This window comes from Ochrobactrum sp. Marseille-Q0166 (assembly GCF_014397025.1).
Taxonomy (GTDB): Bacteria; Pseudomonadota; Alphaproteobacteria; order Rhizobiales; family Rhizobiaceae; genus Brucella.
On the sequence record NZ_JACJUO010000003.1, the window covers coordinates 518,036 to 570,981 of the forward strand.

The following is a 52,946-nucleotide window of genomic DNA, read 5'->3' on the forward strand; positions in this document are numbered from 1 at the left end:
TGAGCCTGATGGCGAGGTACGACTTCAACGAAACGGTTTCCGCTCAATTCAATGTCGAAAACCTGTTCGACAAGAGATACGTCCAGATACTGGAGGGCGACGAGCAAATTTCCTTTGGAGCGCCGCGAAGAGCATTCCTACGGCTCTCCGCGAAATTCTGAGCGAGAACATGAAACATCGCCGTCTAATTCGCAAACAGAAAGGGCAATCGTCTCCTACAAACATGGGGCGGCGGCGTGTGCTCTTCGGCATGACGGCGATGTCGCTTGTCACCGTTGCGGACAAGGTTCATGGAGATACACCTTTTCCCGCCACCATCAGACACGCATTTGGCGTAACAAATGTTAGTCGTGAACCAGTGCGAGTTGTAACACTTGGCTGGGGTGGTGAGGATGCTGTCATAGCACTCGGAAAAGTTCCGATTGCAATGACTCGCTATCCTTATTGGCAAAGTGGTATTGCGGATTGGAACATGGCGGGCATCGGTGCTTCCAAGCCGGTATTGTTGGGCAATAGTCTCGATTTCGAAATGATCGCGCTCTTGAAGCCGGATCTAATTCTGGCGGTCTTTTCCGGCATTGACGCTCTTGCTTACAAGCGATTGTCGCGAATTGCTCCGGTGGTGACATTTGAAAAGGCTCCTTGGTCGGCTGACTGGAAAGCGCAGATGCGTCTTGCCGGTCGGGCGTTGGGACGCGTATCAGCGGCACAGAACCTGATCAACAATACAGAAGAGAAACTGGATTTTCTTTGCCGAAAATATCCAAACCTTCAAAACAAAACCGCGGCATTGGTTGCGCATTTCCCGATGCAAGCCGGGATTGATGTTTACCTTGATGGAGATACGCGTTTCGATCTGTTGAAATCTCTTGGTCTTGTAACGCCGAACACCATCGCCGGTTTGGGCAGAGCCGATAGGGGACGATATTCTGTGTCGATCGGACTTGAACGTGTAGATATCATTGACGCAGATGTCATCGTCGGCTGGTTTGGACACGGGCTTCACGCTGCAATAAAGGCCCAGCCGATCCTTGCTACAGTGCCAGCAATCAAGAATGGACAGGTTGTTACGCTGGATTCGCCTGATGAAATCTGGTCCGTTCTGTCGCCGACGGCACCCTCCATTCTTCAAGGCTACCCACAACTCGTCAAGCGCATATCCGAAGTACTGGCAAGGACATTTCTGTGACAAACCTTAAGCATTCTCGACTTAACCGGCCTGCTCGCAACGACAATAGGAAAAGAGATTATTGTGAGCCTTACGTCGAGGATTACTTTTTTGGCGAAGCGATCATAGTCGAGAGATTGTCGCCATCGTTGATCCGGGTTGTTCTAAAGGTTGAAGACGGCGAACGGTTGGTACCAAGTGGTCACCCCGATGAATGGGTGCGGCTGGCATTGAAGCCGGACGCTCAGACGCCCGTAACGTTGCCTGTAAAAATGGAGAACGGCAAATGGGGCAGACCTGACGGTTCGCAGCATTGCCCAAACCGTCCTTATACAATCCGCCGCTGGAACCCCGCCACATGCGAGATCACTATAGATATAGTTGTCCATGAAGATGGTGTCGCTGCTTCATGGGCCATGAATGCAAAAATCGGCGATGTGGTTGGCATCTGCAATCCGGAAGGCCGCTTCTGGATTCCCAGGGGCAGTCAGTGGCTTCTGATGCTGACCGACATTACCGGTATTCCGGCTGTTGGTCGTGTTCTGGAAGAACTGCCGGAAGGGTTTCGAGCCATTGTACATGTGGAAGTTCCATCGGAGGATGATCGGCAGGTCATAGCCACCAAGGCTGATGCTTTGGTTACCTGGCACGCCTGTCATGGTTTGAAGCCAGAACGGCCTGGATATACGGAGTTGCCGCGTATTGCGCGCACGATCACGGAGCTGCCAGAGGGTTCCGGCTATATTTACATCGCCGGTGAAGCGCGGGCGGTTTCTGATTGCCGCAAGCATTTCCGCGATGTGCTTGGCTTCGACAAGAACCGTATTGACGCCATAGGCTACTGGATCGAAGGGCAGGCGCGAGTTTGAGTGTTGTTGTTTCGCCTCACGACGATAAGGAAGGAACGGGATTTGTTATCGGCAACACCAAGCGGCTGACCGGCCTGCTGCTTGGTCTTGCTATGCTCGTAGCTATTTCGCTCACAAGCCTCCTGTTCGGTGCGCGACCAATTTCAGTATGGACGGCGCTCGGTGCGTTGTTCTCGCCCGATATGCAGTTGATTGATCACATAGTGGTTCGTGACTATCGCCTGCCGCGCACCTTGCTCGGCCTGCTTTGCGGCGCGGCTTTCGGCGTGTCGGGCGCGCTGATACAGGCCGCGACGCGCAATCCTTTGGCCGATCCGGGCATTCTCGGCGTCAATGCAGGAGCCGCCTTTTTCGTGACGCTGGCGGTTGGGCTATTCGGCTTTCATTCCATTGACGCCTATCTCTGGTTCGCCTTTCTCGGCGCGATCCTTGTCACTCTTGCAGTTTACGTGCTCGGGGCAGCGGGCCGTGACGGTGCAACGCCGGTTCGGCTTGTGCTGGCCGGCGTCGCGCTGTCGGCCGTGCTTGGTGGGATTGGATCTGCGATCACTTTGCTTGATCCGCAAGCCTTCGATTCCATGCGCTTCTGGTCCATTGGCTCGGTTGCCGGAAGGAATATGGAGATTGTGGCAACGGTCGCTCCGTTCATAGGGATTGGGCTGGTGATTGCTTTGATTGCCGCCCGTTCTCTCAACGCCGTGGCGCTCGGTGACGATCTGGCTCGTTCGCTGGGTGCCAACATTCTACGCGCCCGGATACTGACCCTCATCGCCGTAACCCTTCTGGCTGGAGCCGGCACCGCCGCTTCCGGTCCGATCGGCTTCGTGGGCCTGATGGTCCCGCATGTGGTGCGGTGGTGTACCGGCCCGGATCAACGCTGGATCATCCCCATGACTATGATCTATGCGCCGGTGCTGCTGCTGGCTGCCGATATTGGCGGACGCCTGGTCCTGTTTCCGGGCGAACTGGAGGCCGGCATCGTCACCGCCTTCATTGGCGCTCCGGTGCTTATCCTGCTTGCACGTCGGAAGAAAGCGAGTGGGTTATGATAGCCGCCGTATCATCCCATCTCGATTTCGGCCGTTCCGTATACGTCCTGCGAAGTGTTGGTGGTCGTCTGTCGGCCCGGTTCGACAAGTTATCGATATTCACCGGTTTTGTGCTTGCTGTTATCGCACTCGGTATTGCCGGTCTTTCGCTGGCAAGCGGCAAGTATCCGGTCGCGTTGGCTGACGTGCTTGCCGCGCTCGCCGGTCGTGGCGACGACATGGTGCGAATGATCGTGGTGGAATGGCGTCTGCCGCGCGTGGCGCTGGCCTTCCTGCTCGGCGGCGCGCTCGCCATGAGCGGAGCGATCTTCCAGAGTCTCACCCGCAATCCGCTTGGTTCACCCGACATTATCGGCTTCTCGGCCGGCTCCTATACCGGCGCACTGGTGGTCATCCTGCTTCTGTCCGGCGGCTATTACGAGACGGCGGCTGGCGCGCTGATCGGCGGCATCGTCACGGCGATGGCCGTTTATCTTCTGGCCTATTGGCGCGGCGTGCAGGGTTTCCGCCTGATCGTCGTCGGCATCGGTGTGGCGGCGATGCTGTCGGCCTTCAACGCATGGATGATCCGCGAGGCAGATCTTCAGGTAGCCATGTCTGCTGCCATATGGGGCGCAGGCTCGCTCAACGGCCTCGGTTTCGAACAGCTGGCGCCGGTTGTGGGGGCCCTTGCCGTTATTACTCCGCTGACCCTCTTGCTTTCACGCCCGATGCGTCAGCTCGAAATGGGCGACGATGTGGCAAGAGCATCCGGTGTCAACGCCAACCGCACGCGGCTTGCCCTGATGGTTCTCGGCGTGGCGTTGACGGCAATCGTCACCGCCGCTGCCGGTCCGATCTCCTTCATCGCACTCGCCGCACCCCAGATCGCAAGGCGGCTGACCCGAGCCGCCGGTGTCGCTCTCATTCCATCCGCGCTGACGGGCGGTCTTCTGTTGCTTGCCGCCGACTGGGCCGCACAGCATGCTTTCGGCGTTCAGCTCCCCGTCGGCGTCATGACGGTCAGCATCGGCGGTCTCTACTTCATCTGGCTATTGATACGGGAGGGCCGTAAATGACCAATTCTCAATTCCGGTCTGGTCGCCTTCACGTCGACAACGTAACCCTGCGCTATGACGAGCGGACGATTTCCAGAGGCCTGTCCGTCTCGATCCCGGATGGTTCCTTCACCGTGATCGTCGGGCCGAACGCCTGCGGCAAGTCCACGCTGCTCAGGGCATTGTCCCGGCTGCTCGTGCCTTCCGCCGGACAGGTGATCCTCGACGGGAGCAGCATTTCCGATCTTGCCGCGAAAGAGGTTGCCCGCCGTCTCGGTCTGCTGCCACAGTCATCAATCGCACCGGACGGCATTACGGTCGCCGATCTGGTGGCGCGCGGCCGCTATCCGCATCAGTCCTTCTTCCGGCAATGGTCAAAGGGTGATGAGGAAGCCGTCATCGCCGCGATGGAGGCAACCCGCGTCACGGATCTTTCCGGCCGACAGATGGATGAACTGTCAGGAGGCCAGCGCCAGCGTGTCTGGATCGCAATGGTGCTGGCACAGGAAACGCCCATCCTGTTGCTCGACGAGCCGACTACCTTTCTCGATATCGCCCATCAGATCGAACTCATGGACCTGCTGGCCGATCTCAACCGTCAGGGTCGCACCATCGTCGCCGTGCTGCATGATCTCAACCATGCCTGCCGTTATGCCTCGCACCTGATCGCCATGAAGGACGGCATGATCGTCGCAGAAGGCAGGCCTTCAACCATCGTCACAGAACGGTTGGTTGAAGACGTGTTTGGCCTGCCATCCATCGTCATTCCCGATCCGATGTCAAATACCCCGCTGATCGTTCCGAAGGGGCGTGAAGTCCTGACTGGTTATCAGGCGATGGAGCGCTCCAAATCAGACTCCGGCGATTTTCGTTATGATCAGGGTGCAAGAAGTACCACACGAATTCGTCTTGATAGTAGAGCCTCTAACGGTCGGTGGAACCACCGTGATTGAACTGTCTGAGCAATCCGCACCGTTGGAATCGAGGAAGGGCTAAATGAAAGGAGCAGCAGCGTGACTGATCTGCTGAAGCGCTTCGCCGCCTATTATCGTCCGCATCGCGGCCTGTTCGCACTGGACTTCTCCTCGGCCGTTGCGGCTGGCCTCCTGGAACTGGCCTTTCCCGTCGCCGTGACGCTGTTCATCGACCGGCTCCTGCCAACGGGCCAGCTTGGTTTGATCGCGCTGGCTTCTGTTGGCCTGCTGCTCATCTATCTGGTCAATGCCGGCCTTCAGGTCATCGTCACCTATTGGGGCCATATGCTTGGTCTCAAGATCGAGACCGAGATGCGGCGGAAAGCCTTCGACCATCTGCAAAAGCTCTCCTTCGGCTTCTTCGACAACCAGAAGACCGGCCATCTGGTCGCGAGGCTGACCAAGGACCTCGAAGAGATTGGAGAAGTCGCCCATCACGGCCCGGAAGACCTGTTCATCGCCATCATGACGCTGATCGGCGCGTTCATCCTGATGATGTGGGTGCACGTACCGCTGGCGCTGATCACCGCGATCATCGTTCCGATCACGGCAATCGTCACCACGCTTTACGGCAAGCGGATGATGGCAAACTCCCATGCGCTGTTCGGCCGGATCGGCGAGTTCAATGCCCGCATCGAGGAGAATGTCGGCGGCATCCGCGTGGTGCAGGCTTTCACCAACGAGGATCATGAACGGGCACTGTTCGCGGAGAACAATCGCAATTATCTCACAACCAAGCTGGAGTTCTACAGGACGATGGCGGCATCCATGTCGCTGTCCTACCTGTCCATGCGTTTCGTGCAGGTGATTGTGATGCTGGCGGGCGCATGGTTCGTCGTGCGCGGCGAGCTGACCGCTGGCGGCTTCGTTGGGTTCCTGCTGCTGGTCGGCGTGTTCTTCCGTCCGATTGACAAGATCAACTCGATCATAGAGAGCTATCCGAAGGGCATCGCCGGCTTCCAGCGCTACACGCGGTTCCTCGATACAAGGCCGGACATTGCCGACCGACCGGACGCACGTTCCGTCGAGCGGCTGAACGGTGATATCGACTATCACGATGTTCGGTTCGGCTACAGCCTGGACAAGCCGGTATTCGAGGGCCTGCACCTTTCCATCAAGGCAGGAGAAACGATTGCCTTTGTCGGCCCGTCCGGTGCGGGCAAGACCACGATATGCTCGTTGCTGCCGCGTTTCTACGAGGTGACGGGCGGCGCGATCTTGATCGACGGCATCGACATCCGCGACATGACCTTGAAGTCGCTGCGCTCCAATATCGGCATCGTCCAGCAGGATGTCTTCCTGTTCGCTGGCACCATAAGAGAGAACATCGCTTATGGCCGGCTCGACGCTTCGGAAGCGGAGATTGCCGAAGCCGCCCGCCGCGCAAGGCTGGATGGTGTAATCGCATCGCTGCCTGCCGGTCTCGATACGATCATTGGCGAACGCGGCGTCAAGCTTTCAGGCGGGCAGAAGCAGCGTCTTGCCATAGCCCGGATATTCCTAAAGAACCCGCCGATCCTGATCCTTGATGAGGCGACTTCCGCACTCGATACCGAAACGGAGCGCGCCATCCAGCAGTCGCTTGCCGAACTGTCGCAGGGCCGCACCACATTGGTCATCGCGCACAGGCTTGCGACCATCGCCAATGCAGACCGGATCGTCGTGGTCGAGGACGGCCGGATTGCCGAAGAAGGAAGCCACGCGGAACTGATCGTCCGTAAGGACGGCCGCTACCGCCAGCTTCATGCCGCGCAGGGCAGCGACCGTTTCGCTGTCGCCAACGACCGGAATCCGTCCGTCGTGCCGCTTGCCGGCGAATGAAAAGGGAGGAAGATGAATGCGCCTGACCCGACAGTCGGAAATAGCCATCGATATTCTGGTCGCCTGTGCCCAGTCGCTGGACAGGGTAATTCTGACCGCCGATGCAGCACGCTCGGCACATACATCGAAGGATCATGCTGCTCATATTGTGAGGCTGCTTCTGCAATCCGGGTTTCTGTTCGCCGAGCGGGGCCGCTACGGCGGTATCGGTCTTGCAATTCCTGCAGAGGAAATTCTTCTTGGCGATGTGCTGCGTCACGTTCAGCCTGATCTCGTGCGTCATGCCCAGAATCGAGACAGCGATAACGGACGGCAGACGGGTGACGTTAATCCGGTGTTTGTCGCAATCGCGACTGTCGCCGAGACGACATTCCTCGACATAATGAACCGTTACAGCGTCGCTGATCTTGCTGCCAACAGAAAATCGAAGTCCTCAGCGAAGAAGAACAACAAAGCTGTTTCGCTCCCCTGCAACGTTTGTGAATTGATGCACAGGGCAGTGCATATGCCGCAGCATGGAACACAGACCGAGGCCTATGACAGTGGAAAGGCAATGGTTTCTACCCATGGGTGATCGCCAGCCGGAAATAGAAGCAACAGCCGAAATGGTTGAGCGTCCTGGTGTTCGGCCTGTTTCCGAAGAATTGATGCCGGTTATGTTCTCCCGTTCTGAAGTCGTGCTCTGGTTAATAGCCGGTCTTGCCGTCTTTCTCGCTCATGGAGGCATATGGCTGTGGCTGACGCGCGAACCGCCGATCGAGATGGCTGACAATGCCCCGCCGCCTGCAATCATGATCGAGCTTGCGCCAGAGCCTGAGGCCATAGAAACCGAGACGAATGAAATCACCGAGCAGGCCGAGAACGCACTCGAAGCCAAAAGCGAGGCAAAGGAACCGGTCGAGGAGCCACAGGAGGAAGCGCAACAGCCCGTGCCGGAAGATGCCCAGCCGGAAGAACCGAAGGAGGAAATAGCGGAAACCGAGCCTGAAATCACACCGGAGCCGGAAATCGATCCGGTCGAGCAGGAGATCGTCACGCAACTGGAAAACGTCGAGGTTCCGATTCCGGTCTTTCGACCAAAACCGACTGAAAAAGAAAAGCCGGTTGAGAAACCAAAGCCGAAAAAACAGGATATGGTGCAAAAGCCAAAACGAGAGAAGCCTGCGCCGAAATCAAAGGCATCCACACAGGCCTCCGCACAGGTCACACAATCGAACCGCAACGCGGCAAACCAGAGCACGGCGGCGATGGGCTTCGGTTCTGTGTCGCCGGCAAAATGGCAATCGCGGCTGATGGCACATCTGGAGCGGCGCAAGCGCTACCCTTCAGGGGCGCAGTCGAGAAGAGAGGAGGGAACGGCCTATGTCCGGTTCCGCATTGATGACGCTGGGAATGTGCTGTCGGCGTCACTGGCACGATCATCGGGCTTCCCGGAACTCGACAATGCTGTGGTTGATCTCGTGCGCCGTGCCTCGCCGGTGCCAGCGCCGCCTCCAGGTGTCAACAAGACCATTACAGCCCCGGTGCGCTTTACCGTCAGGTGAGCGGGCCGCCTATCTCATAAGATATGAAACGAAAGACACACAATGCCGTATAAGATTCCGACGTCCTCCATGTTCGCCTCTGTCATCGCAGCCCTCTTACTTTCCGCCGTGCCGACCTTCGCTCAGGAAGCGCAACCAACCGCCAAGGGCGACCGTACTCTTGCCGCCGCACCGGTGCAGGACGACAAAAAACCCGCCGTCTCTCTGCCGAATGGCGCGGCTTCCATTAACGAGGTCTATGGCGACTGGACTGTCAATTGCGCCATTGCCGATAACAGCAAGCGTTGCGGTTTCAGCCAGGAACAGGGCAATAGCCAGACCGGCCAGCGCCTCTTCGCCATAGACCTTCAGCCGCCGGCGGATGGACAGACCAGCGGCGTCCTGTTGCTGCCATTCGGCCTGCATCTGGACGACGGCGTGAAGCTCAAGCTAGACGAGCAGAACCTTGGCCAAGGTGCTCGGTTCTCGACCTGCGTTCCGTCCGGGTGCCTCGTGCCGATCAGCTTTCCGACCGTCGCAACCGATGCCATGAAGAAGGCCGGGAAGCTCATCATCACTGCCACGCGCAACGGCGGCGGCGAGGTTCCGACGTTCACCGTCTCCCTCAATGGTTTCTCCGCCGCCATCAACAGAGTGACGGAGCTGGCGAAGTAACCCGGTTCTTCAACCGGATTGGGATGCGCATTTCAGGAGTGAGCATAGAAGTATTCAGACAAACACATAGCCCGGACCGGAAGGGAGGACAGGATTGGAACTACGCCATCTTCAGTACATCGTCGCCAGCGCCCGCAATGGCAGTTTCAGCGCGGCCGCGAACGAACTCAATGTCAGGCAACCGATTGTCAGCAAACGGATCAAGGAAGTCGAGGACGAACTTGGCATTCCGCTGTTCGACCGTGCTTCGACCGGCGCGCGTCTGACCCCGAGCGGTGAGGAATTCATCATCAGTGCGAGGCGTATAGTGGAGGACGTTCAGCAACTCAAGGAGCGGGCCAAAGCGAGCAAGGCCGGTAAACTTGGCCGGGTTGTCGTGGGCTTTTACAAATCACTTTCCACCGGTCGTTTGCGCACGACCCTTCGTGAATTTCGCCAAGGCAATCCTTCCATCGACGTCGAGCTGGTGGAGATGCCCTATATCGAACTCAGAGCAGGAGTATTGGCGAGTGCTATAGATGTGGCGATCATCCTTGGAGAACCGGGCAGGGTTACTTTGCTGAATACTCTTGCACTCGGATCGGAGCAACTCGTTGCGGCGCTACCGGAGAACCATCGGCTTGCGGAAAAATCCATCATCTACTGGCCTGAACTGAAAGGTGAGCGCTTCCTCATTAGCTATCACGATCCGGGGCCAGATATTCGCAATATCCTACTTCGTCATCTGGCAGCGCCTTCCGATCATCCAGAGATCGTTACGAGGCGGTTGAGCCGTGAAAGTATTCTGAGCGAAGTTGGAATCGGGCAGGGGATCAGCCTGCAATGCGAGGCCATTTCAGGCATAACCGGGCTTGGCGTCGTTTACAGGCCGGTTCACGATGGAAGCGGCGCGACCCGGCTTGGCTACATCGCCTGCTGGAAGCCGGAGAACAGAAACCCGGTTCTCACAACATTTCTGGACGCTCTGAAGCCAAAAAGCTGATTCGGCTTGCGGCGTCGAAGTGACGTCGCGCCATGTGTTTTCCACACCGAGAGCGGCAAGTATTTTTTCGACCCTCTACGACCGCGTGCGAAGTCTGAAATAATCTTGTTGCGAAGGCGTAAATTGTGCCTTTCTTGATTGTCCCCGTCGCCATCCGACCGTGTTGCGGATGGCCGGAAGGGGACCATCATGACCGGGACGTTATCTTACGCGGGGCGCGGATGCTGCGCACGGCGCTCGGGCTGAACATCGCGCGCTATCTCGAAGATCCTGATATCGTCGAAGTGATGCTGAACCCAGACGGCCGCTTGTGGGTGGACCGCCTGAAGGAAGGCCTTGCCGATACCGGCGAGATTCTGTTGCCGGAAGACGGCGAGCGCATCGTGCGGCTGGTCGCCCACCATGTCGACGCAGAAGTCCATGCTGGCAATCCTCGCGTCTCGGCCGAACTGCCGGAAACCGGCGAGCGGTTCGAAGGGCTGTTGCCGCCTGTCGTCAAGGCCGCGACCTTCGCGATCCGCAAACCCGCCGTCGCCGTCTTCACCCTGTCGGATTACGTGGCGGGCGGGATCATGACACAGGCGCAGGCCGATGTTCTCAGGCTCGCCGTCGAAAAGCGCAAGAATATTCTGGTTGCGGGCGGGACCAGCACCGGCAAAACCACGCTCACCAATGCCCTTTTGTCGGAAGTCGCCAAAACGGCGGACCGTGTGGTGTTGATCGAGGATACGCGAGAACTGCAATGCGCTGCGCCCAATCTGGTCGCCATGCGGACTAAGGACGGCGTGGCCTCGCTCTCCGATCTCGTAAAATCGTCGCTGCGCCTGCGGCCCGACCGTATCCCTGTCGGCGAGGTGCGCGGCGCGGAAGCTCTTGATCTCCTGAAAGCATGGGGAACTGGCCATCCTGGCGGGATCGGCACGATCCACGCCAATACCGCGATTGGCGCGCTACGCCGGCTCGAACAGCTCGTGCAGGAAGTCGTGATTTCGGTCCCGCGTGCGCTGATCGCCGATACCATCGACGTGATCGCCGTTCTCTCCGGCCGCGGTTCCGCCCGCCGCCTTTCCGAAATCGCCCTCGTGGACGGCATCGATCCCGTCAGCGGCGATTACCGCACCCTCAACGCTCAACTTTCTTCCGACCGCCAACCCCACCCGAAAGGAGAATAGCAATGACCATGTTTGCTCTGTCCGCATCTTGCGGCCTTCGCCGTCTCCGCATCCGTTTTGCCCACGCGACAGCGCTTGTGACCGGCACGCTGCTGATGGCGGCTCCCGCCCGCGCTTCCGGCTCCTCCATGCCGTGGGAAGAACCGCTGCAACAGATTCTGGAATCGATCGAAGGCCCGGTCGCCAAGATCGTCGCCGTCATCATCATTATCGCCACCGGCCTTGCGCTTGCCTTCGGCGACACAGGCGGCGGTTTCCGCAAGCTGATCCAGATCGTCTTCGGTCTCAGCATCGCGTTCGCGGCTAGTTCCTTCTTCCTCAGCTTCTTCTCCTTCGGCGGCGGAGCGCTGGTCTGATGGAGGAAGATGTTCGCGGCTTCTTTGCGCCGGTTCACCGGGCGCTGACCGAACAGATATTGCTCGGCGGCGCACCGCGTGCCGTCGCCATCGTCAACGGCACGCTCGCCGGTGCGGTGGGCCTTGGCCTTCGCCTCTGGGTCGCCGGTCTGGTGATCTGGGCCATTGGCCATTTTGCCGCCGTCTGGGCGGCGCGGCGTGACGCGCAATTCGTGGACGTCGGCCGTCGCCATCTGCGCTATCCGGCGCATATGGGCGTGTGAGGAGAGCACCATGTTGAACCTCTCCGAATACAGAAAGAAGAATGCCGGTCTTGCCGACTTCCTGCCTTGGGCGGCGCTGATTGCTCCGGGCGTCGTCTTGAACAAGGACGGCTCATTCCAGCGCACCGCCCGTTTCCGTGGTCCCGATCTCGACAGCGCCACGCCATCCGAACTGGTTGGCACCACGGCAAGGCTCAACGGCGCGCTGCGCCGCCTCGGTTCCGGATGGGCGATCTTTGTCGAAGCGCAACGCAATCCGGCCACCGAATATCCCGCAAGCATTTTTGCCGACAGTGCATCGGCTCTACTGGACGTGGAGCGCCGAGAGCAATTCGAGGAAAGCGGCCTTCTTTACGAAAGCAGCTATTATCTCACCTTCGTCTGGTTGCCGCCGGCGCAAGAAGCTTCGCGCATGGAAGGCTGGCTTTACGAGGGCCGCGAATGCACCGGCGTCGATCCGCGCGAACTGCTGAAGAGTTTTATCGACCGCACCGACAGGCTGTTGTACCTGGTCGACGGTTTCGTGCCGGAAGTGGTGTGGCTCAATGATGCCGATACGCTGACCTATCTGCATTCCACCATATCGACCAAGCGCCACAAGGTCCGGGTTCCGGAAACGCCCATGCACCTCGACGCGCTGCTGGCCGACCAGCCGCTTGCCGGCGGGCTGGAGCCAAGATTGGGCGATTTCCATCTTCGCACCCTGACCGTGATCGGGTTCCCGACCGTAACGTTCCCCGGCATTCTCGACGATCTTAACCGGATCGCCTTTCCCTATCGCTGGTCGACGCGTGCGATCATGCTCGACAAGCTGGAGGCAACCCGGCTGGTGACGAAGATCAGGCGGCAATGGTTTGCCAAGAGAAAATCGGTTGCCGCAATCCTCAGGGAGGTGCTGACCAACGAGCAATCCGTTCTTCTGGATTCGGATGCGGCCAACAAAGCCCTTGATGCGGACGCAGCGCTTCAGGATCTCGGCTCCGATCAGGTTGGCGAAGCCTATGTGACCGCGACCGTCACGGTCTGGGACGCCGATCCGCGGATTGCCGACGAAAAGCTCCGTCTCGCGGAAAAGGTGATCCAGTCGCATGACTTCACGGCCATCGTGGAAACGGTCAACGCGATCGAGGCATGGATGGGCAGCATTCCCGGCCATGTCTATGCCAATGTCCGGCAACCGCCGATCAGCACGCTCAATCTGGCGCACATGATGCCGCTCTCGGCGGTCTGGGCCGGCCCGGAGAAAGACGAGCACCTCGACGCGCCGCCGCTGTTCTATGCCAAGACCGAAGGCGCGACGCCATTCCGGTTTTCATTGCACGTCGGGGAAGTGGGGCACACGATGGTTGTCGGCCCGACAGGTGCCGGCAAGAGCGTGTTGCTCGCCCTCATGGCCTTGCAGTTCCGGCGGTATCAGCGTTCACAGGTCTTCGCGTTCGATTTCGGCGGGTCGGTCCGCGCCGCCACGCTGGCCCTGCGCGGCGGCTGGCAGGATTTTGGCGGCTCGCTCTCCGACGACACGGCGCTTATGAATACCGTGTCGCTCCAGCCGTTCGCCGGTATCCACGACACGCCGGAACGGGCATGGGCGGCCGACTGGTTGGTGGATATTCTCAACCGCGAAGGCGTCGAGATCACCCCCGATGTCAAGGAACATCTCTGGACAGCGCTGACCTCTCTGGCGTCCGCGCCGGTCGTGGAACGGACCATCACCGGCCTGACCGTGCTGCTGCAATCGTCTGCGCTGAAACAGGCTTTGCGACCCTATTGCATCGGCGGTCCCTACGGCCGTCTTCTCGACGCGGAAATGGAATGGCTTGGCGAAGCGTCCGTGCAGGCGTTCGAGACCGAAGGGCTGATCGGAACGGGTGCTGCCCCGGCCGTTCTGTCCTACCTGTTCCACCGCATCGAGTCCCGTTTCGACGGCCGCCCGTCATTGCTCATCATTGACGAAGGCTGGCGGGCGCTGGACGACGGCGGGTTTGCCTCGAAAATCAAGGAATGGCTGAAGACGCTGCGCAAGAAGAATGTCGCCGTCGTTTTCTCCTCGCAATCGCTCGCCGACATCGAGGCGTCACCCATCGCGCCGGTCATTGTCGAAAGCTGCCCGACGCGCATCTTCCTCGCCAATGAGCGCGCCATCGAACCGCAGATCGCCACCGTCTATCGCCAGTTCGGCCTCAATGACCGGCAGATCGAAATCGTCGCCCGCGCCACGCCGAAGCGGGACTATTACTGCCAGTCCCGGCGCGGCAATCGCCTGTTCGAGCTTGGCCTTGGCCATATAGCTCTGGCGCTCTGCGCGTCGTCGGACAAGGCCGCCCATGCCCTGATCGACGCGCTCATGAAGGACGGCGCAAAGCCGTATTTCCTCGAAGCATGGCTGGAGGCCAACGCGCTTCGCTGGGCCGCCGATCTCATTCCCGACCTCACCAACGTCCTCGCCGGAACGTCCGGTGCGACCAGCTCCAACGAGGACGATCCTGCATGGGCAGACAATGCTCCCGTCACAAACGATCCATCATCCGAAGAGGAGTTTCCGTTATGAGGCATCTCGCCCGTTCTCCGCGTGCCCGTGCTCTCGTCTGCGCCGTCAGCGCGTTCGCCATCCTGTTTCCCGTCACCCTGCCGCTTGTCGTGATCCCGTTCACGCCGTCGCCGGCACTGGCGTGGAAGATCGTCTATGATCCGACGAATTATTCGCAGAACCTGCTTTCCGCCGCCCGCGCGCTGGAGCAGATCAACCATCAGGTGACGTCTCTCGCCAACGAGGCGCAGATGCTCATCAACCAGGCCAAAAACCTCACCAGCCTGCCGACCTCGCTCCTGTCGAAGATCGAAGGCAACTTTTCTCAGATGAAGTCGCTTCTGAACGAGGCGGACCAACTCGCCTACAACGTCCAGAACATTGAGACGCAGTTCAACGCCACCTATCGCGATTTTGCGACCAGTGACCGCACCGCCGCGCAACTGGTCTCTTCGGCGCAGCAGCGCTGGCAGCAATCGGTCTCGGCCTTCGAGCATTCGCTGAAGGCCGGAGCCGTCGCGGTCGGCAATATCGAGGGGACGCAACAACAGACCAGCGAGCTTGTCACCGCCAGCCAGTCTTCCGTCGGCGTGCTTCAGGCGACGCAGGCCGGCAACCAGCTTCTTGCGGTGCAGGCCAAGCAGATTTCCGACCTGACCGCCATGCTGGCGGCGCAGGGCCGTGCCAGCGCGCTCGAGCAATCCCGGCAGGCCGCAGCAGAGGAGCAGGCCCGCGAGCAGTTTTCCCGCTTCATGACGGGGACTGCCTACAGTTCGTCCAGCGTCCGCATGTTCCACGATTGAGGAGTAGGGACGTCATGGACACGAAGATCGCCGCCCGGATGATCGCCGTCTTCGCCGTTGGTGCAGGGCTGACCGCCGCCATCGCCGCCCTGCGAAACGATGAAGACCGGCCTGATGCGCAAGCCCCCCGCATCGCGCGCCCGGGCGGCGACCCTTCCTCTGTACCCGCCACAAGGCGAGAGCTTGTCCGTTGCCGCGACCTTGGCACGGCGGCGCTCGAAGACGTTGCCTGCCGCAAGGCATGGGCGGAAAACCGCCGCCGCTTCTTCCGGATCGACAAGCCGGCGCCACCGAAGCCGCAACAGCCCCCGCCGGAAACGGCTGGTAACGGGGACGACGCAATCAACAAGGAGACGGGCCGTGAATAATGTCGGCGTGATCGACCGTTTCCTCGAAACCTTCACCAGCTATATCGATTCAGGTTTCGGCCTGTTATCCGGTGAAGTGGCCTTCCTGACCTCGACGCTGATCGTCATCGACATCGTGCTTGCCGGTCTGTTCTGGGCGTGGGGCGCCGATGAGGACATTATCCAGCGGCTCGTGAAGAAGACCCTCTATATCGGCTTCTTCTCCTTCATCATCGGCAATTTCAACAATCTCGCCAAGATCGTTTTCGAGAGCTTTTCCGGGCTTGGCCTGAAGGCCGGCGGCTCCAGCCTGTCGGCATCCGAACTCCTTCAGCCTGGCCGGGTGGCACAGGTCGGGCTCGATGCCGGCGAGCCGATCCTGACCGCCGTGGGCGAACTGACCGGATACATCTCCTTCTTCGAAAACTTTATCCAGATCTTCGTGCTGCTTGTGGCATGGGTTGTGGTGCTGATCGCCTTCTTCATCCTGGCCATCCAGATTTTTGTCACCCTGATCGAGTTCAAGCTGACGACGCTTGCCGGTTTCGTACTGATCCCGTTCGCGCTTTTCAACAAGACGTCCTTCCTCGCCGAAAAGGTGCTCGGCAATATCGTCGCCTCCGGTGTGAAGATATTGGTTCTGGCCGTCATTGTTGGCATCGGCTCCGGCCTGTTCAGCGAGTTCACCGCCGGTTTCTCCGAACAGCCCACCATCAGCGAAGCCCTGTCGCTGGTTCTCGGTGCGCTCGCGCTGATGGGCCTGTCGATCTTCGGCACGGGCATTGCCACCGGCCTTGTCTCCGGTGCACCGCAGCTTGGCGCGGGTGCGGCGGTCGGGACCGGCCTTGCCGCCGCCGGTATCGGTGCTGCCGGCTTCATGGCTGCAAAGGCCGGTCTGGGTGTGGCAGGCGGTGCAATCTCCGGCGGCGCACGCGGTGGCGCTGCCCTGGCCGGTGGTGCAAGAACTGCCTACGGGTTGGGTGACGCTTCGGTCGGTACGACTGGAACGGGCGGTGGTGCTGCCGGTTTTGCCGGTGTCGCCAAGGCCGGTGCTGGCCTTGTCATGAACAAGGGAAGTGACGTGGCGAGCCGCGCCGGGGAATCCATGCGCTCCAGCTACCGTTCCGGTCAGGCTGCCGCATGGAAGGCGACGGGCGGAAAGAACGAGGTCAGTCCCGGCGGCGTTGGTGGTGGTGGTGCAGCCGCCAACGACGCGGACTATGCCGGATCGCAATCGTCCCAGGCCGTATCCGGCTCCGACATTTCTCCGCAATCCGCGCCCGATTGGGCGCAGCGGATGAAGCGCAACAGCACCATGCACCACGGCGTCAGTACCGCAGCCCACACGGTTCGTTCCGGCGATCACGGCGGCGGCTCCATGTCCGTCTCTCTCAATCAGGATGACAAATGATGACACTCTTCAAGCGTCCTTCCGTGCGCTATGCCCGCACGCCAGAACCCGAAACGCCTTATCAGCGTGCCGGGCAGGCATGGGATGATCGGATCGGCTCGGCCCGCGTGCAGGCGCGCAACTGGCGGCTCATGGCCTTTGGTTCTCTCTTCCTTGCCGGTGGTTTCGCATCCGCCCTTGTCTGGCAATCGACACGCGGCACGGTGGTTCCGTGGGTGGTGCAGATCGACAAATTCGGCGAGGCGCAAGCTACTGCGCCCGCCGTGGCCGACTACAAGCCGACTGACCCGCAGATCGCATGGCATCTGGCCCGCTTCATCGAGCAGGTTCGCTCCATTCCCGTTGATGCGGTGATCGTCCGGCAGAACTGGCTTCGCGCCTACGAGTTCACCACGGATCGCGGCGCGATCGCGCTCAATGATTACGCCCGCTCGAATGACCCGTTCACGAAAGTCGGCAAGACGCAGATCGCGGCGGAGATTTCCAGCGTCATCCGCGCCTCTCCGGACAGTTTTCGCATCGCATGGGTGGAACGCTCCTACGAGAACGGTCAGCTTTCCGGCACCGAACGCTGGACGGCCATCCTGACCGTCGTGATCCAGCAGGTGCGCACCGCCGAAAAACTCCGGGCCAATCCGCTCGGCGTCTATGTCAACGCAATCAACTGGTCGAAGGAAATGGGGCAATGAAGACGAATGGATCACGCATGAAGTCGAGCCGCGCGTCGGCAATGGTTCTGGCTTTGGTATCGGCAACCGCGCTTGCCGGTTGCGCGAAAAAGTACATTCCGCCGGAAATCAACTATGACGATGCGGCCCCGGCTATACGGACAACCGATCCGGTCGCGCCGGTGAAGGTGGTCGAGGTTCCCAAAACCCTGCCGTTGCCCGGCCAGTTGAAGCCGGTGGATGGCGGCAAGAAAACCGCTGAAGCGACCGACCCGAAGGCCCGGATCAGCGCCGCCAATGAGGCCGCCAGAATGCAGCCGGTTCGCGACGGCTTTATTAACGCCGTGCAGGTCTATCCGTTCTCGGCGGGTGCTCTCTATCAGGTCTATGCCGCTCCCGGTCAGGTGACGGATGTTGCGCTTCAGCCCGGAGAAACCCTTGTCGGTTCCGGCCCGGTCGCGGCCGGCGACACCGTGCGCTGGATCATCGGCGATACCGAAAGCGGTTCGGGTGCCACCAAGCAGGTCCATATCCTCGTGAAGCCGACGCGGCCGGATCTTCAGACCAACCTTGTCATCAACACCAACCTGCGCACCTATCACCTGGAACTGCGCTCGACGGAGAAGACCTATATGGCGTCCGTCTCGTGGCAATATCCCGCCGACCAGCTCATTGCCCTGCGCCGCCAGAATGCGAAGGCAGCGGAAACACAGGCCGTCGCGTCCGGCGTCGACATATCGAAGATCAACTTCCGCTATCGTATCGAGGGCGATGCAGCACCGTGGCGGCCGCTGCGCGCGTTCGATGATGGCGCAAAAGTCTATATCGAGTTTCCGTCCGGCATCGGACAGGGGGAAATGCCGCCGCTCTTCGTCATCGGCGGATCGGGCAGTTCCGAACTGGTCAACTACCGCGCCCGCCAGAACTATTATGTCGTGGATCGGCTCTTTGCCGCCGCGGAACTCCGGCTTGGCGACAAGGACACGCAGAAGCGCGTTCGTATCGTCCGCACCGATGGCCGGCCGGCGGCGAAACGCACGGCGCTGTTTTCCTCTGGGGGCGACCGATGAGCGGACAGGCACCATCACCGCAAACGGACATTGCCGCGCAATTGCGCCTGCGGCCCGAACCGCCGCGTGTCACGCGGCTTTCGCGGAAAATCCTGATCGGAGCCGGCGGCGTTGCGGGCATCGCCATTGCTGGCGCTCTGCTTTGGGCGCTCGACACGAGCCGTCGCAGCAGCCAGCCCGCGACGGAACTCTACAAAGTGGACAGCAAGACTCCGGCCGATGGGCTGGCCGGTCTGCCGAAGGACTATACCAACATCCCCAAACTTGGTCCGGCACTTCCCGGCGACCTCGGTCGTCCGATCCTGCGGGCGCAGGAACAGGGCAAGCCGGTTGCAGCACCAGCAATCCAGATGCCGCGTGTCGATCCGGACGAACAGCGCCGGCTTGCCGAGATCGAGGCGGCGCGACTGGCAAAACTCTTCACCGATAGCCGGGGAGAGAGGACGGCCGACAATCAGCAGGTCGCATCCGTGGCCGGAACGAACGCTGACGCGGCCAACGGCCTCAATCTTCCGGCCGAAACCCCGCCGCTCGATTCCGGTTCGGCGCAGAACATGCAGGATCGCAAACTTGCCTTCGTCAACGCCGAAGCCGATCGCCGCACCGTCAGCGCCGACCGGGTGCAGGAGAAGGCGTCGCCCTACATCGTGCAGGCAGGAACCGTGATTGCCGCCGCGCTGATGACCGGCATCAAGTCCGATCTTCCCGGCCAGATCACCGCGCAGGTCACGGAACACGTCTATGACAGTCCGACCGGGAGGCATCTGCTCATCCCGCAAGGCTCCCGCCTGATCGGCCAGTATGACAGCCAGGTCGCGTTTGGCCAGAGCCGCGTGCTTCTGGTGTGGAACCGGCTCATCATGCCGGACGGCACATCCATCGTGCTCGAACGCCTTCAGGGTGCCGATCCCCAAGGCTTCTCCGGTCTTGAGGATGGCGTCGATCATCATTGGGGGCAACTGTTCAAGGCGGCCGCGCTCTCGACGCTGCTTGGCATCGGAACCGAGATCGGTTCCAGCAATGACGAGAACGAGATTGCCAAGGCGATCCGCGAGAGTGCGCAGGACACCGCTGCGGATGTCGGGCAGCAGATTGTGCGCCGCCAGCTCAATATTCAGCCGACGCTTACCATCCGGCCGGGGTTCCCGGTGCGCGTAATTGTTCAGCGGGATTTACTCATGCAGGTATACGGCGCGGCGAAGGAGCCAACATGACAAAGCTGAAGCTCTCCATCATTCATGACGGCCAGTAAAAATCACCGTGGAGCTTCCGGCAGAGGTGTTCAAGGACTTGCAGACATACTGCCAGATTTTAGCCCGCAACGCCAGTGGCACCGCCATACCACCCGATCCGACCAAGCTCATTGTTCCGATGCTTTAGCGGTTTATGGCCGCCGACAATGGTTTTCGGAAGGCCAGGTTACAGAGCGGTAGCTTGGCTTGACCTCTCACTCATCCATTAGGATCGAAAAGAAGTTACTAGCTAAAATCACCTTGATCATTTCGTCGGTCATAGTAGCTTTCGACGTCCGGATTTCGGCTGCTCTGGCGCTGAGGATTTCTCGTTGGAATCTGAGTTTGTTACTTTATGTGCGCCTGAAGAGCTTAAATAAAAGTTCTATCGAGATTGATGGGTTAAGTGATAAAAGGAACGTGGCTTACAGCTACAGTGCGGAACAATATCGTAACTGTGGTTCTGTAATTCAGCGAGAGGGGGACGGAAATTTTCAATCTACTTATGTTTAACGCCGATTGGACTTCAGGGAGAGTTACTGTTCCTGTCGGTCGGATGTTCGAATATACGGAAGCGCATATTGTCGAACAGTTCAGGCTGAACAACGCCCCGCTCATCGACAGGCTTACGGCTCTGCCCTGCGTTTTCTGTGAGGAGGGTACTGAAGATGAAGCCGCATATGTTGGGCAGATCAATCGAGCCCGGATCGTTGGAGGTGAAGTCTCACTCGAAATCAGTTTCGACGCCGATGTTCCAAGTCTGACTAACTCATTGCTTTATAATAATCGAGCTGAACTCGATATGCCCAGGGATTTCGAATTCTCCCGTAACCACTGGGCGGTAAAAGAGGTCGATTTATATCGATTTTTGCTTAGGCAGGTACGGCCCCGGCGTCAGCGGCCAACCGTTTTTTCATTAGCTGAGCATGAAAATTTAGACCCACACCTTGCGTCAGCTATGATGCCCTTCGATGCTGGGTTCACCCCCGTTTTCGATGCAATCCGAGGCGCAGCTGAAGGAGTGGGCCTTCGCTGCCGACGAGCAGACGATATCTGGGAAAATGCGTCAATCATCCAAGATGTCGTTTCCCTAATTGACCGCTCTCGCATCGTAATCTGCGATTGCTCAGGACGTAATCCGAATGTCTTTTACGAAGCGGGGATTGCACATACCTTGGGTCGAGAGGTTATTCTGATCGCACAGAGCGACCACGATATCCCGTTCGATCTTCGTCATCTCCGATATGTTCGCTATCTCAACAATGAACAAGGTCGAGCCGAGTTGTCAGCTACTCTACGAGCGCGGATACAAACAATAATCGGCCATTAAACGGCATGTGTGGGGCGCAAGATGCATATAGCGGGTGGATTGTATCATGAACTATGCGAAACGCCGAAGTGGCATGCCCAGTTTGGTTCGGGCGGCCGCGCAGCGGCGGCGGTCAGTTCTCTTTCGCCTGGGAGCACTCTCCACACTTATGTCCGAGACGATAACTGCCCCGCATTGGACAAGCTTTCCTCACTTGGAGTGAGGGTATCTTGCAGCCATTCTAACATCGCTATCGCCTTCGCGTATTTTCATCCATTGTCTCAACCGCACATCGAGCCATCACCTGGGTCCATTCCCCGGCAGCCTCCTATCCACGTTTCCGGGAACGCAGTACTGAGGTTCGGTTTCCTTGAAGGATCCGCCATTGTGCAAGCCGAGCAGGCGATTTACGATCCCCAGACAGCTTATCGTCCGGAGCCGTTTGGGGAAAATGGCTCAACGGCAAAGCGACTAGCATTGGTAATGAACGAGCTAGAACTCTGCCGCTACATGGGGTGTGCTGACTTGACGACTGCTGTCGCGAATGCCGCGGCCGATAGCGATCAGGAAACTCTTATCGTGGTCAAGAGAGGCGTGAGGGGGGTGACCGTTTATGAGCGTAATGCCGCGCCAGTCGACATACCCGCATATTACTCCACGCGTGTCTTCAAAATCGGAACCGGAGATGTTTTCAGCGCGGTATTTGCGCACCATTGGGGAGAAGCCGGCATGTCAGCAGTTGCTGCAGCGGACCTAGCCTCCCGCTCAGTGTCAGCATACTGTGAGACAATGAGCCTTCCGGTAAAGCCTCACCTGCTCGATAGCCGAGAGCCATTAACAGGAAAGGCGCCGAGCCAAGTTGTCCTGTATGGCTCACCATCTACGATCGGGAGGCGGTACACGCTAGAAGAAGCTCGTTTTCGGCTGAAAGAACTGGGCATAAAAGTTTTCGCCCCCCAACTCGATGATAGCCCTGGGCATCGAATCGTCGAAAATGCCTCACTGGTCATTGTCGCGGACGGCCTAAAATCGTCAGATATTTGCCGATTATGTGCAACCCAAGCGTATTCCACTATAATTATATTAGACGAAGAACGACGGCTTGATATTAAGTCGCTCACTGATTTTGGCGCTACAATTACATCTGACTTTGCATCTGCTTTATACCACGCTTCCTGGCCGCCCCATCACCTTGTAAACGGAATAGTTGCAACAACGCACAATTTGTGAGACTTCTGGTTCACTACTCTGGGGGGAGTTATCGCTCATGTCGGACGTTTACATTGTCTATTCGCGTGAAGACGTCCAGCAAGCTGAGAAATTAGTGAATATTCTTTCCACCCGGTGGGATGTCTGGTGGGACGACAAGATCGTCGGCGACTTTTCGACTGTCATCGAGCGTGAGATTCAAAACACAAAATGCGTTGTTCCGCTTTGGTCTCCCGCGGCAAAGGACAACAGCAATGTCAAGGATGAACTTCGTCTTGCAGAACAATATTCGATTCCGATCATTCCAGCGAAGATAATCCCTACGAACGCGCCATATGGGTTCAATGGATACAGCGCGGTCGATCTTCTGAGCTGGAACGGAGAAGCAGATCATTCAGGCGTCCAGCACCTGCGGCGCAAAATCTCAAGCGTCGTCCCCCCAAGAGCGGCGCCGACTCGTCCGTCCGCCATCGCAGCGGGTAAGGTCACCCTCCCAACCCTGTTTCTTTCCGTGTCGTCACACGAGACACAACTCGTCCCCATCGAGGCTCTTCAAGCGCTTCGTGTCTTTGGAGCACCAACGATCCTAGTCTCGGCCTACGACTTGTTCCCGTCTCGGCGTCCCCGAGGTGTTCAGCAGGAGCTTAAACGTCTCCGGGCACAAGGCGGATTTGTCCTTGTTGATTCAGGCAATTATGAAGCGACCCGACGCGACGACGACAGCTGGAAGCCTGAGGATTTTGCGTTAGCGTTGGAGGGAATACCACACGACTGGGCCTATTGCTTCGACGAGATGAAGCCTTCAAGGGACAAGAAGCGAGCCGTTCGTCAAGTCATCGCTGCGGTCGAACGAGACAGAAAATTCACAAAAGCACCAGTCCTGCCAATTATTCATGCTCCCGCCATGCCGTCGAAGGGATATGACCTTAGCACCTTCCCTGACGTGGTGCGAGAAGTGGCCGACCAACTCCAACCCCCGATGATTGCGGTGGCAGAGCGTGAGTTAGGCCGAGGCTTGATCCAGCGCGCCCAGACCATGAGACGTATTCGGAACGAGCTGGATCGATTGTCATTCTATCAACCGATACATCTTTTAGGCACAGGAAACCCCTGGAGTATTGCTGTTCTAACAGCAGCCGGAGCGGACAGCTTCGATGGCTTAGAATGGTGCCGCTTTGCCGTCGATAGACAACAACATCGATTAAATCACTATCAGCATTTTGATTTTTTCGCATACCAGGCACAGATGGCGGCCTCGCCAATTACTGTTTCAGCGCTCTCTGATGACAACATCGATTATGCAGGAAAAGTTGCATTCCATAACTTGGATTACTATCGAGATCTTACTAGTGACTTGCAAACGGCTGCGTTGACAAACCGCTTGGAAGCGTTTGCAGTTGGCCTGCTGGGACAATCCAATTCTAAACAACTTAGGGATCAAATGCCGGAATTATTCAGATGAGAACCGATGCTGATCGGCTACAATACGCCGTTGCCGCGATATGCCCTGACATTGAGGCTAGAGCTAAGCGCACTGATATGGCTCTCAGTGAACGGAATTTGTGGTGGGAGCTCTCGTGCTGCCTACTTAGTAGTCAGGTGCCGTATGGGCTTGCCGTAGCTACCGCTGATGCCTTGGATGAACGGCAGCTTCTCCTGAACACGTCGGTGTCCCAAGCCGAACTAGCAGATGAGATATTCGGAATCCTTCGCCAGCCTGTCTTGGTAAACGGCTCCCTCCGTAGCTATCGCTTTCCTGGATCGAAATCGGTCCAGTTGGCCTCCGCGCGTGCGTCTGTTTCCCAGAAATGTGGTGACCTCTGCTCTCTGATGAACGCGTTCGGAAACGCTGCATCCGCTCGCGCTTGGCTTGTGTCGAACGTTTCAGGAATCGGGCCAAAGCAAGCGAGTATGTTCCTAAGAAACGCTGGGATCAGCTACGATCTTGCAGTCTTGGATCGCCATGTACTCAATTACATGACAGTGATTGGGCTTTATAATGGCGCTGAACGAGCCATTCCGAAGCTTTCACAGTATCACAGACACGAAAATTCACTGATCTCGCATGCTAACGGGCTCGGATTCGCAGTCGGGCTGCTGGATTGGGCAATCTGGATAGTCATGCGCGTTGCAGGTTCTCGAGACACGGAGCGCGCGTCAGCATGAGCATTGTCACTCTCGTTTCCGGTGGCCTCGATTCCACGCTCGTCGCCTACCTCGCAAAAGAGGAAGGAATCCAGCAATACCCTCTTTTCATCGACTACGGGCAACGATCTCGGGATAGGGAATTCGCGGCGTGCAAATTGGCAATGGGCAAGTTGCAGCTACCAGATTTGGAAGTAGCCGAGCTGTCGGGCTATGGGCGCCTTATCAAATCTGGTTTGACCGATGCGAAACAACGCGTGCTGGAGGATGCCTTTACGCCCGGCCGCAATCTGCTGTTTCTGCTTGTGGCATCGGCCTACGCGTTCCAGCGTGATGCTGATGCTATCTCGATCGGGCTGCTCCATGAAGAGACTAGCCTGTTTCCCGATCAGACCACGGCATTCTTGCAGCAGGCCGAGGCGATGATCGCACGCAGCATGGGGCGAGAGATAAAGGTCCTTGCGCCGCTCTCTTCTTTCCACAAGCAGGAAGTCATAGAGCTCGCCGCCCTAAAGGGGATTGAGGGCACGTATTCATGCCATCTTGGCGATGAGGTTCCTTGCGGAGCGTGCATCGCATGTAATGAATTCAAGGCTGAGGGGGTCTAACATGGGCGGTGGAAGCAGCGGCAGCTGGAGCAGATTAGGGGACATACGATCGCTGGAGGAGAAGGCCAAAGCTGCTCTCCAGGGCGGCAAACGCAACGTCTTTATTAGCTTTGCAACGGAGGACATGAACGAAGTTAATCTACTACGTGCGCATGCGAAGAACGAGAACAGCGATATAGAGTTTAACGATCACTCTGTTCGCGAGCCGTATGACAGCGAACGTGCCGAATACATCAAACAAAAGATCAGCGAGCGAATATCGAGATCTTCGGTTTGCGTTGTCTACATCTCCGACAATACCGCGCAAAGCCGATGGGTGACGTGGGAAGTCGAGACCAGCCTCGCTCTCGGAAAAAAAGTGGTTGCAGTTCATCCAAAAGGCGGGGCGCCCCGACAGAACCCGTCTTGGGTCGCGAAGTATGGCGTAAAAGTTGTTCAATGGAATAAACTAGCCGAAGAGTTGAAATAGCCGCGACGCGATCATGTACTGGAGATCCAACGATATGGAGCCTGAAAAATTTCCTGCATTGTACCGTTCCGCAGATGGATCGTCCGCAGACGCTCAGAGCACCTATCTCTGGCTTATCCGGTTACAATATTTTTTTCTCACCGTCGCTGCCACGATATCCATGTGGTTCGGAAATTCGCCTGACCTATACATCCTGTATGCATTAGTTTTGGCGGCATCGACAGGGCTGCTGCTCTATATGGCGGTCCAAAAGCCCGAAAAAGAATGGTATGGTTGCCGTGCGCTGGCGGAGTCGATCAAGACATCGACCTGGCGCTACATGATGCGTGCAGAACCCTTCGAGGATGCCCCTAAACTCTCAGCGGTGGCCGAAAAATTTTCGGATTTTCTGAAGGCGATCCTAGACGCCAACAGCCACGTGCGCGACTCGATTAGCCGCAGGCCCGTAACCGGCGATCAGATTACCACCGAAATGGACACCGTGCGTGCTCTCCCCCTGGCAGACCGTGTTCAAAAGTATCTTACAGATCGGATCACGGACCAACGTGAATGGTATGTTGCTAAAGTTAGGTGGAACAGGGGACGTTTTCGTCTTTGGATCGCCATCTCCGTGATTGTGCAGGGTATCGCAATAGCGTTAGCTCTCGTTCGGATTCGCCATGATCCAGCGTGGATGATATGGCCAACCGAACCATTACTTGTCATGGCCTCTTCCGCGATAGGTTGGATTCAACTGAAGAAGTTCAACGAGCTTGCTTCGGCCTATAGCCTTACAGCTCACGAAATTGGCATCCTGCAAACCCGACTTGTAACGATCGACTCTGAAGAGAAATTTTCAGCCTTCGTGAATGAGGCCGAACGCGCGTTTTCACGCGAACATACCCAGTGGGTAGCGCGGCAGATCGAGAACGTGCCTTGATTCAATCTTGTAATCAAAGCTTAAGTCACCTGATAAAGAAAAACGGCGCGAGCTGGCTACTTAATGCGATGATGCTACTAACTGTCACCATTTTCGGGTCGGAGGTAAGTAGCTAACTCGGATGGCGTCCGCTCTACTAATCGCAGGAATCGGGTGTTGCGAGCCCCCGCAACCAATTCCCCAGAACATAAAACAGATATTATCCCAGCCGCGAAGACTTCATCTTCAATGGCGATCGTAGCGCGTCGTCCTGCCCAACATAATCTGAAGGGTAAGGAGGATAAGTAAGCGAGTGAGTATCGATTACCCGACCAACGGGGCAATGCCTGACCCCGCAACCAACAATACTAACAAACCCGTAGCACTAGCCGCGGGTTTTGTTGTTTTTATAGCCCTTCCAATGGTTTGACGCTCCACCCAGTTGAGGATCGTGCCCAGTTCGCCGTGAAGCCTCGCGTAAATCTCGCCCCGTTTTGCGCCGGGCCACAACACGATCTTCTCGTGCAGGCCGCGCAATGTCTCCGCCGCTTCCTTGCAACGGAGTCAGATCAAAATCATTTTGTCGTCCTACCTACCGCCAGACCCCAGATGTCATTATCCCGTAAACCGATGGAATACTCTACGCCATGAGTTATGGATAGTTGACGAACAAAACATGAACAAGTATCCTTGCGTTCATGGTGAAAAAGAGCCTTCAGGATAAACTTGCCATCTTATCGGATGCGGCAAAATACGATGCATCTTGTGCGTCAAGCGGTGGTGAGAGACGCGATGCAAGGAGGGGTGGTGTCGGATCGTCGGGAGGGGTAGGGATTTGCCATGCGTACACGCCGGATGGGCGCTGTATCAGCCTGCTGAAAATTCTTATGACCAATTTCTGCATCTTCGACTGTGCCTATTGCATAAACCGGGTCAGCTCCAACGTGGAACGGGCGCGGTTCTCAGTCGAGGAAGTTGTCTCGCTCACGCTGGAGTTTTATCGGCGCAATTACATTGAGGGCCTGTTCTTGTCTTCGGGCATCATCAAGTCATCCGACCAGACCATGTCTGATATGGTGCGCATCGCGCGGACACTGAGGGAGGATCATGGCTTCCACGGCTATATCCATCTCAAGACGATTCCCGATGCCAGTCCGGAGTTGATCCGGGAAGCCGGGGTTTGGGCTGATCGGCTATCGATTAATGTCGAATTGCCGGAGGACGCAAGTGTGCGCAAATTCGCGCCGGAAAAACGTCCTGAAACCATCCGCGGTGCGATGGCACAGGTACGTCTCGAAGGTGAGGCAGCAAAAGATAAGACCCATACCGGGCGCAAGCCGCGTCGGTTTGCACCGGCCGGGCAAAGCACGCAGATGATCATCGGCGCGGATGGGGCAGACGATGTGACCATTCTTAAAATGTCAACACGGCTTTACAGTGGTTACAAGCTGCGTCGGGTTTATTATTCGGCGTTCTCCCCGATCCCGGATGCCTCGGCGGCTCTACCTCTGATCCAGCCTCCGCTTCTGCGTGAACACCGCCTATATCAGGCAGATTGGCTTTTGCGCTTTTATGGTTTTACCGCCGAGGAAATCGCCACCGGCACGACGGCAGGGCATCTCGATCTGGAACTTGACCCAAAACTTGCCTGGGCCATGCAGCATCGTGGCCTGTTTCCTTTGGATGTAAACCGTGCAAGTCGTGAATTGCTGTTGCGTGTTCCGGGTTTTGGCACACGGACTGTGGATCGCATAATCGTTGCCCGCCGGAATTGCGGTTTAAGATACGAGGATTTGTTGCGGATAGGGGCCAACATGAACAAGGCACGCCCCTTTATCCTAGCACCTGGATGGTCGCCGGGGCGGCTCATCGATAACGTTGATTTACGCGCACGATTTGCACCTCCCGCTGAGCAACTGCGGTTATTATGATCTATTCCGTTAAACTACCCGACCGCGGCACCTTCGATGCATGGCGGGAGATGGCGCGCATCGCGATATCACATGGTATTGAGCCAAATGATATCGATTGGAGCGGAGCGGGCGGATTGTTTGAGGAAATGCCGCTCCCCAACGCACCTGGTGAACATCGTATAAGTGTTACGCGGGGGTTTTTGAAACTTGCGCAGTCAGTCATATGGCATTCGAATCCGGAACGGTTCAGACTGCTCTATCAGGCGTTATGGCGGCTTGACTGCAACGCGGGAGACCCTTTGAGCCAGGCTGACCCGCTTGGGCGGCAATTGCATCTCATGGCAAAATCGGTTGGCCGCGATATCCACAAGATGCATGCTTTCGTACGGTTTCGCGAATTACCTGAGACTGGGTTGCGTCGTCGCTTTGCAGCCTGGTTTGAGCCGGAGCATAATATAGTCGAGCCGGGTAGTTTCTTTTTCGCAAAGCGTTTCGCGGATATGGACTGGGTGATCGCCACGCCAAGGCTTACAGCTCGATTTGAGGCTGGCAGACTTAGTTACCATCCAGGCAGTACACGTCCAGACTTATCGGAAGATGCCACCGAAACGCTTTGGGGCACCTATTTCGCCAACATCTTCAATCCAGCACGGGTAAAGCTGAATGCGATGCGCTCTGAAATGCCGAAGAAGTATTGGAAGAACCTGCCCGAAACGCGCCTGATTCCGGATATGTTACGAGATGCCGAGGCGCGGGTAGAGCGAATGCGCGTGGCTGCAGAAACGTCACCGGCGGCTGGCGCAGTGGCGATTTCGACCCGTTATCGCGCTGCAATGCCGCAAGCGCCAGAATTCCCTCAGACAATGATCGAAGCGCGAGCGGCTTCCGGACATTGTCGTCGATGTGGATTATGCGAGGCCTCAACCCAGACTGTTTGGGGTGAGGGCGCGGAAGACGCTAAGCTCATGGTTGTAGGAGAACAGCCGGGTGATCGTGAGGATCTTGAAGGTCGGCCTTTCGTAGGTCCGGCAGGTCACCTCTTGCGTGAAACCATGGTTGCTGCAGGAGTGGAAGTCGAGCAGACATGGCTGACCAATGCAGTTAAGCACTTCAAGTTCGCGCCGCGCGGCAAGCGTCGCCTGCATCAAAATCCCGACCGGAACGAAATTATGCATTGTCGCTGGTGGCTGGGGCTCGAATTGGCTTTCATTCGTCCACGAATGGTGATGGCGCTCGGAGCGTCTGCGGCTTTCGCGCTAACAAATAATGACGCTCCACTGACGTCCCGGCGAGGGAAAGTGGAAACTGGCTTACACGGTGGACCGGTAATGGTTTCCTGGCATCCTTCCTATATTTTGCGACTATCTGACCAAGTCATGAGCGAACGGACGAGACGTGAATTGATCACAGATATTACTCACGCAGCGCGGATTGCGGTGGCCGATTGATCCGTGAATGTTTTTGCATCACTCCATAAGATCGCCCTGAATCCCAATCATGTTTGGGGTCAGAAGAGATCAATAAAAGGAAGCCGCCGACGCGTTCGGTGTGTTAGCTCACTTATAGCAGTGGCCATTGCTGCTCCAATGTCGGCACTTGCCGTAATTCCCTGAACGAAAGGTTGGTCGTGCATCAGATATGGCAGCGCGCCGAACGCAATCTTGCCACATGCAATGTCCGGTGCCAGCAGAGTGTAGTCGTCTGCCACGTCCGGAATATCCTCTCCAACCGAAACAAGTTGCCGACGCAGTGACGGAAATGGCAGGTCCTTCGTCTTGAGTGGCTTCTGGCCACGAGCGTCGATGAACACGTCGAATGTCCGCATTTGTGAGCCAATGGCGATGACGGTATGATCCTCCCTTACGTCCATGTCGTAATCGTGCCCAAGTTCGAGGACATCTATTAGGCTGGCCTTGCGCAGCGCCAGTAGTCTGCGGATCGATTCCGAAGGGATTGCGGCATAGTTGTCGACGAAGACCTTGCAGAGTCCTGTATCAAAACGCTCGCGGTCCTCTTCATTGAGATGCGGGACGATCTCCTGCACGACCTCGTGCAGACGGAGGATTGTATAGCGCCAGGGTACGGTATGCTTCTCTTGCTTGTTGAGCTCGACTTCTTTGAGATTGTATTCTGCCCAGCGGAACGCATCATGGTTTTGCCGGTCAGCAAAGTAGGCGTCTGCGAAGCTGTCAGCGTCAAGCTTTGAAAGCGAAACACGCTCGCTCCAGGCTGGATCGGCGTCCTCGATTTCGCGCGCGACCAGGGCAAATATCCTGTCAAGCAAACCATTGACACCCCGCTCGATCTCTCTGTTGATCGCGTGATCTGTGGCGATCTGCAAGGGCTCATACGGGATCGGGCAATAAAAATCCGCTTCTGGCAGGATGCCAGAACGGGACATAAGCGTTATCACCAGACCTTTACTGTCCGGGTCAAGGTCGAAGCGCAGGTTGTCGTTATCCTCCTCAATGAAGCTTCCATGTTGGGCAACGACCGCCATTGCTGCGTCGATGGCGCTAAGTGATGTTCCCATAATACCCACTTTACACGCAGGTATCCTAGCTTCGATCAGTCCAGACCAAGGGCTGGGAAAATAACTGCGCGTTGCCTTTTCATCATCGGGCCAGACGTGGCCGGTGGCGATGACGACGAGATCGAAGAGTTTCGAAACCAGCTGGCCTGCAGACCAGAGCTTTACACCATTGGTGGTGGCTTCGATATCCGTGACCTCGCTGGATTCGTGCACTTCGACTGCAAATCCTGTTCGACGCGCTGCCTCGACAAGAGCCAGAAACTGATCCCGGAAATATTCGCCCAGCAGTATGCGAGGCAGGAATTGTCGATCATGAAGACCTTCCTTGTCGACCAGGTATCGAGCGAGACGCGTCTCATCCTGCTCGCGCAGCCAGTCCAGATAGGTCGATGTAATCGGCGGTATCTCGATGCTGGCGATGTTGGCAAGCATCATCCGGCTGTTGTCATCGTCATTATAAGGCATGCCTACGCCAGCTTCGTCTTCCTTCTCGTAGATCGAGATGGACATTGGCTCTGCGAATTTGAGCAGCGAAAAGAAAGTATAGATCCCGGTCGGACCGGTGCCGACGATAGCAATGTTCTTCATGGGCGATTACCAATTGCTCCACATTCCAATACGCGCAGTAAACGGCCCGGCTGGGCCGGGCCACTTGTGTTTGCACTTCGAACATATCTTCACATCAATTGTATGCTGCGAGATCAGAGCTTGACGGTATCTTCACGCGCCCATAAGCGGAGCTTACGGCAAGACGCGACGAAATCGGTGGCCGCCCTTGCATTCTCGAGTGGGATCAGCCCTTCGTCCATTTCGGGCTCGATACCGGCCTGGGCGAGCAGCGGCATTGCGCCTGCGGTAAAGCCAATGAACTTGCAGTGGGCAAAAGCGTCTGCAACAAAGTCTCTTGCAGTGGACTCGCCGATGAGCCGGTTGGCCGCTTCTTTAGATAACACAAGCGCTACAGCATCAAACAATACGGATGGACCACCGTCAATCATATGGTCGGCCTCCATCCAATCGCCGCTGGATGCTTCGAAACCTCCGACCGTCGGCGCAACCAGTTCTACCATCCCGCCTTCCTTCTCCGCGGCGTGCCGCATATCCTTGAGCACCTGCGCATCCGTGCCATCGGCGATAAGCACGCCGATCTTTCTGCCCTTGAAGCTGCCGGGTCCGTTCTCGATAATGCTGAGCGCGGGAGACGGAGCAAGATCGTCGCGCACGGGCACCATCGCATCCGCAGCCTTCGGCATCTTGCGGATGCCGAGCTTGCCGGCAACCGTTTCCGCAAGGTTGGCATCGATATTCAGCAGATGAGATACAACACGCTCGTGGATCACAGGTGTTTCCACCTTCGATAGTTCGAAGGTCAGCGCCATCGCAATATGCTTCTGTTCCACCGCGGTCTGGCTCAGATAGAACTGACGCGCCTGGCTGTAATGGTCGGCGAAGCTCTCCGGTCTAAGGCGAACTTTCTGTCCGTCTTCCTGCGCTGCAAAGGACCGGAATCCGCGCCTGGGGTCGGGCCTCGGTCCTTCGCCCCAGGAATTAGGCTGGTAATTTGCTCGTCCGACAGGGTTGCGCATCGCCATATGGCCGTCCTGCTGGAGATGGTGGAACGGGCACTTCGGCGCATTGATCGGGATATGTGTGAAATTGGGGCTACCCAATCTTTTCAACTGCGTGTCGAGATAGGAGAAGTTGCGACCCTGAAGCAGCGGGTCATTGGAGAAATCGATGCCAGGGGGGGACGTTCTGCGTCATGAACGCAACCTGTTCGGTTTCGGCGAAGAAATGTCCGGCATCCGATCCAGCACCAGCCGTCCGACCGGGACAGGCTTGATGACTTCTTCCGGGATCAGCTTCGTCGGGTCGAGCACATCGAAATCGAAACTGTCGGCGAAGTCCTGATCGAAGAGCTGCACGCACAGTTCCCATTCCGGAAAGTCGCCAGCTTGTATTGCAGTCCACAGATCGCGGCGATGAAAGTCTGGATCCGCACCGTTGATTTTGACCGCCTCGTTCCAGACAACCGATTGGAGACCAAGCTTTGGCTTCCAGATGAATTTGACGAAAGTCGACTCGTCCCTGGCACTCACGAAGCGGAACGTATGAACGCCAAACCCTTCCATGAAGCGGAAGGAGCGCGGTATGGCGCGATCCGACATGACCCACATGATCATATGCATGGACTCTGGCGTCAAACTGATGAAGTCCCAGAAATTATCATGGGCTGACTGGGCCTGCGGAAAAGCCCGGTCAGGCTCCTCCTTGACGGCATGGACCATATCGGGAAACCGGATGGCGTCCTGGATGAAGAACACGGGAATGTTGTTGCCGACAATATCCCAGTTGCCTTCCTCGGTGTATATCTTGACGGCGAAGCCGCGCACATCCCGGGCAAGGTCGAACGAACCCTTCGATCCGGCGACCGTGGAAAAACGGACGAAGACTGGCGTCTTCTCGCCAACCCGTTGGAAAATGTCTGCGCGCGTATATTCGCTGAGAGACTTTGTCGTCTCGAAATAGCCATGCGCGCCGTAGCCCCGCGCATGAACCACGCGTTCGGGAATACGCTCATGGTCGAAGTGAAAGATTTTTTCCCGGAAATGAAAATCCTCAATCAGCGTAGGACCAGGCGCACCGACCTTGAGCGTATTGAGGTCATCCGAAACCGGCCCGCCTTGGGCAGTGGTCATGACCGGCGTCTTGTCCTCGGCGAGTTGATGAAGATCTCCGCTTGGGCCGGCTTCGAGCTTTTGGTCATGAATTTTGAGTGATTTTTGCACATTTGCGGCTTTGTCGGTGGCTGACATAGCTGGCTCCCGTCCGTTATGTGATCTCTATACAAATTGGCAAGGGTGCCGAGTGGCACCCTTGCTTCATCATTAGGCCGCTTTAGCGCGTTGGTTGGCCGAAGCATCCGCAAGTTTCTTCAGATCGCTGTCCGTTTTGGACTCTTCCTGAAGCGTCTGATCGAGAAGCTTCGCTGCATCGCTCAGGCCAAGTTCTTGTGCCCACCGCTTCAAAGTTCCATATCGGGTGATTTCGTAGTGCTCGACCGCTTGCGCGGATGAGATCAGGCCAGCGTCGAGCGCCGCAGTATCCCTGAACTCCTCCATGATCTCCTCGCCTTCGGCGATGATCCCTTCGATGGCGTCGCAGGTTTTGCCTCTCGCTGCCTTGCCCATGATCTCGAACACCTGGACAAGTCGTTCGACATGGCCTTCCGTCTCTTCGCGATGCTTCTCGAAAGCAGCCTTCAGATCTTCCGACTGCGCCGCACGTTTCATCTTCGGCAAAGCCTTCAGAATTTTGCGCTCAGCGTAATAGATGTCCTTGAGAGTGTCGTGGAAGAGGTCTTCAAGGGTCTTTTCCTTTGCCATGGTACTTCTCCTCTCATGAATTGTCGGATCGATATTTGTAGCCCGAAGACCGCTAAGTTCGCGGAAAAATGTGAGAATTGGCCAGTGTTCCGGTTCAAAGCGGGCATCTCTACCCGTCTTTTAACGCAATGTGATAGTTTAAGTTCCGTGGCTAGGCCTGTCCGTCGTGGAATGATTTGAGACTTTTTGTGCTCTTGAAGATTGGAGTTTCCGGCTTGTTTTGCGGGTTGATTTAAGCTGCTTTGGCCTGGTGGTTTAAGCGGCGTTTTCTGATGGTGTCTCGTTTGATCCTTTCGCGTTCGATTAGGATGGTCTGTCCACGTCGGAAGTCAACGTCAGCCGGGGTGAGATTGTCGAGGCTCTCGTGGTATCTGCGATGATTGTAGTGATCGACGAAGGCTGCGATCTGGGCTTCGAGGTCCTGCTTGAAGAAGTAGTTTTCGAGCAGGATGCGGTTCTTGAGCGTCTGGTGCCAGCGTTCGATCTTGCCCTGCGTTTGCGGATGACCGGGAGCGCCATGGCCTTGGCTGATTTTGTATTTGTCCAGCCAGTCACCAAGGTCGGAAGCGACGTAACACGAAGCGTTGTCCGACAGCAGGCGGGGACGGTGTTCGACCTTGACCTTATCGCAGCCTGAAGTTGCCAGTGCCAGGTCGAGTGTATCGGTGACATCCTCGACTTTCATGCTGGTGCACAGTTTCCAGGCGATGATGTAACGGGAATAGTCATCAAGGATGGTCGACAAATAAAACCAGCCGCAACCGACAACTTTCAGATAGGTGAAGTCGGTCTGCCACATTTCATTCGGCCGCGTGGTCTTGTCCTTGAACTCATCATTGGCCTTGATGACAATAGAGGCTGGTGACGTGATCAGGTCGTGGACCTTGAGCAGACGATAGACCGAAGCCTCTGATACAAAATAACTTTCCGTATCGGTGAACTTCACCGCCCGCTCTCGTGGTGACAGGTCGGCATGATCGAGCGCCAGTGCGATGATACGATCCCGGATGTCATCAGGAATGCGGTTCCACACCCGCGAAGGTGCGGACGTCTGGTCTTCCAGCCCCTCGAAACCGTGGCTCTGGAAAACGATCATCCCTGTCCGACATCAACGCTTTTGAGACCAAACGGGTTAATTGAGCAGAGAGGACTTTCGGCTCATCATAGCTCAATTAAAGGAAGCAAAGATGAGACAGAAACCCGTTCCGCAAACGTCTACCGCTGAGAAGACGATGAAGGATATACGGCGCGCGACGCGCAAGCATTATTCTGCAGAGGATAAAATCCGTATTGTGTTGGAAGGCCTGCGTGGCGAGGACAGCATTGCCGGGATTTGTCGCCGTGAGGGGATCGCCGAGAGCCTGTATTATAGCTGGCCGAAGGAGTTTCTCGAAGCTGGCAAGAAACTCCTTGCTGGCAATACGGCCCGCTCGGCGACCAGTGACGAGGTTCGGTCACTGGGTCGTGAAAGCCGTGACCTGAAAGAGGCATTGGCCGACGTCATACTGGAAAACCGCCTGCTCAAAAAAGCATGATCGGGGATGGGGGCGACGACGAATGAGATATCCCGCCACCGAAAAGCTTGGGATCATCCGGCTTGTGGAGCAGTCGCATTTGTCAGCTAGGCCCCTCCTCGACAAGCTGGGCATTCCAAGACCGACCTTCTATCGATGGTATGATCGTTTCCAGACCCACGGTTTCGAGGGGCTGGAAGACCAGACGTCCGCACCTTCGCGGGTGTGGAACCGCATTCCTGATGACATCCGGGATCGTATCATCGCACTGGCGCTCGATCATGCCGACCTGTCACCACGAGAGCGGGCGGTGAAGTTCACCGATACGGAAAGTTATTTTGTATCAGAGGCTTCGGTCTATCGTCTGCTCAAGGTCCACGACCTGATCACGTCACCAGCCTCTATTGTCATCAAGGCCAATGATGAGTTCAAGGACAAGACCACGCGGTCGAATAAAATGTGGCAGACCGACTTCACCTATCTGAAAGTTGTCGGTTGCGGCTGGTTTTATTTGTCGACCATCCTTGATGACTATTCCCGCTACATCATCGCCTGGAAACTGTGCACCAGCATGAAAGTCGAGGATGTCACCGATACACTCGACCTGGCACTGGCAACTTCAGGCTGCGATAAGGTCAAGGTCGAACACCGTCCCCGCCTGCTGTCGGACAACGCTTCGTGTTACGTCGCTTCCGACCTTGGTGACTGGCTGGACAAATACAAAATCAGCCAAGGCCATGGCGCTCCCGGTCATCCGCAAACGCAGGGCAAGATCGAACGCTGGCACCAGACGCTCAAGAACCGCATCCTGCTCGAAAACTACTTCTTCAAGCAGGACCTCGAAGCCCAGATCGCAGCCTTCGTCGATCACTACAATCATCGCAGATACCACGAGAGCCTCGACAATCTCACCCCGGCTGACGTTGACTTCCGACGTGGACAGACCATCCTAATCGAACGCGAAAGGATCAAACGAGACACCATCAAAAAACCCCGCTTAAACCACCAGGCCAAAGCAGCTTAAATCAACCCGCAAAACAAGCCGGAAACTCCAATCTTCAAGAGCACAAAAAGTCTCAAATCATTCCACGACGGACACGCTTTATTACCGTCATCGTTATCCCGCAGAGATAATTGCCGAAGCCGTTTGGTTGTATTTTCGCTTTTCACTGAGCTTTCGCATGGTTGAAGATATGCTGGCTTATCGCGGGATCTTCGTCACGCACAAGACCGTGCATGAATGGGCTGAAAAGTTGGGCCGCGACTATGCCAACACGATCCGGCGCGCCGTACGCCCCGCCTTGGTGATAAGTGGCACCTGGATGAAGTTGTCATCACGATCAAGGGCGAGCGGAATTTTCTGTGGCGTGCCGGCGATCAGGGTGGCTTTGTGCTCGCGGTGCTGGTGCAGAAGCGCCGCAATACCAAGGCTGCGAAGCGCTTCATCCGTAAACTCTTGTTAAGCCAAGGTGTTGCTCCCCGCGTCATGATCACGGATAAGTTGGGCTCTTACGCTGCCGCCAACCGGGCAATAGGCCTCACCCTTTGTGATCATCGCCAGCATAAAGGTTTGAACAACCGTGCTGAGAATTCGCATCAGCCGATCCGGTGACGTGAGCGGGTCATGAAGCGGTTTAAATCGGAACGACATTTGCAACGCTTCGCATCCATTCACGATCCGATTTACAACCTTCACTATTTTCCCCGCAATCGCTTAACCTCAACAGACCACCGCGAAATGCGCCTCGCCGCCACCAACATCTGGCACGAGGTCGCATGCCTGAAATCCGCATAATATCACATCATAGACCGAATGGCGTCCGTGATCAGATTAAAGTAACGGTGCCCACCATTGCTCATCTGTAAGGCTTCTTCTACTCAAGGTTGTTCTCCTTCAACAACCTTGAATCACAATGGAGCGCAAAAGAGAACCATTGAATGCAGCCAAGACCTAGAACACATTTTTCATGTGCGCAATGATATGCAGACTGACGGGTTTTCAAGAATACAATTCATTGTATTCTTGCTTGTCTTCAACGGATTAAAGCTTAAACGATTGTCAATATACGTTTTAGGATTCTAGGTTATAACGATGGATAAACGCCACTTGTTGAAAATTGACCGCAAAGCCGCAGAACAGCGGAAATGGGTGGTTTTTATGGGGTTAGGTATCCTGCTTGTATCCGGCGGGGGGCTTTGTTTATTACTTCCGGTTTTCTCAGAGTTTGCCGCCAGCACGATTTTTGGTGTTGTGCTCATTGGTATCGGCGTCGTTAAGATCATTCAGTCGCTTTGGGTGAAGAGCTGGGCGGGATTTGTCTGGCAGGAGCTATCAGGTGCGGCGGAGCTGGTGGGTGGTGTCATGATTTATCTCAATCCACTCAAAGGTGCGCTTGCTATTACGCTTTTGATAGCCATCGTCTTGTTCGTCCATGGTTTCATGCAAATTGCAATGTCCATAAAAATTAAACCGGAGGGTGGATGGTGGTGGTTTGCCCTTTCCGGACTTATTGGACTCACTGCGAGCGGTGTTCTTGTTCTTAAAGTACCGCTGACAAAAGCGCTTCCGTCAGGTTCAATTGCGGGAATAGCTCTTTTGATTGCTGGACTTGCTTATCTTGGAAGTGCATTGAGTACGCGAAAAGCTTGAATTGACGAGCAGACGGAATAGGCTGCAAGGCTTGTTCCCGTTTCAAATCAGTTGGCTATATCGAACCGCTGCCGCCTTTCGCGCAGATAGTAATGGGTATTATATGAGCTTTAGCAGGGTTAGAGACATGATGAAGCTGATAAGGGAAGTGGCCGTGCGGATTTTAAATGGCTCTGTTCGCCGATATACAAAATGCGCAGAAAGAGGTTCATTTTCATTGCTTATCGCGATGATAGCCTCTGTTGCCTTGCTAGCTGGTTGTTCGCAGGAAGCCGAGCAGGCGCCTCAACAGATAAGGCCTGTTCAGGTAACCACTGTCGAGCGTGGTGCGGCTGGGCAAACATCAACATTTACCGGCCAAATACAGGCGCAGGATGAGGCGGCCATGGCGTTCCGCTTATCGGGCCGGATGATCGAACGCGCCGTTAATGTTGGCGACAGGGTCACAGCAGGTCAAGTTATCGCACGCTTGGACGCGCAAAATGCGATGAATACACTCCGCTCTGCTCGCGCGGCGCTGGCTGCGGCGGAAAGCCAGCTCGTAATGTCGAGAAATGCTTTTAACCGTCAAGATCAGTTGCTTCGCAATGGTTTCACGACGCGTTCCAGTCACGATGCCGCGCGCTCTGCAATGGATACTGCTTTGTCGAGCGTTGACAGCGCACAGGCGCAAGTGAAAATCGCCGAGGATAATCTTGGTTATACAAACCTGATTGCTGACGCTCCTGGCACTGTGACGGCGCGCGGTGCTGAACCCGGTGAAATTGTTCAGGCAGGACAAATGATCGTGCAACTCGCGCGCCAGGACGGGCGAGATGGCGTATTTGATGTACCTGCATCGGTACTTAGGGAAGCTGCGCCGGATTCCGTTATTACTGTCTCGCTTGCGGATGATCCATCGATCAAAGCCACAGGGCGAGTGCGTGAAGTTGCGCCGCAAGCAGATCCGATTACCCGTACATTCCGTGTTCGGGTTGGTCTTGATAATGCGCCGGATGCGATGCGCCTTGGCTCGACTGTCAATGGGCAGGTTACCATTGAGAATTATGCCTTGATTGAAATTCCAGCCACTGCACTGACTGCGGTGAACAATGCACCAGCAGTATGGGTGTTGAATCCCGAAACGAATACGGTTGCCTTGCAGAATATTGAGATTGGCCGTTTTGGTAACGTCTCCGTAGGGGTCGCCTCTGGTTTGAGTGCGGGCGATATTGTCGTTACCGCAGGCGTGCAGGCCTTATATCCTGGACAGAAGGTCCGTTTGCTCAATACGGCGGGGGAATAATGCGTTTCAATCTTTCCTCATGGGCTGTTCGCGAGCGGCAACTTGTCATCTTTTTGATGATGGTCGTTCTGGGTGCAGGCTTGTTTGCCTATAGCCGTCTCGGACGCGCAGAAGACCCGTCCTTTGTTATCAAAACAATGGTTGTGCAGGCTGCGTGGCCGGGTGCCAACATGACTGATACATTGCAGCAAGTAACCGAGCGACTTGAGCGAACGCTGCAAGAGACGCCGCACCTTGATAATGTTCGCAGTTTCACGCGTCCGGGCGTCGCCACCATATTCGTCAATCTTGATGGCAGCGCGAGTGCCAAGGAGGTCGAAAATACCTGGTATATCGTGCGCAAGCGTGTCGCTGATATGCGTCATACGTTACCTCAAGGCGTCGTGGGGCCAGGTTTTAACGATGAGTTCGGCGATACTTTCGGCTTGATATACGGGTTCACAGCCGATGGATTTACGCACCGTCAGTTGCGAGACTATGTGGAGAGCGCTCGTTCTCAATTGCTCAAAGTACCCGATGTCGCAAAAATTGAACTGCTTGGAGAGCAGGACGAACAGATATTCGTTGAATTTTCGATGCGGGAGCTGGCAAATCTTGGCATAGATCGCTCGGCATTGATTGCAGCTTTGCGGGCTCAGAATGTCGTTCAGCCTTCTGGCGCCATTATGACTGGCGATGAGAATCTTGCGATCGATGTTTCCGGCGGATTTGGAACGGAACAGGACATTGCAAATATCAACTTTGCCGTGAATGGCCGCATGATAAGGCTGGCAGATATCGCAACTGTTACACGCGGCTATTCTGATCCTCCGAAACCAATGTTTCGCGTAAACGGCGAGCCGGGAATTGGTATGGCGATCGCAATGCGTGAAGGTGGTGACATTCTCCGGCTTGGGCAGAATATCAATGCCGAAATGCAAAAAATCACCGCGAGTTTGCCGCATGGAATTGAGCCGCATTTGGTGGCGGATCAGTCGGTTACGGTGCGTAGTGCCATAGGCGAATTTATGACGTCCCTTGGACAGGCCGTCGTCATTATACTCATTGTCAGCTTTATCGCTCTCGGGATCCGTGCGGGGCTGATGGTCGCCATCACAATCCCGCTGACGCTCGCTGCCGTTTTTGCTGTCATGTGGCTGTTCAACATTGACATGCAACGTATATCGCTCGGAGCCTTGATCATTGCATTGGCCCTGATGGTCGATGATGCCATGACGACAACCGATGCAACATTGGGCAGACTGGCCATAGGAGAGACAAAGGAAATTGCGGCGGTTTATGCCTTCAAGACTTATGCTTTTGCGATGCTTGCCGGCACACTTGTAACAATTGCAGGCTTTGTACCGATCGGCTTTGCAGCGAGTTCAGCGGGTGAATACACGTTCAGCCTGTTCGCTGTCGTTAGCATCGCGCTTGTGGTGTCCTGGTTTGTTGCCGTCGTCTTTGCGCCACTTATAGGGCTCTATGTGCTCAAGGCGCCAACAAAGACCGGGCGTGAACCCAGCCGTGTCATGCGATCTTATCGGCATTTTCTATCAATTGCCCTCAAGGGCAAGTGGATTACAATCGCGTTAACACTAGGCCTTTTTATTATTTCGCTTCTGCTTTTGCCGCTCATCCCACGCCAGTTTTTCCCCTCATCAGACAGGCCCGAGCTTCTCGTTGATCTCGAGTTGCCACAGAATGCATCGATATACGCGACAGAACGTGCGATGCAGCGCCTGGACGTCATTTTAAAAGATGATCCAGATGTCGAACGATGGAGCGGGTATGTGGGACGCGGAGCGGTGCGTTTTTACCTGCCATTGGATGCGAAACTTCCCAACGACTTTTTTGGGCAGGCAGTTGTTGTTGCCAAAGATGTGAAGGCCCGTCTTCGGCTGCAGGATAAGCTGACAAAACTGCTTGAAGAGGACTTTCCAAATATCGTCAGCCGGGTCTCTCCACTTGAACTTGGACCGCCAGTTGGGTGGCCAATTCAATATCGTGTGCTTGGTCCGGATTTGAGCCAGATACGGGATATTGCTTATAAGTTGGCGGAGGTCATTGCGACCAATCCTTTGACCGAAACCGTCAATTACCAATGGGCGATGCCTTCACGCGAAATTCGTATTCAGATTGATCAGGACAAGGCGCGATTGCTTGGACTGTCTACGGAAACGATCGGACGTGTTTTAAATACGGTGGTGACAGGCGCACCGGTTACGCAAGTGCGAGATGGCATCTATCTGGTCAACGTCGTTTTGCGAGCGACAGATGAACAGCGCGTTTCGCTTGATACATTGCGAACCATTCAGGTTCCGGTGCGAGATGGTCGAACCGTGCCACTTAGCCAATTTGCGAGTTTTGAATATGAACAAAGCTATCCGCTGGTTTGGCGACGTAACCGAACCCCTAGTTTAACTGTTCAGGCCGATATCGTCGCAGGTGCTCTACCCGAAACGGTTGTTCAGCAGTTAGCGCCAGCGATTGCTGGGCTCCAACAAAATCTGCCGCCGGATTATCACATCGAAATTGGCGGAACTGTTGAGGAAAGTGCTGCGTCGCTTGCTTCGGTGAAGGCGGTCGTCCCCGTCATGATTTTGATAATGTTTGTTGTCCTCATGTTCCAGCTGCGGCGCTTTTCATTGACACTGCTGGTGGTCAGCGTGGCTCCGCTCGGTCTGATCGGTGTGGTTCTTGCTTTGCTTGTGTCCGGTCGCCCGCTGGGGTTTGTAGCCATTTTGGGCGTGCTTGCTCTTATCGGAATGATCATCAAGAACGCGGTGATCCTGGTTGGGCAGATAGAGGCTGAAAGGAAAGCCGGCAAGGCTATTGAGGATGCCGTCCTCGACGCATCCTCGGCTCGCTTCACACCGATCATGTTAACAGCTGTATCCACTGTGCTAGGCATGGTTCCTATTGCTCCCACGGTTTTCTGGGGGCCGATGGCATTCGCGATTATGGGCGGATTACTTGTTGCGACGCTTCTCACACTGGTCTTCCTGCCTGCACTCTATGTTTCTTTAATTAAAGAATCCGACTTGGAAAAAACCGTGGAGGCTCCTCGTTGAGGATATTGGGCGTCTGAAAGACGAAGGACGTCTCGGCACTGGGAGTGGGTCATCAGACCTCCACCCGGTGCCGGGACTGACTTAAAAACCAAAAAAGATACCCATTTCAGGGTACTTTGCCTGTTTGACAAAAAATCCGCTCTTTCTGCAGCCTCTCTTATCGATGGCCCAGTCGCTCAACAATACGAACAGGCAGATGAAGTGCTAGAGATGCTTGTTCGAAAGTGCTCTGACCAACAGACCGGAAGGTCGTATCCAGGCCAGCATACTCGTCTGTGATCATACGACGTAACAGATGTCCTGATCCAAGGAGACTGATGAGCGTATTTGAACTTGCAAAAAGGGTGTGACTTCCATTCTCGACCTGAGAAATATCCAGAACCTGAATATTTTTCTTCTGTAGAGAGGCGATATCATGACCACTACCAATCCGTGGTTCTCCGCCTGCAAGTCGCCGTGAGATATCAAGGGCACGATCTCGGCGGGAGACGACAATGGTAAATGGCTGGGGAAGCATTTCGATGTCCGCAAGCTGGCTGTTGAAAAGATCCGGGTCCAGATCAGGCGCTGCGAGCATAACGCCGCTGATACGGCTTAGAATATCATAGCGCTTTTCTAACGAGAGGGTTCTAAGTGCTTCCATGATGACGAGTCCGCCCATGGAGTGACCCACAAGAACGATTCCGTTCGATTTGGATTTTGCCAACATTTCAAGGGTTTCAGACAACCCTCGGCGCGCAATGAGGGCGCTGTCTCGATCATATACATAACGGGCGAATGACGAAGCCGAAGCCCATGAAAAATGAACTGGAACGCCTGATATACCGTAATCATGCACGATTTGCGCATTACGGAATAAGCCCTCAGCGAAATTGTTATTATAACCATGAACGAAGAGGAACACTTCTCGCTGAGAGGGCGCTCGGCTATCAAGTCTTTCATTAAGCTCGCGTAGAGCGTCGCTTTGAGATGGCACCATTTTGTAACCAAAAGCCGTGAAATTGCGTCGCGGATCGGGATTGCGGGATGCAGTCTCCACGGTGCCGGCACGGTGGAATTCAGGAATACGTACATTGATGGTTGAAAGATTGAGTTGGTTCGCTCTTGCACGCGTATAAAGAGTATTCGTGTGGTCGGCAGCCTGTCGCACGGTTGCAACCAGAAACGGAACAGATGAAGATGTGGCGACATATGCCGCTGTCGTGCCCAGACCTGTACTTGCTCTATTATTGGCGCAGCCAGCAATCATCAGAAGGCTCAACAAGACGACAAAAAAGTCTCTGCATTTCAACCAGCCGTGCACTGACATTCCAGCCTCGTATTTTATCATGCCTCTCCGAGCGACAGAATGAGATGGAGCCTCTTGTCAGGTCCGAGAGATCAATATTCCTTGCTTATATTCAGTATTGTAAGCGGATTGCCAATCTTCAATCTTTCTTAAATCATTAATTATTGTGGTCACTTAGCTCATAATTAAAATGGAACTTAAAAATATCACAGCAAAGATGCATAATTTTTGTTGTATCGATTATATTCATATGTTCAGGTTTTTTGGTATATTAGTGTTTAGCCACAAGGCTAGAAATATCACATTGGGGGCGTTATGGAACTTCTCAATCCTCTCGTGGACTCGGAAAAATCCTATATTTCCACTGGAACTCTCCCGCCGGCTGAGCAGGTTAAAAACCTTGTTAGCGAAGCACATGAGCGGTTTTTAAATATTGAATTAGGGCAGAATTCCCAAGTCTATCCCGCGCTGGCTAAAGTTCCGGAATCGCTATTTGGAATCTGTGTTGTCGGCGTAGATGGGCGGGTATTCGCGGTCGGCGATGCTGATCATGAATTCACAATCATGAGTGTCTCCAAACCTTTCATCTTTGCGCTGATTTGTGATTTGATTGGTGCAACGGGTGCTCGCGAACGCTTGGGCGTCAATGCGACGGGTTATTCTTTCAATTCTCTTGCTGGCATCGAGCGGGACAAGGAGGGGCGCACCAACCCCATGGTGAATGCTGGTGCGATTGCAACAACAAGCCTTGTTCCGGGACAAACGGAAGATGAGAAATGGCAGTTTATTCTTAACGGACTGTCGCGCTTTGCCGGTCGCCAACTCAGTATCAATGAAGAGGTTTATACCTCGGCATCAGAAACAAATTTTCGGAACCGCAGCATCGCTTGGATGCTAGAAAGTGCAGGTCGCATCTATTGTGATCCCACGGAGGCTGTTGAGTTATATACGCGCCAGTGTTCATTGAATGTCAGTGCCCGCGATCTGGCTGTTATGGGTGCAACTCTGGCGAATGGCGGCGTCAATCCGATCACGCGAGAGCAGGTCGTCAAGCCGGATGTGTGTCACTACGCACTCGCAGTGATGCTCACTGCCGGCCTTTACGAAACATCGGGTGATTGGCTTTATGAAATCGGACTGCCTGGGAAAAGCGGTATCGGAGGGGGTATCGTGACTGTATCGCCGGGGAAAGGCGGATTAGGAACATTTGCACCACCGCTCGACGAGGCTGGAAATAGTGTCAAGGGCCAGTTGGCAGCACAATTTTTGTCACAGCGTTTGGGACTTGATCTCCTGGTCTCTAATCCCAACAGCTAATCAGCTTTTTATAAAGATATCAGCTCATACATTCCGAGAGGGAATTAATCGTCATGGCTGTTTCAAAGGTCAGTTCACCAGAACAACAGAACTCATGGATACCCATGATCGCTATCGCCTTCGGGCAGGCCATCATGTCTTTTAATGTTGCATCGCTACCGGTGGCACTTGGTGGCATGGTTGAGAGTTTCGGCGTCGCACCGACTACCGTTGCGACCGGAATTGTTGCCTATTCTATGATCGTAGCTGGCTTTGTAATGTTGGGTGCAAAGCTTGTGCAGAAATTTGGCGCATTGCATGTATTCCGGCTAGCGGTGATCGTGTTTGGTGTTGCACAGGTCATTATGACATTGAGCCCCAACGCTACGGCAATGATTTCGGCTCAGGCGCTTTGCGGTGCAGCGGGTGCTGTAATCGTTCCCGCCTTGGTTGCTCTGATTGCCGAAAACTACCAAGGAAATCAGCAGGCAACTGCTCTCGGTGCCCTGGGCTCGGCACGTGCAGGTGCTGGCGTACTTGCCTTCCTTATTGGCGGTATGCTTGGAACTTACATTGGATGGCGCCCAGTATTCGGTATTCTCGTTGCAGTTTCCGCACTTGTTCTCGTTTTAAGTTTCCGTCTGAAGCCCGATCATGGCCGGCCTGATGTTAAAATTGATGGGATCGGCGTGCTTCTAGCCGCATCTGCCATCATTGCAATCAGCTTTGGCTTTAATAATCTGAATGGCTGGGGGCTTGTTTTCGCTCGTTCAAATGCTCCTTTTAACTTGCTCGGCGTTTCACCAGCACCGATCCTTATCGTCTTCGGGATCGTTTTGGGACAAGCATTTTTCTTATGGACCAGAAGGCGCGAAGCGAAAAACCTGACGCCTCTACTTCCTCTTCAGGTTCTGGATTCACCGCAAGAGCGGGCCGCTGTTTTTGCGATGTTTGCTGTTGTCGCGCTTGAAGCTGCGCTGAATTTTTCGGTTCCCCTTTATATTCAGATTGTGCAGGGACGTTCTCCGCTCGCAACAGCCGTGGCTATGTTGCCTTTCAACCTGACGGTATTCTTTGCCGCCATGTTGATCGTTAAACTGTATGGCAAGCTGTCGCCGCGGCAGATAGGGCGATATGGTTTCGGCCTGTGTGCGGTTGCTCTGGTCTGGCTCGCTTTTGTGGTTCGCAATGACTGGAGTTCAATACCGGTCCTGTTCGGTTTGATACTTTTTGGCATCGGTCAGGGAGCATTGGTAACACTGCTTTTCAATGTTCTGGTGACTTCATCGCCGAAAGAACTCGCAGGCGATGTTGGATCGCTAAGAGGAACGACAAACAATCTTGCAGCAGCGGTCGGTACCGCTGTTTCGGGAGCTTTGCTTGTCGGATTGCTCAGCAGTGCTGTTATGCGTCAGTTGGCTGAAAATCCGACTTTGCCGATCGAAATTCAGTCGGAAGTCAACCTTGATAGCATCACTTTCGTCAGCAATGATCAGTTGGCTGGAGTTATCGCGGCGACGAGCGCATCGCCTGAGCAAAAGCTTGAGGCATTACGCATCAACACAGAGTCTCGGCTTCTCGCTCTAAAAATCGGCTTTCTGATAATGGCTGGATTGGCGCTCGTGTCCATCCTGCCCGCCGGCCGTCTTCCAAACTATCGTGCAGGTGAAATCCCAAAACCTGAATAAGTTTGGCACTAACGATCTTACTACTCCCGGAGCAGAAAAATGAAAGCCGCCGGGAGTAGCAGCGGATTGCGCAATACTTATATAAATTCTTGCATAACTTACGGCGTTAAAATCTTAATTATCTATTATTAATTTTCTGATTTATAAAATATTGCTATTTATATATTCGTTGCCAATCGCATGCTTTGTGGCGTGTGCTGCCAAAGCTAACATGCTAATTATCATTGACTTAGATAAATACTTCATCGGTAGAAGTATACGTACTTCTTCTCTTTCCGATTTTAGATTTTCTAGGAGGCCTATCTCTTCCGAAGTTTCAAAAATATTTTTTTACGTGTGACCATGACAGCAGTAGATCCCCTGCGATACGAGAAAAGGGGTACGATATAAGGCTTTGTCGCAAATTTTTTGCCCGGTTAAAGACGGCCATATCTGTGGACGCAATTATGCTGCGAGCTGTGCGAAGACCTTGAATGGCGAGCGGTTGTTGTTGGCGAATTGCTTCTTGCGGATCATATGCGCCACTTCGATGCCAGCAATTGTCGCTGAAGCTGAATGGAATGCTTTGAAGCCTAATGTGTGTTTAGTGATCCGCTTAATGAACCGATGGTCCTGTTCAAGGATGTTGTTCAAATATTTGGCCTGCAGGATTTCAATCATCTTACCTGTGCCCGTGATTTTCAGGATCGTGTTGATAGCCTGTGCGCCAGCTAAATTCGCCCCGCTCTTATCAATGACGATTTTGTTAGGAACACCATTGCTTGCAATGGCTTTCCTAAAGAAACGCCTTGCTGTGCCGATATTTCGGCGCTCAGAGAGCATGAAGTCAAGAGTTTGGCCATCACGATCTACGGCTCTATACAGATAGGTCTAGTTCCCTTTGACCTTTATATAAGTCTCGTCAACACGCCATGAGCCAGATGTTGGTCGCTTACGTTTCTGTGCCTGATCTGCAATCTGTGGCGCATATCGAACGACCCAACGGTTTAAGGTTGCATGATCAACATCGACGCCTCGTTCGGCCATAATTTCCTGAAGGTCACGATAGGAGGCAGGGTAACGAAGGTAGAAGAATACGGCATAAAGAATGACGCTTTTGGGGAAATGAGCCCCTTTGAAATCGACAGCCATTCGCTCGCATCTCGTTCAAATAAACATAACGGACGCATTTAACTCAACAGAAGTGAAAATTTTGCGACAAAGCCTGCCTCTTTCAGGTCACGGCTTTCACGACCCAGTGACCGAACCTCGTCACTGGTCGCCGAGCGGGCCGTATCGCCAGCAAGGCGTTTCTTGCCAGCTTCGAGAAACTCCTTCGACCAGCTATAATACAGGCTCTCGCCGATCCCCTCACGGCGACAAATCCCGGCAATGCTGTCCTCGCCACGCAGGCCTTCCAACACAATACGGATTTTATCCTCTGCAGAATAATGCTTGCGCGTCGCGCGCCGTATATCCTTCATCGTCTTCTCAGCGGTAGACGTTTGCGGAACGGGTTTCTGTCTCATCTTTGCTTCCTTTAATTGAGCTATGATGAGCCGAAAGTCCTCTCTGCTCAATTAACACTGTTTGGTCTCAAAGGCGTTGATGTCGGACAAAACGGCAACATAAACATCGTCATCACCATTCACATCAGAAGCAAAGGCCAGTCTCTTCGAATCTGGGGCCCAGACAACGCTATGACTATAGGCACCTGATGGAGAGGTGGGAAACGCCAATCCACCATCATTATCTGTCAGGAAAACTTGGCCCCGATGTGTGAAGGCGATTAGCTTTGCGTCTGGTGAACGAGCTGGTTTCTGAACCCAGCGTGTTGGTTGACCGGTAAAATCCGCGAAAGTCTGGCTGGGAAGAGAAATAGCTAGCGTGATAACAGACATGAAAATCATAAATCCGTACTTGGTCATGATTTACCACTTTTTAAACATTGTGTTGAGATTGGTGAAGAGGTTGAAAGAAAGAGGGAGGGCTGTCATTAAACGTCTACTGGTTGTATTTTAGAATGTGGAGCTTTATATTCAGGCGGAAGCTGTGGATAAAACCGTTGCAGGCGGAAAACGCGTTTTCATTTCTAGCAGAAAATTATGAGATATTTTAAAATTATAATGCGTGAAAAAGATATCACTGAAATTTGGTATAGTGCAATTCGGATGCGGTAACGCGAGATGCAATATTTCCGCGGAATCTTACTGATTTTAATGCCGGTATTGCGATTAATATTTATATAGAAAAATTGTTATAAGTTTATAATGCGAGTTGTCGCTTTTTATAAGTATTTAATACGCGCATATTTGTGCTTTTTATATATGAAAATCGATAAATATACATTATACATTAATTATAATAAAATAAAATATTTACTAAATATAAATAATATTTAAATTAACGTAGTATTGTTGGAAATTTTTTATTTTGTATATTTATTCTAAATATTTCTTTGAAAATTATAATCTATAGCTATAATCGGTTTCGAGGGGATTACATATCTATCACCAATGTTGTTAGGTATGTCAGTATTTTCTAAATGGAACGTGTAGTAGAAATGGAATTGGGGTGGGTATGTTTTCTGTGAAAAGTGGCTTAAAATTTTTGTTTTTGTCGACTTCACTTATGACGCCACATTTGGCTTTTTCACAGGACATCCCGCAAGTTTTTTCAAGTGCCGCTGATGCTGAATATTATGCTAATTGGGGGCTTGATATGATTAATGCGCTGCCTGCTTATCAGAAAGGGTTTGCAGGCAAAAGCGTAACGGTTGCTGTTATCGATTCAGGACTTGATATTAATCATCCTGAATTTGCAGGACGCATTTCGCCGGCTTTATATAATTTTGGCACCGATAATGACTCTCTCGATACTTTCCCGTCTTTTGATGACGATGGATCTCTGAATGGGCATGGCCAACATGTGGCCGGGATTATTGGTGCTGGCCGTAATGGCTTTGGTATGCAAGGTGTAGCCTATGACGCGACAATCATGCCATTGCGTGCAATCGAAGTTGCAGAGGATGATGATGGGTTACCTGCTTCTGATCGGGCGATAATTTATGCTGCTGACCATGGTGCAAAGGTACTTAACGGAAGTTATGGGCCCAATACATTTCCAATGCCAACCGTCGATGGTGTACCCAATCCGAATTATCAGGTTCTCGATTACCAATTGATGATCGAGACCCCGGATGATCTTCAAGTAACCTACGAAGCGATGAAATACGCAGCTGAAAAAGACGTTGTCATGGTTTTTGCAGCTGGTAACGAACGCGAGGACCAGCCCGGTTACTATACTTCTATGCCAACTGGAAACGGTATGCTCCCGCTGATTACATCTGACTTCATCAACTCAGAAAAAATCAGATTTTTGGATATGGATTTTGAAGACGATATCAATCCGAACGACCCCGCCACATATCGCTTTCTTAGTCCCGCGGACCCGTCTCTGGTAAATATGGATTTCTCTGATTTGAAAGGGTCGCTGATCGTTGTTGTCTCAGTCGGGCGTGATGGCAATATCGCTCCGTACAGCAACGAGTGTGGTGAGACAGCAGAATGGTGTATGGCAGCGCCTGGCGGGGTGATGATGTCGGAGGATGATGATCCTGACGGCATCTACTCCACTTGGCCACAAGGTGATGCCACAAATGATAATAGCGATTATAAGTATGAGCAAGGAACATCGATGGCGTCTCCGCACGTTGCAGGCGCTGCAGCTGTGGTGCGATCGGCATTTCCATACTTAAATGCACGGCAGACGATGGAAACGATCCTCACAACCGCGACCAAACAAGGTTTTGAAGACGAAGCCAAGTTTGGGCAAGGACTTTTAAACCTTGGATTAGCAGTCGATGGTCCTATGGCGTTTCGTTACAACGGCGTTTTCAACGTCGATACTCAGGGCTATTCTTCAATATGGTCCAACTCGATTTCCGGTATTGGCGATCTGACGAAGCGTGGTGAAGGCATTCTCGCTTTAGAAGGGGAGAACAGCTATGAAGGCGGAACGAAAATCGTTGGTGGTGTACTTGAGATAAATGGCAGAGTAAGTTCGCCTACAGAGGTTTCCGAAACCGGTACGATTGCTGGACGTGGCTTCGTTGGTGACTTGACCTTGTTCAATGGCGGGAGAATCGCACCCGGCAGTGTGTTGAACCCTGAAAATGCGATTGGTAGACTCACCGTTAGCGGGATTTTTACTCAGCAAAGCGGCTCAGCTTATGTTGCGGATTTTGTTTCCGGTACTGAGCCCAAAGCAGGGCTTGACCAGATTATTGTTGATGGTGCTGCCAATCTTCAAGACGGCAGCTCATTTGAATTGATCTATCAGGGGACTACTTCTGGTGTAGACGCATTTTCTCGCGCTGTAGTGCTAAGTGCGACAGGTGGTGTAAACGGCACGTATGGTGAGATTTCTGGATCATACGTTAACAACGCGCGATTTATCGATTTCGTGCTGCATTATGACGCAAACAACGTTTTCCTCAATACAAGCCGTTCTGCAGTAGCCTTTGCCGATGTTGCAAATAGCCAAAATCAGGTGTCTACGGCGGAAGCACTGGAAAGCCAAGGCTCGGGAGGTGTACTCTACGATAATATTTTGTTCCTAACACAGCAAGACGCCCGTCGCGCTTACGATCAACTATCTGGAGAAGCCTATGCTTCCATCCAGGCAACATTTATCAATAATAGTGCCTATACGCGGTCGGTCGTTTATAACAACCTAGCACAAGTATTTGCTGCGCCGTCTATTTCTAATGGCCAATCTCCCGAGGACGTCAACTTTCCAACAGTTTGGGGACACGGATTTGGCGGATGGACGAACCTCTCTGGTGAAGGCATTGCCGCAAGAACAAAATCAAGTGTTGGCGGCTTCATAACTGGCGTCGACACGCAAGTCTTTGACACCTGGCGCTTTGGTGTACTTGCGAGCTATAGTCAGACAAATTTCCGGCTTAATGAGCGCATGTCGTCTGGGACAAGCGATGATTATACATTAGGTACCTATGCAGGCACGGAGACGCCTGCTGCTCTGGGCGTAGTCGCGCTTCGTTCTGGGTTGTCTTATACATGGCACAATATTGAAATGAAGCGTGGAATTGCCTTTGCTGACTTTGATGACAAGCTGCTAGCTGACTACAATGCCGGGACTTTTCAAGTTTTCGGTGAGTTGGGCTATAGGCTTGAACCCACCGAACAATCGAGAATCGAACCATACGTAAATCTTGCTTATGTTCGCCTGAAAACAGATGGCTTTTCAGAAAAAGATACTCATGGTGCTGGACTGAACGTCGAAGAGAGTACGATAAATACGGCGCTCTCGACTTTTGGTATTCGTGCGTCAACCGCTTTGAACAAGCATGTTGTCCCGGTGAAGGCACGTGCAGATATCGCATGGCATCGTGCCTATGGCGATGACCGCCCAACATCAGCGGCAAGCTTCGCGGGGTCCGACGGTTTTATCATCGGCGGAACCAGCGTTGGTAAGAACACGGCCCTTATTTCAGGCGGCTTTGATTTCGAGTTTAGCAAAGCTGCTCTGCTAAACGTCACTTATCAAGGGCAGTTCGGTTCGGGACTCACGCAAAATGGCGTGAATGTTAATTTACGCATGAACTTCTAAGTCAGTGTGTATATTTAGAGCGCGTCCATTGAACGCGGAATCGCGTTGAGGATTCCCTTGGTCGCCGAATTCTGATTCCATCGCTCCGACTGGTGATTTGGTTGGAGGCAATATGACCCGGGCTTTCAGTGATGATCTGCGT

Annotated in this window: 42 protein-coding genes and 5 pseudogenes (1 of these 47 cut by a window edge); 38 read left to right on the forward strand and 9 right to left on the reverse strand. The window is 54.6% G+C overall.

The annotated features are described in order from the left end of the window. The 30 genes from H5024_RS20895 to H5024_RS21040 all read left to right on the forward strand — a co-directional run. Positions 1-161, forward strand: partial view of a TonB-dependent receptor gene (locus H5024_RS20895; RefSeq protein ID WP_187549074.1) — the 3' portion only. 2,248 nt of this gene lie to the left of the window's left edge; 161 of the gene's 2,409 nt are visible here — the last part of the coding sequence; its start codon lies beyond the left edge, outside the window; its stop codon occupies positions 159-161. Between the two features lie 8 nt (positions 162-169). Then, positions 170-1,189 carry an iron-siderophore ABC transporter substrate-binding protein gene (locus H5024_RS20900; protein ID WP_187549075.1) on the forward strand — a complete coding sequence of 340 codons (1,020 nt, stop codon included), beginning with the start codon at positions 170-172 and terminating at the stop codon, positions 1,187-1,189. After that, positions 1,186-2,037, forward strand: coding sequence for a siderophore-interacting protein (locus tag H5024_RS20905; RefSeq protein ID WP_348770728.1), 852 nt, complete (start codon positions 1,186-1,188; stop codon positions 2,035-2,037). The genes H5024_RS20900 and H5024_RS20905 overlap by 4 nt, the downstream gene beginning before the upstream one ends. Beyond that, on the forward strand, positions 2,034-3,086 hold the full coding sequence (locus H5024_RS20910; protein ID WP_247875416.1) for an iron chelate uptake ABC transporter family permease subunit: 1,053 nt from the start codon (positions 2,034-2,036) through the stop codon (positions 3,084-3,086). Before H5024_RS20905 ends, H5024_RS20910 begins: the two co-directional genes overlap by 4 nt. Then, positions 3,083-4,144 (forward strand): iron chelate uptake ABC transporter family permease subunit, encoded by a 1,062-nt coding sequence (locus H5024_RS20915; protein ID WP_187549147.1) that lies wholly within the window; start codon positions 3,083-3,085, stop codon positions 4,142-4,144. Before H5024_RS20910 ends, H5024_RS20915 begins: the two co-directional genes overlap by 4 nt. Further along, positions 4,141-5,076 carry an ABC transporter ATP-binding protein gene (locus tag H5024_RS20920; protein ID WP_187549076.1) on the forward strand — a complete coding sequence of 312 codons (936 nt, stop codon included), beginning with the start codon at positions 4,141-4,143 and terminating at the stop codon, positions 5,074-5,076. Before H5024_RS20915 ends, H5024_RS20920 begins: the two co-directional genes overlap by 4 nt. A gap of 60 nt (positions 5,077-5,136) precedes the next feature. Further along, positions 5,137-6,918, forward strand: coding sequence for an ABC transporter ATP-binding protein (locus tag H5024_RS20925; RefSeq protein WP_187549077.1), 1,782 nt, complete (start codon positions 5,137-5,139; stop codon positions 6,916-6,918). A gap of 16 nt (positions 6,919-6,934) precedes the next feature. Next, positions 6,935-7,492, forward strand: coding sequence for an Rrf2 family transcriptional regulator (locus H5024_RS20930; protein WP_187549078.1), 558 nt, complete (start codon positions 6,935-6,937; stop codon positions 7,490-7,492). Further along, positions 7,485-8,462: an energy transducer TonB gene (locus H5024_RS20935; RefSeq protein WP_247875417.1), complete on the forward strand. Its 978-nt coding sequence runs from the start codon at positions 7,485-7,487 to the stop codon at positions 8,460-8,462. Before H5024_RS20930 ends, H5024_RS20935 begins: the two co-directional genes overlap by 8 nt. 69 nt (positions 8,463-8,531) lie before the next feature. Further along, positions 8,532-9,116, forward strand: a complete 585-nt coding sequence (locus H5024_RS20940; RefSeq protein WP_187549079.1) for an invasion associated locus B family protein — start codon at positions 8,532-8,534, stop codon at positions 9,114-9,116. Between the two features lie 94 nt (positions 9,117-9,210). Then, on the forward strand, positions 9,211-10,098 hold the full coding sequence (locus tag H5024_RS20945) for a LysR family transcriptional regulator (protein ID WP_187549080.1): 888 nt from the start codon (positions 9,211-9,213) through the stop codon (positions 10,096-10,098). A 221-nt stretch (positions 10,099-10,319) separates the two neighbouring features. After that, entirely contained in the window at positions 10,320-11,270 is a 951-nt protein-coding gene (gene trbB / locus H5024_RS20950) for a P-type conjugative transfer ATPase TrbB (protein WP_187549081.1), read from the forward strand. Between the two features lie 95 nt (positions 11,271-11,365). After that, positions 11,366-11,626 carry a TrbC/VirB2 family protein gene (locus H5024_RS20955; protein ID WP_247875434.1) on the forward strand — a complete coding sequence of 87 codons (261 nt, stop codon included), beginning with the start codon at positions 11,366-11,368 and terminating at the stop codon, positions 11,624-11,626. After that, a complete protein-coding gene (locus H5024_RS20960; RefSeq protein ID WP_187549083.1) occupies positions 11,626-11,889 on the forward strand; it encodes a VirB3 family type IV secretion system protein in 264 nt (87 codons plus the stop codon). Before H5024_RS20955 ends, H5024_RS20960 begins: the two co-directional genes overlap by 1 nt. Before the next feature lie 10 nt (positions 11,890-11,899). Next, complete coding sequence (gene trbE, locus H5024_RS20965; protein WP_187549084.1) at positions 11,900-14,437, forward strand: conjugal transfer protein TrbE; 2,538 nt, start codon at positions 11,900-11,902, stop codon at positions 14,435-14,437. Continuing rightward, positions 14,434-15,219, forward strand: a complete 786-nt coding sequence (trbJ, locus tag H5024_RS20970) for a P-type conjugative transfer protein TrbJ (protein ID WP_187549085.1) — start codon at positions 14,434-14,436, stop codon at positions 15,217-15,219. Before trbE ends, trbJ begins: the two co-directional genes overlap by 4 nt. Positions 15,220-15,233: 14 nt before the next feature. Next, complete coding sequence (gene trbK-alt / locus H5024_RS20975) at positions 15,234-15,587, forward strand: putative entry exclusion protein TrbK-alt (protein ID WP_187549086.1); 354 nt, start codon at positions 15,234-15,236, stop codon at positions 15,585-15,587. Continuing rightward, positions 15,580-16,977, forward strand: coding sequence for a P-type conjugative transfer protein TrbL (gene trbL / locus H5024_RS20980; RefSeq protein ID WP_187549087.1), 1,398 nt, complete (start codon positions 15,580-15,582; stop codon positions 16,975-16,977). Before trbK-alt ends, trbL begins: the two co-directional genes overlap by 8 nt. Further along, positions 16,977-17,666: a conjugal transfer protein TrbF gene (trbF, locus tag H5024_RS20985; RefSeq protein ID WP_187549149.1), complete on the forward strand. Its 690-nt coding sequence runs from the start codon at positions 16,977-16,979 to the stop codon at positions 17,664-17,666. The genes trbL and trbF overlap by 1 nt, the downstream gene beginning before the upstream one ends. Before the next feature lie 17 nt (positions 17,667-17,683). Beyond that, entirely contained in the window at positions 17,684-18,715 is a 1,032-nt protein-coding gene (gene trbG / locus H5024_RS20990; RefSeq protein WP_247875418.1) for a P-type conjugative transfer protein TrbG, read from the forward strand. Further along, positions 18,712-19,929: a TrbI/VirB10 family protein gene (locus H5024_RS20995; protein ID WP_187549089.1), complete on the forward strand. Its 1,218-nt coding sequence runs from the start codon at positions 18,712-18,714 to the stop codon at positions 19,927-19,929. The genes trbG and H5024_RS20995 overlap by 4 nt, the downstream gene beginning before the upstream one ends. A gap of 64 nt (positions 19,930-19,993) precedes the next feature. Further along, the gene (locus tag H5024_RS21665; protein WP_328505114.1) at positions 19,994-20,095 is read left to right on the forward strand and encodes a hypothetical protein; all 102 of its coding nucleotides are present in this window, start codon (positions 19,994-19,996) and stop codon (positions 20,093-20,095) included. 408 nt (positions 20,096-20,503) lie between these two features. Next, positions 20,504-21,277 (forward strand): hypothetical protein, encoded by a 774-nt coding sequence (locus H5024_RS21465; protein ID WP_247875419.1) that lies wholly within the window; start codon positions 20,504-20,506, stop codon positions 21,275-21,277. A 1,246-nt stretch (positions 21,278-22,523) separates the two neighbouring features. Continuing rightward, on the forward strand, positions 22,524-23,927 hold the full coding sequence (locus H5024_RS21010; RefSeq protein ID WP_187549090.1) for a toll/interleukin-1 receptor domain-containing protein: 1,404 nt from the start codon (positions 22,524-22,526) through the stop codon (positions 23,925-23,927). Positions 23,928-24,376: 449 nt separating this feature from the next. Next, positions 24,377-24,631: a hypothetical protein gene (locus H5024_RS21470; protein ID WP_247875420.1), complete on the forward strand. Its 255-nt coding sequence runs from the start codon at positions 24,377-24,379 to the stop codon at positions 24,629-24,631. Next, the gene (locus tag H5024_RS21020; RefSeq protein WP_187549092.1) at positions 24,628-25,218 is read left to right on the forward strand and encodes a 7-cyano-7-deazaguanine synthase; all 591 of its coding nucleotides are present in this window, start codon (positions 24,628-24,630) and stop codon (positions 25,216-25,218) included. Before H5024_RS21470 ends, H5024_RS21020 begins: the two co-directional genes overlap by 4 nt. A 1-nt stretch (position 25,219) precedes the next feature. Continuing rightward, positions 25,220-25,687 carry a TIR domain-containing protein gene (locus H5024_RS21025; protein ID WP_187549093.1) on the forward strand — a complete coding sequence of 156 codons (468 nt, stop codon included), beginning with the start codon at positions 25,220-25,222 and terminating at the stop codon, positions 25,685-25,687. Positions 25,688-25,721: 34 nt separating this feature from the next. Continuing rightward, positions 25,722-26,606: a DUF4231 domain-containing protein gene (locus H5024_RS21030; RefSeq protein ID WP_187549094.1), complete on the forward strand. Its 885-nt coding sequence runs from the start codon at positions 25,722-25,724 to the stop codon at positions 26,604-26,606. 680 nt (positions 26,607-27,286) lie between these two features. Further along, complete coding sequence (locus H5024_RS21035; protein ID WP_348770732.1) at positions 27,287-28,516, forward strand: putative DNA modification/repair radical SAM protein; 1,230 nt, start codon at positions 27,287-27,289, stop codon at positions 28,514-28,516. Beyond that, on the forward strand, positions 28,513-29,946 hold the full coding sequence (locus tag H5024_RS21040; protein WP_187549096.1) for a UdgX family uracil-DNA binding protein: 1,434 nt from the start codon (positions 28,513-28,515) through the stop codon (positions 29,944-29,946). The genes H5024_RS21035 and H5024_RS21040 overlap by 4 nt, the downstream gene beginning before the upstream one ends. 59 nt (positions 29,947-30,005) lie before the next feature. Here the strand turns inward: H5024_RS21040 and H5024_RS21045 are convergent, their stop codons facing one another. From H5024_RS21045 to H5024_RS21060, 5 genes and pseudogenes are all read right to left on the reverse strand, one after another. Beyond that, positions 30,006-31,619 carry an FAD-NAD(P)-binding protein gene (locus H5024_RS21045; RefSeq protein ID WP_187549097.1) on the reverse strand — a complete coding sequence of 538 codons (1,614 nt, stop codon included), beginning with the start codon at positions 31,617-31,619 and terminating at the stop codon, positions 30,006-30,008. A 113-nt stretch (positions 31,620-31,732) separates the two neighbouring features. Further along, a complete protein-coding gene (locus tag H5024_RS21585) occupies positions 31,733-32,284 on the reverse strand; it encodes a hypothetical protein (RefSeq protein ID WP_348770733.1) in 552 nt (183 codons plus the stop codon). 24 nt (positions 32,285-32,308) lie between these two features. Next, positions 32,309-33,847, reverse strand: a pseudogene (locus H5024_RS21480) (catalase); the annotation flags it as partial. Positions 33,848-33,919: 72 nt separating this feature from the next. Continuing rightward, positions 33,920-34,417: a ferritin-like domain-containing protein gene (locus H5024_RS21055; RefSeq protein ID WP_187549098.1), complete on the reverse strand. Its 498-nt coding sequence runs from the start codon at positions 34,415-34,417 to the stop codon at positions 33,920-33,922. 232 nt (positions 34,418-34,649) lie between these two features. Then, positions 34,650-35,504, reverse strand: a pseudogene (locus H5024_RS21060) (IS3 family transposase); the annotation flags it as partial. A gap of 100 nt (positions 35,505-35,604) precedes the next feature. Between H5024_RS21060 and H5024_RS21065 the strand changes: the two are divergent. From H5024_RS21065 to H5024_RS21085, 5 genes and pseudogenes are all read left to right on the forward strand, one after another. Further along, a protein-coding gene (locus H5024_RS21065) for an IS3 family transposase (RefSeq protein WP_187549099.1) occupies positions 35,605-36,955 on the forward strand; the annotation gives its coding sequence in 2 pieces (ribosomal slippage) (positions 35,605-35,942 and positions 35,941-36,955; 1,353 coding nt in all). A 106-nt stretch (positions 36,956-37,061) separates the two neighbouring features. Next, positions 37,062-37,726, forward strand: a pseudogene (locus H5024_RS21070) (IS6 family transposase). A 297-nt stretch (positions 37,727-38,023) separates the two neighbouring features. Continuing rightward, a complete protein-coding gene (locus tag H5024_RS21075; RefSeq protein WP_187549100.1) occupies positions 38,024-38,581 on the forward strand; it encodes an HdeD family acid-resistance protein in 558 nt (185 codons plus the stop codon). Positions 38,582-38,708: 127 nt separating this feature from the next. Next, a complete protein-coding gene (locus H5024_RS21080) occupies positions 38,709-39,866 on the forward strand; it encodes an efflux RND transporter periplasmic adaptor subunit (RefSeq protein ID WP_247875421.1) in 1,158 nt (385 codons plus the stop codon). After that, on the forward strand, positions 39,866-42,919 hold the full coding sequence (locus H5024_RS21085; protein ID WP_187549101.1) for an efflux RND transporter permease subunit: 3,054 nt from the start codon (positions 39,866-39,868) through the stop codon (positions 42,917-42,919). Before H5024_RS21080 ends, H5024_RS21085 begins: the two co-directional genes overlap by 1 nt. A 157-nt stretch (positions 42,920-43,076) precedes the next feature. On the opposite strand, the gene H5024_RS21090 is transcribed toward H5024_RS21085, so the two are convergent. Beyond that, positions 43,077-44,228: an alpha/beta fold hydrolase gene (locus H5024_RS21090; RefSeq protein ID WP_187549102.1), complete on the reverse strand. Its 1,152-nt coding sequence runs from the start codon at positions 44,226-44,228 to the stop codon at positions 43,077-43,079. Positions 44,229-44,522: 294 nt separating this feature from the next. On the opposite strand from H5024_RS21090, the gene glsA reads away from it, so the two are divergent. Continuing rightward, positions 44,523-45,524, forward strand: a complete 1,002-nt coding sequence (gene glsA, locus H5024_RS21095; RefSeq protein ID WP_187549103.1) for a glutaminase A — start codon at positions 44,523-44,525, stop codon at positions 45,522-45,524. Between the two features lie 53 nt (positions 45,525-45,577). Continuing rightward, positions 45,578-47,191 carry an MFS transporter gene (locus H5024_RS21100; RefSeq protein ID WP_187549104.1) on the forward strand — a complete coding sequence of 538 codons (1,614 nt, stop codon included), beginning with the start codon at positions 45,578-45,580 and terminating at the stop codon, positions 47,189-47,191. A gap of 444 nt (positions 47,192-47,635) precedes the next feature. On the opposite strand, the pseudogene H5024_RS21105 reads toward H5024_RS21100, so the two are convergent. The 3 genes and pseudogenes from H5024_RS21105 to H5024_RS21115 all read right to left on the reverse strand — a co-directional run bounded on the left by H5024_RS21105 (position 47,636) and on the right by H5024_RS21115 (position 49,098). Beyond that, positions 47,636-48,322, reverse strand: a pseudogene (locus H5024_RS21105) (IS6 family transposase). A gap of 77 nt (positions 48,323-48,399) precedes the next feature. Then, positions 48,400-48,699 (reverse strand): annotated as a pseudogene (locus H5024_RS21110) (transposase); the annotation flags it as partial. Positions 48,700-48,750: 51 nt separating this feature from the next. Next, complete coding sequence (locus tag H5024_RS21115; RefSeq protein ID WP_187549105.1) at positions 48,751-49,098, reverse strand: PD40 domain-containing protein; 348 nt, start codon at positions 49,096-49,098, stop codon at positions 48,751-48,753. 652 nt (positions 49,099-49,750) lie between these two features. On the opposite strand from H5024_RS21115, the gene H5024_RS21120 reads away from it, so the two are divergent. Beyond that, positions 49,751-52,804, forward strand: coding sequence for an autotransporter serine protease (locus tag H5024_RS21120; protein WP_247875436.1), 3,054 nt, complete (start codon positions 49,751-49,753; stop codon positions 52,802-52,804). The last annotated feature ends 142 nt before the right edge of the window (positions 52,805-52,946 follow it).

What these genes read in the sequence shown, in the direction of transcription:
- H5024_RS20900 (WP_187549075.1), top strand. Translation starts at nt 170, where the DNA reads ATGAAACATCGCCGTCTAATTCGCAAACAGAAAGGGCAATCGTCTCCT.
- H5024_RS20915 (WP_187549147.1), top strand. Translation starts at nt 3,083, where the DNA reads ATGATAGCCGCCGTATCATCCCATCTCGATTTCGGCCGTTCCGTATAC.
- H5024_RS20920 (WP_187549076.1), top strand. Translation starts at nt 4,141, where the DNA reads ATGACCAATTCTCAATTCCGGTCTGGTCGCCTTCACGTCGACAACGTA.
- H5024_RS20930 (WP_187549078.1), top strand. Translation starts at nt 6,935, where the DNA reads ATGCGCCTGACCCGACAGTCGGAAATAGCCATCGATATTCTGGTCGCC.
- H5024_RS20935 (WP_247875417.1), top strand. Translation starts at nt 7,485, where the DNA reads ATGGGTGATCGCCAGCCGGAAATAGAAGCAACAGCCGAAATGGTTGAG.
- H5024_RS20940 (WP_187549079.1), top strand. Translation starts at nt 8,532, where the DNA reads ATGTTCGCCTCTGTCATCGCAGCCCTCTTACTTTCCGCCGTGCCGACC.
- trbB (WP_187549081.1), top strand. Translation starts at nt 10,320, where the DNA reads ATGCTGCGCACGGCGCTCGGGCTGAACATCGCGCGCTATCTCGAAGAT.
- H5024_RS20955 (WP_247875434.1), top strand. Translation starts at nt 11,366, where the DNA reads ATGGCGGCTCCCGCCCGCGCTTCCGGCTCCTCCATGCCGTGGGAAGAA.
- H5024_RS20960 (WP_187549083.1), top strand. Translation starts at nt 11,626, where the DNA reads ATGGAGGAAGATGTTCGCGGCTTCTTTGCGCCGGTTCACCGGGCGCTG.
- trbE (WP_187549084.1), top strand. Translation starts at nt 11,900, where the DNA reads ATGTTGAACCTCTCCGAATACAGAAAGAAGAATGCCGGTCTTGCCGAC.
- trbJ (WP_187549085.1), top strand. Translation starts at nt 14,434, where the DNA reads ATGAGGCATCTCGCCCGTTCTCCGCGTGCCCGTGCTCTCGTCTGCGCC.
- trbK-alt (WP_187549086.1), top strand. Translation starts at nt 15,234, where the DNA reads ATGGACACGAAGATCGCCGCCCGGATGATCGCCGTCTTCGCCGTTGGT.
- trbF (WP_187549149.1), top strand. Translation starts at nt 16,977, where the DNA reads ATGACACTCTTCAAGCGTCCTTCCGTGCGCTATGCCCGCACGCCAGAA.
- trbG (WP_247875418.1), top strand. Translation starts at nt 17,684, where the DNA reads ATGAAGTCGAGCCGCGCGTCGGCAATGGTTCTGGCTTTGGTATCGGCA.
- H5024_RS20995 (WP_187549089.1), top strand. Translation starts at nt 18,712, where the DNA reads ATGAGCGGACAGGCACCATCACCGCAAACGGACATTGCCGCGCAATTG.
- H5024_RS21465 (WP_247875419.1), top strand. Translation starts at nt 20,504, where the DNA reads ATGTTCGAATATACGGAAGCGCATATTGTCGAACAGTTCAGGCTGAAC.
- H5024_RS21010 (WP_187549090.1), top strand. Translation starts at nt 22,524, where the DNA reads ATGTCGGACGTTTACATTGTCTATTCGCGTGAAGACGTCCAGCAAGCT.
- H5024_RS21470 (WP_247875420.1), top strand. Translation starts at nt 24,377, where the DNA reads ATGTTCCTAAGAAACGCTGGGATCAGCTACGATCTTGCAGTCTTGGAT.
- H5024_RS21020 (WP_187549092.1), top strand. Translation starts at nt 24,628, where the DNA reads ATGAGCATTGTCACTCTCGTTTCCGGTGGCCTCGATTCCACGCTCGTC.
- H5024_RS21025 (WP_187549093.1), top strand. Translation starts at nt 25,220, where the DNA reads ATGGGCGGTGGAAGCAGCGGCAGCTGGAGCAGATTAGGGGACATACGA.
- H5024_RS21030 (WP_187549094.1), top strand. Translation starts at nt 25,722, where the DNA reads ATGGAGCCTGAAAAATTTCCTGCATTGTACCGTTCCGCAGATGGATCG.
- H5024_RS21040 (WP_187549096.1), top strand. Translation starts at nt 28,513, where the DNA reads ATGATCTATTCCGTTAAACTACCCGACCGCGGCACCTTCGATGCATGG.
- H5024_RS21045 (WP_187549097.1), bottom strand. Translation starts at nt 31,619, where the DNA reads ATGAAGAACATTGCTATCGTCGGCACCGGTCCGACCGGGATCTATACT.
- H5024_RS21585 (WP_348770733.1), bottom strand. Translation starts at nt 32,284, where the DNA reads ATGCCGAAGGCTGCGGATGCGATGGTGCCCGTGCGCGACGATCTTGCT.
- H5024_RS21055 (WP_187549098.1), bottom strand. Translation starts at nt 34,417, where the DNA reads ATGGCAAAGGAAAAGACCCTTGAAGACCTCTTCCACGACACTCTCAAG.
- H5024_RS21075 (WP_187549100.1), top strand. Translation starts at nt 38,024, where the DNA reads ATGGATAAACGCCACTTGTTGAAAATTGACCGCAAAGCCGCAGAACAG.
- H5024_RS21080 (WP_247875421.1), top strand. Translation starts at nt 38,709, where the DNA reads ATGATGAAGCTGATAAGGGAAGTGGCCGTGCGGATTTTAAATGGCTCT.
- H5024_RS21085 (WP_187549101.1), top strand. Translation starts at nt 39,866, where the DNA reads ATGCGTTTCAATCTTTCCTCATGGGCTGTTCGCGAGCGGCAACTTGTC.
- H5024_RS21090 (WP_187549102.1), bottom strand. Translation starts at nt 44,228, where the DNA reads ATGTCAGTGCACGGCTGGTTGAAATGCAGAGACTTTTTTGTCGTCTTG.
- glsA (WP_187549103.1), top strand. Translation starts at nt 44,523, where the DNA reads ATGGAACTTCTCAATCCTCTCGTGGACTCGGAAAAATCCTATATTTCC.
- H5024_RS21100 (WP_187549104.1), top strand. Translation starts at nt 45,578, where the DNA reads ATGGCTGTTTCAAAGGTCAGTTCACCAGAACAACAGAACTCATGGATA.
- H5024_RS21115 (WP_187549105.1), bottom strand. Translation starts at nt 49,098, where the DNA reads ATGACCAAGTACGGATTTATGATTTTCATGTCTGTTATCACGCTAGCT.
- H5024_RS21120 (WP_247875436.1), top strand. Translation starts at nt 49,751, where the DNA reads ATGTTTTCTGTGAAAAGTGGCTTAAAATTTTTGTTTTTGTCGACTTCA.